This window comes from Streptomyces sp. NBC_01341, assembly GCF_035946055.1.
Taxonomy (GTDB): Bacteria; Actinomycetota; Actinomycetes; order Streptomycetales; family Streptomycetaceae; genus Streptomyces.
This window is the reverse complement of sequence record NZ_CP108364.1, coordinates 2,290,767-2,348,437: the sequence shown is the minus strand read 5'-3', so window position 1 is coordinate 2,348,437 and position 57,671 is coordinate 2,290,767. Positions and strand designations below refer to the sequence as shown.

Below are 57,671 nucleotides of genomic sequence, written 5' to 3'. Positions count from 1 at the left end.
CGGCGAAGGACCACTTCGGATACATGCGCCCGTACGTGCGGCTCGGATTCGTCGGCGACGGCGGCAGCGTCTACGAGTCGCAGGACGGCTCCTACGGCAGCCTCACCACCAGCGGTTCCTACCCCAGCGGACACAGCTACGGCGGCTACGAGGCCGGCACCGTCCTCGCCACGCTCCTGCCGGAGCTCGCACCGTCGATCCTCGCCCGCACCTCGGAGTACGGGAACAACCGCATCGTTCTCGGGTTCCACTACCCGCTCGACGTCATGGGCGGCCGCATCGGCGCACAGGCCACCGTCGCGCACCGCTGGGCCGACCCCGGCTTCGAGAAGCTGCTGACCCAGGCCCACACCGAGATGGAGAACGTGCTGCTCGCTCAGTGCGAGAAGGAGGGATACGGCGACACGCTCGCAGCCTGCCAGGGTGACTCCTACGCGGGCCTGAGCACGGACCAGCACGTCGGTCTGTACACGCGCCGCCTGACCTACGGGTTCTCCCAGGTCGGCAAGTCCGGGCAGGCGCTCAAGGCGCCGTCCGACGCGGCGGCCCTGCTGATCACGGCCTTCCCGAACCTCACCACCGCGCAGCGCACCCAGGTCCTCGAGCAGACCGCGACGGACTCCGGGTATCCGCTCGACCTCACCGCGAAGGGCGGAGCGAGCTGGGAGCGCATCAACCTGGCGGCCGCGATGGCGGCGAAGGTGGTGGTCAACGCCGACGGCTCGGTCACGGTGAAGAACTTCTCGGACGCCACCAAGGGAAGTGTCGCCGACGCGAAGTCCATCAAGGTCGGCGGAGTCACGATCGACGGGTTCGACCCGGCCGTGTCCACCTACGTCGTGGACTGGCCGAAGAACAAGAGGATCCCGGCCGTGTTCGCCGTACCGGCCCAGCACGGCGCGCGGCTGAAGATCACTGACGGCAGCCCGGTCCTCTCGTCGCCGGTGCGTCAGTTCACCACCCGCACCATCAAGGTGACGTCGGCCAACGGTTCGGTCACCCGGACCTACACGGTCGGGTTCCAGCCCACGTCCCAGGATCACCGGCCGGGCCCGGCCGGTGGTCACCCCAAGGGGTAGTGCGACGACCACGTGACAGCCGGACCTGCCACGCCCCGTGAGGGTGCGGCAGGCTCCACCGAAGCCCGGAAGGCACACCGCCACGCGAACGGCCCCTCCGGAAGAACCACATGGTTCTTCCGGAGGGGCCGTCGGTCTGTCGCACCGTCCCTGCCGCGTAAACAGGGAAGGCCCTGACAGCGCTGAAAGAAGCGAACGCGCTGGTCAGGGCCTGAAAGCTCAGCACTCGATGATGTTCACCGCGAGCCCGCCCCGGGCCGTCTCCTTGTACTTCACAGACATGTCCGCACCCTGTCGCACTATGCCTTTGACCTGCATGTTCAGGGGTAGATGAGCTGCCCTGCATGCCATCAGGGACTTCTCAGGGACTTTCGGACGGGAGGGGTCCCGCAGCCAGGCGTCCATCGCGGCGATCCCTCGCTGCCCCGAACCGGGCATGAAGTGAGCGTAGTGGTCGAGGGTGACCTTCGGTGTCGAGTGCCCGAGCCACTTGGACAGGCTGACGACCGACTCGCCGGCCTCCAGCTGCACGCTCGCGTAGGTGTGGCGGAGGACGTGGAACATGTCCTCGCGTGGGGCGGCGTAGAGCAGGACCCGGCGAACCCGGTTGCCGTCGTGCCGTACCTTCTCGCCCACGGGCTTGATCAGCCCGGCGGCGGCGGCGAGCGCACGCTTCCAGCTGCGGTCGTTCCAGGTGCGGTAGTAGATGCGATTGCCGTGCGACGAGGTGAGGATCAGTTCGACCGTGACCGGCTTCCGCTGGCGCTCCTCGAGCGCGGTGGTCGGGGCCTCCGGGTTCCGCCAGGGCAACGTGCAGGAAGTCGACGGGAACCGGCGGAAGTGAGCTCGGGCCCGGAGGGCGAGGTTGGCCGGCAGGGGGACCTCGCGGGTCTTGCGCCCCTTGGGGAGCGAGAAGTAGGGGCGGCCTTTGATGTCCCACCTGAGCTGGCGGCGGATGTGGACGACTCCAGCCGCGAAGTCGAAGTCCTCTTCGGCGAGACCGAACGCTTCGCCTTGGCGCAGCCCGAGGCCGATGCCGAGATCGACCGCGATCTGGTAGCGGTCCTGCAACTCCGCGCGGACGGCGTCGACGACCTCACGTGACCACGCCTTGGCCTTGCTGTCGATTGCTCGTGGGGGCTTGACGCTGTTCTTCGCCTTCATCGGGTTGCGCAGCAGACGCTGGTCGTCGACGGCGCTGCCGAGGATCGAGGACAGGTGTCCCCAGATCACCTCTGCCGTCGACTCTTCGACCCTCGTGAGTAGTGCTGCCTTGAAGGTCCGTAGAGCGGACGCGTCGATCTCACGCAGGGCGTAGTCGCCCACCAACGGGATGATGTGGTTCCAGATGCGGCTGCGCATCGGGTCCGCCGTCGAGGGTTCGTCGGAGCGGCCCGCCCACCAGTACTCGGCAATGTAGTCGGCGACAAGTATCTCGCCCTTGCGGGGATCGACGAACTCACCACGGCTGGAGTCCGTCTTGGCGCTGGCGAGCCACTGCTTCGCGTCCTCGCTGGTGTGGAACGACCGGTCCTGGATGCCGGGAATCCCCTTCACTCGGTAGCGCTTCCCGGTGCCGTAGATCGCGGTCCGCTCCCGCTTCCCGGTCAGCTTGTCGGGGCGCTTCTTCAGCCATCGGTCTTCTATGTAACCCGCCATGACGGGGCCCTCCAGTGGTGCGTGATCATGAGCTGGTCGGTGCTAACGCGATCTGCGGCACGATCCAATCCCCGTGTGGAGAACTTCTTCTCGGGGGAGGGCGAACGCGTTAGCCACCGCGCTACTTCACGGCCTTCGAGCGCCGTTGCGGCTTCCGGTTCAGTGGGTCAAGGGCGCGGTTGGAGTGGGAGTCCGCTCGCTCCTGATCGCAGACCCACTCGTCGAGCACCGTGATCCGGTACATCACGCGCCGTCCCATGCGGAAGCTGGGAGGCCCCTGTCGGCGGTGTCGCCAGACGTACAACGTGTTGGGTGAGATGCCGAGGTATTCGGCAGCCCCGGGGAGGGTCAAGAAGGCGGTCTGGGATGTTGCGCGCGGCTCCGGCATGCGTCGACTCCTATCGTGTGGCGATGACAGGACGAGATTCCGGAGAAAGGGCGAGTTGGACGAACTGGATTCTTGGGATAGAGGGGATCAGCCGACGTCTGCAGCGCCGTCGATCGATCTGATACGCATCGCTGGTGACTACGACGCCGGCCAGCCCGGCCCCGGTGTTCAGCAGTGGCTGGAAGCAAGTGATCTCGTTCGCCATCTCACCGACCTCCATCTGGGCCAGGATCAGGTCGGTGGTGTGCTCCAGCGTGGCGAGCAAGCGGATTTTTCGGCCCCCCGCCTTCGCCGCGCCGCGCAGGCTCTTGCTGTCCACGGCCAGACCATGCAGCCTAGCGGCCCCGGTCGCCTTCGGTCTGCGGTCCGCGAGCCAGCGTCCGGCCGCTCGGTCCAGCGCGTCGCCGTCGAGGCGGGACAGTAGTCGGCGGACCGTTGTCCCGGCGGGCACGAGCCGCTTGGGCGGCAGAGGATCGGGGCGCGCGCCGACCTGTCCCAGCACCTGCGCCGGAGCGTCGACGCTCCACTCGCCGACCGCCAGCAGCGAGGTCGCTCCGACCTAGACCGCACATGCAGTGAGCGCGAGGACGTCGGCCGGACGGTGGCGCACCCCACGCGGATCCGGTACCTCGGCCAGCCGCTCCAGCAGGCCCCCGTTCCAGCAGGCCCGGGACCTCCTCGGATATGAGCTCTCCGTCAGGTCGGCTGCGGAGGCCGGAACGTGACAGGCACGGCTTCCAATGTCAAGGAGTTCCTGACGCCCCGTGGTCCGAGTGGAAGACCGTGCCTGCCGACGCATCATGGCTGATCCCGCTTGCCCTTGATCAGCTCCGCAACTTTCCGGACCACCACGAACCAGGCACCAAACGACTACGCCAAAGCTCTGCTCACGACCCTCCAAGACCGGGTCAACGCCCTGAACAGCGACCTCAGCAGCAAGATCAGGACGACGTGTTAATAATCTGCAAGTCCTTAGCGCACGGAATGTGATCCAGCTCCACCTGAGGAGCGACATGAGGTCTTCATGAGGTCCCAAGCCGCCACATCTCCTCAATACGTTCGAGGAAATCTACACCTCTTAATTTCGTGGTAGCACTGAGGGAATGTGCCACAAGCAGCGCAGCGCATGCATCACGGTGCCCCAAGAGGCCCAACCTGTCAAGAATTTGGTCATGTGGAACAGGCAGTGCGGGACTCTGGGCCGCAACAATTTCCTGGACGCAGAATTGCACCACCTCTGCACGCACATCGGCTTCCGGCCCCAGGCGCTGCCGCTTGAGGTTGATGTTGTGTAGCAACTTCTTTCTGAAGCCGCCACGGAAACTGACACAGAGGTCTTGCGAGACTGCCTCGAAGATGGATTCCGTGTCCGTCGCAACGCTGTCCTGCCAGGCCCTTTTCAGCTTTGGATCTCTCCGTACCCGTGAACTGACGCGTACCAGTTCGGATAAGGCCGATACCAAGGCATCCCAGAGGGATTTGGCTGCCACCTCCCAAGGTCTGGCCGCGGTCCATGATATGTAAAACTTTTTGGCCGCCTCATCATTATGTTGTTTCGCGTGTCGGAGTTTGCTGATCATTCCATCAAAGACCACGACAGCCTTCGGCGACTCCACCGAACGAAGAAAGGCCACGTCGCTGCGCAAGGTTTCGCGGAATAGTTTGTAGTATTCCGTGACTAGCACATCGAAGGCTGCTTCCGTAGCAGGGCCCGGCACGGGGGCGTCAGGCGTTTCACAGTCAAGTGTCACGCCGGTACACACGAGCTTGTTCCTGGCAAGGGCGGCAAGGGGATCAGTCATCGCGACCGCGTCTCGTGGTACAGGCTCCGGGGTTCAGCCACTGGTCCACGCGTAAGTTTGAACCCGATGAAGAATGCGGGGAGTGGTTGATTTTTGGCGAACTGTTGCGAAGCCGAAAAATGACGTGGCTCGAAGTAGACTTTTGCACTGAGCTCGTTCACCCAGGCTTCCCCGCCGGACTCATCAGCCCACAGCACCCTTCCAGTAAACACCCTCGGGCGACCAGACTCACCGCCCAGTAGCATTAGTGTGTGTAGGCGTCGAGTCAGCTGTTGTGTCATCTGGTTGACATCGCGGAAAAGTTGCTTAGCTTGGCTGAAGTCTCCCAGTGTGAAGAGCCCCAATGCCTTGACGAAGACGAGTTTGTGGCGATCGGGAAGCTCAGCGTCGTCAAGATCGGCAGCGAGACGGAGCAGCACCTCCGAGTCCTTCTGCGACAAGTAGACTGGCGCACGGTCACCGCGCAAGAGCTGCCGGCCAGTGATTTTTTTCCAAGTCAGATCAAGTAGCAGCTGAGCGCAGCGCCAATCTCTCCTCGCCTCCAATGGTGCGGACTGCAGTCGGCTGAGCGCCTTCGCCTCACCTTCGGCACCTTCCTCGGCTTCAAATTTGGCCAGAAAGTAGACCGCGGCCGGATCTGCGTTGGCTTCTAGACTTCGAAGATTTGCCCACAGAGCCTCATCATCAGCCAGCAGCTTATGGAGTTCAGCTTCACGCTTATCGAGGTCTGCCTGTTGCTTCCCCGAAAGCGGTGCTCTGTCCACCGCAGCCAACGTGGCAACAGCGTTGGTGAGCCGGTCCAGTCGCTCCTCAGGCGCGAGCATATTGGTCCTGATTGCATCGCGGGTCGACCATGCCAGTACATCGACTGGGTATAGGTTCCCCGGATCTATGGTCCTTGCCTCGAGAACCGCCCGAAGGATGTCATCAAGCCCGCTATTTACTCCCGACTTCTGAGCAAGCTCGGGCTTGGAGGAGATCTCATGAATGATCGATCCCAGGGTCGAAGCCAGCTCAACGCAGAGAGACAGGCGCATCGGCCCCTTGACCCGCCTATCGGAAAGAATCTCTTCCAGCAGGTCGCGATTGTGCTCAAGATCCGCGATTCGCTCCTCTGCAATCCCGTCACGCTTTTCCTGGAGCCAATGCACGAAGGCGCGTGTGAAGTTCGATTCCTGCAGCACAAGCCGAGGGTGATAGCGCCCAGTCTCGTTCCTCCGATCAGCAAGCGCGTCAGAAATATCTTTGTAGTAGGGCCGATATTTGCCTTCCTTGGACTTCGGACCGATTCGTTCGAGAAGTGAGACTACAAAGCCAACCTCGTCCGTTGCCCCGGTGTAACCTTCACTGACCCGAGCTGTCCGGATCACTTCGCCAATTACCTCAACCTCGACCTCGAGTGAAACCTCCTGCCGAGCCAGGAGCTCCGCCTCAAGGTGAGTGCGAATCGCCAGGAAGATCTCTCCGTTATCATCCTCGATATCCCGGATGATGTCGAAGGAGTTCAGTACTTCCTGGATCGTTTGCGCCCCTTCACGACCGAGGATGCGTAGGGCTAGATCGATTGGGACAGGGAGACCATGTCGGGACGCCGTCAATACGAGGGTCGTCACCCTTTGCATCGGACGACGTTCATCAAAAGTTTGATCGAGCAGTGGTTTCTCGTCCGATTCCAGGCTGGGAAGCAGGTCGCCGAGGTCGAAGCCGGCCGCCCGGAGTGCGGCGGCCATCGCGGTGATGCGTTCACCCTGGCTGACCTGTGTGCCTTGTTGTCGGACGAGCTTCTCCATCCCCCGCTCCGCTGCCCGCATCTCCCTTGCTAGGCCGCTGGTAAGGGTGAAGTGAGAGTCGGGTAGCGCGTGGTAGAGGAATGCAAGAAAACTGGTATCCAGTGCAGCGGACTTTGGAGCTCGAAACTCCATGTCGAAAGACCTCAACAGGGAAATCAGTTGCGTGAGCTCATTTTCGGAGAGTTCCGCTGGCGCATCGACGGACGGAAATATTCCATCTCGTCCGGCGTACCCGGTTCCGACAACGAGAACTTTGCGTCCCCTCCTACGCAACTGCCGCAGCAAGGTTGCGTATTCGTCAGGATCTGCCATGCCATCCCAAATCAGGACGGTAGCTTTGGCTCCATGACGCTCGGCCCATGCAGCGTACGTGTCAATGTCATCAAACGACGGCCGAACGGTACGCCGCGGTTGGTGCAACACCGCCCAGTCGCCGCTTCGGGCTAGTTCCATGGCGAGTGCAGCTAGGGCCACACTCTTACCAGTCGCTGTCTGGCCACGCAGAATGACCGGCTGAATAACGTCGGGATCTGTCAGAATGTCCGCGACACGGGCTGCAAGGACGTCTTCGAAGTCCCGGCGGATTTGCACACCCGCAGCAATCCCCCGCCATTGAGGTGATCCCTCAGTAGCACCCATGAAGTTGCGGAACTCTTGGTATCGTGCAGCCTCCGAACTCAGGACCGGTGGCGTTAGTAGGTCCAGGTCGACGGGGCGAGCGGAACGTCGAATTTGATTCCACGTATGAATATCAATCTCGACGAAGCCATCACCGATTGCGATAACGTGCTGCGAAGCGTGGCTACGAGTCGAGGTGGTGCCGACCGCCAAAGCACCCATCTCGGCGAGCCTGATCATGGCTTCGTCGAGTGTTTCGAGATGCAGGGTCAGTTGGCCAGTGCTGACCAAGCTCTCGACGAAGACGTCACCAACCCATGGACCGCCCGAAAACAGGTGCACCTGCCCCGCGCCGAGCAGCTTCAACGCGGGCACCAGGTCGGTTGCTGGCAAGTCGTCGGTAGGCGTCCACCCTTCGATGACGACGGCGCCTCGCGGAGTGACGGTTTCCGTCATAAGGCGCGTGAGCTCCTGAAGACACCTCATCCGAATATCGGCAGCCTGCAGCGGGCTGGTCGACGGCTGCTGGCCCTCGGGTAGGTCTTCGCCCCCGAGTAAGTAGCAGACTTCGAGCTCGGTCTGACTACGCGATGGAGTGGACGACATTGCACCAACGGGCATGACCGTCCGCCAGTCAGCGCGGAAACGCGCCGCAACGTCGGCCGCGGTACGCGTCGTGTAGACACCGCTCCAGCGGTACTGCGCGGCGGAGTTTTCCTCGCACGTACCTGATTGGCCGAAAATTAAGAACGCCGGACCGGCTGCGAGTCGGGCCGCCAACTCCCGCAGATGAGATACCTGCTCTGGCATTGGTCTCCTCGCGCGCATCGCTCAAAGGCAAGCCTGACCGAGCCCAGGCTCCTCCGGGCGAGTGAGTATATGTGAAGCGACCACTGTCGTGTTGGGGCTGCTCTGAGATGGCAACTGCCGTTCCGCTCAGTGCTTCGGCGTAGTCGGGTGACGGCCGGTTCGTGGTGGCCCGTCAGGTGAGTGGCTGGGCCTGGAACGTGACAGGCACGGCTTTTAAGATCATGGAGTTCTCTACGCCCGTGATCCGAGCGGAAGGCCATGCCTGTTGGCGCGTCATCGTTGATCCCGCCCGCCCTGACCAACTGCGTGCGGGTTGAGGAACATCGCGGCCAGCCTCCGCCACAACGCCCGCGACCCCCGACGGCCCTCGCAATCCTCGGCCTGGGATGACCCCAAACCGGGCATAACGCGACTACGTCGAAGCCCAAGCCCTCTGAGCACGCGCTGTAGCCCAAGTTACCCAGCAGATGCGCAAGCTGCTGAGCGAGCACGGTGCCTGTGGTCCGTGGTCGGGCGTCGTCCTCACCGTCGGGTGTGGAGTGGCCGGGGTGTTCGATCCGGCCCGGGCGGTGGTGGGGATGCGCGTCTCAGAGGATTCCCGTCCACGACCACGGCCGCGGGCCGGATCGACCGCGGAGACAGTCGATCCGGTACTGCGCTTGGCTTCTCCACTCCGCGTTGCTGGCTGAGTGCTGCGCCGCGTACGTCACCATGCGCAGCTCACGGGCGCGCGCGAGGACGGGATAGCCCTCCCACGCCGTCACGTCGTACCCGTACACCGCACAGAAGCGGTCGTACTCGCGTGCGCTGACGACGCCCGTGGTCTTCGCGCGCACGGCAGTGGACACGAGATCCCACTCCGGCGGCCCGACAGAAAAGCGCTCCAGGTCCATCATCAGGACCCCATCGTCCGTACGGACGATGTTGCCGGGCCAGGCGTCACCGTGCACGGCCCGATCGGGGAGACCGGCCGGCCGCTCGGCCCAGGCTGCTACGAGGTCGCGGTGAAGGGCGTCCAGCCACTGCCTGTCGTCGTCGCGGATCGTGATGGCCGCGTGCAGCCGTTCGCCGACCCGGACGAAGGGATCGAGGTACCCCAGCTCGATCGCTGGCGTGGGCAGGGAGTGGAGCCTCGTGAGGAGTTCAGCGACATCCTCGACCGAGCCGTGCTGCTGCGGCGGCAGTTCCGCCCAGAAGGTCACGGGTCTGCCGTCTGCTTCTACCGGCTGCTCCACGTCGACCAAGCGAATGGCCGGGACGTTCTCGTCGGCGAGCCAGCGTGCGACGCGCACCTCGCGGGCCGCCGCAGCGCTCTGTCCCTCCTGGGCGATCCGTACGATCACCCGCTGACGAGGCAGCCGCCATATCTGGTTCTCGGCCAGGCGGACAGGCTCCGCTCCGTAGGAGTCCAATCCGACTGCCGAGCAAGCCTGCTTCAGGACGTGACGTGCAGGTTCGGAGGCCGAAGGTGTCATGCAGAAACCGTAGCGGCGATCCGATCTCGCAGTGCTGAAGCCGCCTGGACAGTCCGATGCTTTGAGGCGAAGCGACCGAGCTGCCGCAGATCGTCGGCAGCTCGCCGTGAGGTGAGTCGGCCTACCTCGTTCAAGGCGTCGTGGCCGAGCGCCGCCGCCTGGCGAGGGTCGCCCTTGGCCATGAGCAGGGAGGCCAGCTTCGTCCGCGAGATCGCACGAGACCGTTTGTAGGCGTCTGCGTGTCCGTTCACCGCTGTGTTGAATCGGCGCGCTGCCCGGCCCGGGTCCTGTCCGGCGAGGATCGCGAGATCGAACAGGGCGTGAGCCGTGTCCCCGTTGTGCTGCGCCTCGTCGTAGTAGGCCATCCACGGCGATTCTTCGGTGGGCCGGGCGCGAGTGAACGCCTCGTCTGCGGCACCGACGGCCGCCATCGTGTCCCGTACGTTGCCCATCTTTCCGAAGGCCCTGGCCATTGCCGTGTGAAGCATCGCCTGCTCGGTCGCCGTCAGGCGGTCGGAGCGCACAAGCCCCTTCTCGGCGTAGGTGAGACCGTCATCGGGGGCCCCGATCCATACGGCTTGCCGCGCAAGGAACGAGTAGGTCTTGGCCCGCAGATGCCAGTCGCCTACCTCCTCGGCGCAGTCTGCTGCGAACCGGAAGGTCTTGGTGGCTTCATCGTGGTGGTAGGCGTCGAAGGCAGAGGCGCCGACCACGATGCCAAGCCGTGACACGGCGGCGAACAGGTCGGTTCGCATGTGTTCGGGGAACTGGGCTTGCAGCAGGCCGGCTGACCACTGCATCGCGCGGGCGCCTACGTCACGCACCACGCCCCCGCCGCCCAGTTCGTTGTCCATGCCGCTGATGGCGGTGGCCGCGGCCAGGACCTGATCGACGTCGCTTGGGCTCACATGTGTCGGGAGAGACAGCTCGGCGGGGGCGAAGACGTCGGTGAAGTCGAGAGGGGCTATGGCGGCGAGGCCGCCGATCTGGAGGAACGAGCGTCGAATCACGGGCTCATGGCTCCCAGGGCGAAGAGTTGTTTCGTCTCTGCCCAGGATGCTGCCTGTCGGCACCCGCGTGGGTTTCTCCTCTCGGCGCGTGGAGGCTTTATCGGCATCAGCCCTCTTTTTATCGGCATCACGGTTGCCGAAGACCATCGGCCACGCCCGGTCGAGGAGTCCTCCCGTGCCGAGGACGTCGTCGAGCCGCTGAGCCACATCGCGGCGACAGCTCGGGTACTTTCCCTTCTCGATCGACAGGATCATGTCGTCGCTGACCTGCACTAACCGCCCCAGCTCCTTGGCCGACAGCCCTTGCCCAAGGCGCAGTCTGCGCAGCTCGTTACCGAACCACTCCTGGGGGGACGCCCCGGGATCGAGCTGCTTCATTGGCTGCGGCATGTTCTGCCCCCGAAGTCGTTGATGCCGAACTCTTCACCTCTCGGCATCAGGCCCTGCACGTTCTCGGTGCGCTCTGCCTAAATGGTTGCTGATCGGTTCCAGTCCAGTACACACCGCAATCCACCCCTGCTGAAGGGGTTCCGGTAGAACGGAGGAAGCAGCGATGGAACTGCTCGTCGACACCCGCGAGCGGGATGCTTCTGTTCGAGCCACGTCCAGGAGCGTGGACGGCCAACTCGACATGAGTTTCAACGTCCGGGCCGAAGACCTGGGCACCGTGCGGGACATCGTTGCAGCGCACCTCTGCTGGTGGCGCGTCGACAACGGCACCGCGTTCCGCGTCCTGACCGTGGTCAACGAACTACTCACCAACGTCTTGCAGCACACCCCTGCGGACGCCGGCGGGTGCCGGATGGCCAGCCTGCTCCTCCAGAAGGTGCCGGACGGTGTCACCGCCGTCGTTCGCGACCAGGACCGCTGTCCGCCGGTGTACTCGTCGCCAGCCCCCCTGGCCGAGGAGGGGCGCGGGCTGATGCTGCTGGGTGCTCTGGCCGACGACACGTCCGTGTCCATGACCCCAGCAGGCAAGGACGTGTGGGTCTTCATAGCGATCCCGGAACTGACTGAGCACTTGTAGCCCTCCGCGGCCGGTACTTGGCCCTCCCCAGGAGTCCCGATGTCCCTCACCGTTCTGGTTCCGGAGAACGACGTGGTTCTTCCGCCAACCGACGAGCCCCGCACACCGCAGTGGACCCCTCCACTCGACGCAGAGGGTTTGTGGTCCGTCCTGGAACGGATCAAGAACTGGAAGCCGCTCGACGTGGAGGAGGTCTTTGACGACCTCGACACGGCGATCGGTAACCAGACGCCGCCCGCCGCGGTGACCGACACCCTGGTTGACCGTCTCCGGGACCATCTGAAGCAGCTCAGCAACATCGCTGTCGCGGACGAGCAGTACCCGCCCACCGCCGAGATGCTCCGAATCGTTGTACGCGGGGTCCCCCTGCGGGAGGCGTGCGTGCCGGCCGACTACCAGCAGGCCGTCGGCCTCGCTCGTCGTCTGGCCTTCGTCACCTCTGACCTGGTCGAAGAGCTGATCGAAGCCCACTACATCAAGGAGGCGGAGTGACGTACAACCTTGACTCCGCTCGGCGCTCGGTCGTGACCGCCACGGCGATGACCCTCCCGCAAGACGCATACGACTTCGAGTGCTACGAGAAGCGGATCTCCGACAACTGGCTCTTGGAGCAGAGCGTCGCCATGCGCACCACGCGCATGCCGTTCCTCGCAGTCCCCGTCGGGGGCACGAGGCGCGGCGGGGGCTACCCGGCGTCGTGTGTGTGCTTTGGGCTCAAGGTCTGTGACTTCCTTCTTGGGCGTCTGGGCTTCCCCGACCTGCGCGTGCAGTGGTCGTCTCACCCGGACACCTGCTTCGTTGCGAGTGAGGGAGAGAGACCACCCACGCTCGTGGGCGACCGCACTGCCACCACCCTGGGGCGCTTCTACGGCTACAGCGAAGCAGCCATAGCGGCCTTCATGGGGCGGTGCCACAAGTCCCCCTCTTCGGCTGTGCCCGAACCGTGTTCCCCCACGGCACCGTAGCTGGCCGAAGAGGGCCCAACTTCCCACCCGAGAGGACGAGCACCATGTGTGCGCACAACCCGCCGTGCCCCACGGCCATGGCTCCCGACAGGGAGGCCGCGCGACCCGTCGCGCACCGCCCTGAGCAGGGATGGAGCCTGCTGTGCAACGGAGTGCTTGTCTTCGAGGTTATGTCGATCTCCCAAGCGCAGGGACTGGTCTGACGTGCTGCTTCGCGAGATGGACATGTCGTTTTGGCAGTTCTGGGCGAGAGGCAGTGCGAACTTAGGCGGCGGCGGTCGCCAGCAGTTCGGGCAGGTTGCGCATGTCGTCGAACACGACAGTGCCTGCTCCTTCCAGCCGCGAGGCGGGGGTGAGGCCGCCGCAGTAACCGAAGGCCCGCATGCCAGCGGCCCGAGCTGCCTGCACCCCGTATGCACTGTCCTCGATCACCGCGCATCGCTCGGGTTGTACCCCCATGGAACGTGCAGCGTGCTGGAAGAGGTCCGGTGCAGGCTTGCCTCGACGGACGTCGGTCGCGCTGAAGATGTGGTCCTCGAAGTAGCCCGTCAGATCAGCGATCTCCAGGCTTCGACGAATGCCGGCGTGATCACCGTTCGAGGCGACGCAGACGGCAGTGGTGAGACGCCCCAGAACCTCTGCGATGCCGTCGACAGCGGTCAGTTCGGCCTCAAAGGCTGCATCGTAGAGATGCTCGTATGGCTGCTGCCAGCCCTTCTCCAAGCGCCGTCCGAGTCGTTCCTCGACAGCTGCGGTGTAGACCTCGGTGGACGAGCCCACGAACCGCTCGATGATTTCAGCTTCGGTGAACGTGCACCCCAGGTCAGCCATGATCATTTCGTCTACTTTGATGCATATCCTCTCGCTGTCCACCAGCACGCCGTCACAGTCGAAGATCACCAGTTCAACAGGGCTCTGCGTCATGATCGGCAGCGTAGAGGGCGGCCGATGCAGGCCCTGCGGTGCGTCGGGCAGTCGTCGGTTTTGCCAGAGTTTCACCGTGAGCTACTCGCACCACCCACCGGCGTGCTCGACAGCGTGCGGAGCCGGCGGATCTCGCCGTGGGCGGTCTCCAGTTTTTGGGTGAGATCGGCGACTTGGTCGCGGAGTTGCCGGTTGCGTTCGAGCGCGGTTTCCAGCCTGCGGTGCAGGGAGGCGTCGCTGGCCGCGTTCCGGGTGCTGCGGTGGAGGGCCGGGGCTCGCTGCTGGAGCTGGTTGATCGCGGTGATGAGGTCGGTCTGCGTGTATAGCCAGGACCGGGAGACACCGGCCGCGTTCGCGATTCCGACGACGGTGGGCCGTTCGTTGCGGCGGGCGGCTGCCTTGATGGCTTCTTCGGCGTGCTCGCGTGCTTGTCTGCTGCGGGCCTTCGAGGCTTCGACGAGGAACCGGGCGTTGTCAGCCGGTGGCATCGAGATCGGTCACCTTTCCGCCGGCCACGATCTGTTGCGGTCCGGCCTGTTCGAGGGCGTCGATGATCGTGTCGAGCTTGCCGAGTGTGCGGGTGTTCTTCTCGACGATGCGCGACAGGCCGGCTTGCTCGGCGTCGCCGATGAGCTTGCGGGTCTCTTCCCGCTGACGTCGGTGTTGGTCGAGGAAGTCACCGGTGGTGATGAAGAAGCGGCAGTCCAGGCAGGGGTTCGCGTACTCGCAGTCCGTCTGGATGGGAGCCCCGCAGTAGCCGTTGGGGAGGCTGACCTTGGCTCGGACCAGGGACAACCGCATCCAGGTCGCATCGGCAAGCGGATGGTCCACCGGCAGCGCGACGGCTTCGCCTTCGGCGTTGACCTTGAGGGACTTCTCCCAGTGCTCGCGCAGGGTCTTCTGGTGCAGCCGGGCGTAGATGGCCGTCATCTGCGGCGACATGTGGTCGAGCAGCTGCTGGACGATGTGCTGCGGGACGTTGGCGTTGATCAATCGGGTGCCCAGCGTGTGGCGGAACTGGTGGAAGGTCACGCGAGCTGGGCGGCCGTGCTCGTCGATGAGGCGGATGCGCTCCAGCCAGGTCTCCATCTGTTCGCGGCACCAGGTGTCCGAGACGGCCTTGCTGCCGTTGAGGTTGGCCGTCCAGCCGGGAAACAGGAAGCGGCTTCCGGCGGGGAAGCGGGCCTGAACGCGATTCTGTTGTGCGGCGATCTCGTCTGCGAGGGCCTGGCTGATGGGGAAGAACGCGACGCGGCCGTGGATCTTGTGGTTGACCCAGGTCAGGTAGGGGGCGCCGGTGTCGTCGTGGGTGACGCAGTCGAATTTCAATCGCCGGGCGTCTTTCATACGCAGGCCGCAGGAGATCAGCAGGGGGACCATGAGGCGGAGGTCGTCGTTGGAGATAAGCGTCAAGCTGGCGGGGTTCTCCATCTGTCGCATCAGGTGCTCGGAGATCCAGCGGGGCTTGGCAGGCGGCGGAGGCGGAGCGTCGTTGTAGATGATGGCGTCTCGCGGGAGGACCGGTTGCCAGTCGTGGGCGCGGGCATCTGCGAGGAATCGGCCGAGCGAGTTGATCGTGGCCCGGCGGGTGAACACATCCGGGTAGTCGACGGCCAGAGCGGCCAGCCACGTCTCGATCCTGGCGCGCGTCAGGTCAGCCGGCGCGGAGTTCGGCGACAGATGCCGAGAGAGATGGTGCAGGGAGCGCAGGTTTCCCGCGACGGTGTTGACGCTGATGTTCGTGCTGATGCGCCAACGGCACCATCGTTTGACCAGTTCGCTCAGCCAGGGCTGGGATATGCCGCCGAAGCGCAGGTAGCGCGTCTCTCCTTCGGCCAGGGCGAAGTGCCGCAGGTCCCACATGTCGCGCGGGTACTGGTCGGCCCACGGATCATCGGCGATGAGCAGGTGTTCCAGGGCGAAGCGGGTGTCCGCGATGAAGCGGAAGGCCACCACATTGTGGCCGTGGCGATTTCCACCGAGTCCGAGCGGGGCGACGTGGTCACGCCAGGTGCTCTCGTCCCAGTCCAGGAGGCTGGTGGTGGGTGCCTCGCGGGCCCAGGTGACCGCGCGCCGGACGTCGCGGGCCGGGGTGAAGCGCAGTCCCTCGTCGTGCCGGTGTTGCAGACCGAACTGGAACTCCAGGCGCAAGGCGGGGGCCAGCTGTTCCAGGCGGATCTTCGGGTCTCCGCGGTGAGCGAGGTCGTCGTACCAGGTGTCGAGGGCCGGTCGGCCGTGCTTGCGCCACCGGTTGTGGTGGGTGTGACACAGCGGAGCGTCGGTGCTGTCGGTCCACCGCGGGCAGTCGGGGAACTCGCAGGTCCGCTCGGCGGACCAGGGCTTGCGCGGCGGTTGATAATGGGTCCGTCCCAGCCAGGTTCCAAGGGGCGGGCGTCCGGCGTGGGTCCACCGCGAGGCGTGGCGGTGACACAAAGCGTGGGCGGCTCGGGCTCGGTTGCACCCGGCGACCAGGCAGGCCGACACCTGGCGTCGCTGGTGCAGTCGCGCGTCCTCCTGTGCGGACCAGCCATCCAGGTCGACCGGACGCCCTGCCGCCGCCCAGCGGTGATGGTGGGTGCGACACAGCTTCAGCCTGCCCATCGTCAGCGTCGTCGGGCAGGACGGAATACGGCACTCGCCCGGGAAGAACACCGGGCTGTCTCGCGGCGGACAGAACACCTCGGCCCGGAACTCCGGGCGCACCGTTTCCATCAGCCTGGCCAGCAGGCCGGCGGCGCCTGCACTCGTGCGGGGCGTGTTCACCGGGCCGATGCCCCGTCCTTGATGATCCCGGCCGAGAGGAGTACCCGGCGATGATCCTCGACATCGAGGTGACTGTAAATCTCGGCGGTGGTCTGCGTACTGGCGTGACCGAGGAGCTCGGCCACGACCTCGATCGGCACCTCGGCCCGCAGCAGTCGGGTGGCGTAGGTGTGCCGACAGGCATGCGGCGAGAAGTGCGTGATGCCGGTCCGCTTCTGAAGGCGTTCCACCAGTTCGTTGACGTTCGCCCGGGTCATTGGCGAGCCGATCGGCGCGCGGAAGAGGTTGGCGAACACGAAGTCGCAGTCCAGCGTGCCGTACTCGCTCTCCATGTAGGCGGCGTAGCGGTCGAACAGCTCCGGCCGCACCGGGACGATCCGTCCCTTCATGCCCTTGACCCTGGCGCGGTTGGCGTTGTTCTCGCGTGGAACGACGTGCACCTCGCCCTTGCCGAGGTTCAAGTCAGCGTGCCGCAGGCCCAGGGCCTCGCTGATCCGCAGTCCCGAGTCGTCCAGGAGCGCGATCAGGAACCGGTCCCGGCGCCGGTTACAGGCGCTCATCAGCCGCTGGAGCTCGTCGTCGGTCAGCGTCCGGGGCGGCTTGCGGTGGGCGTGGATGCGGATCGGGCTGTACTCGACCTCACCTCCTCGCTGGGTGTGCGCCAGCATCGGCGTATAGGAGCCTGTCGGCCGCCTAGCCAGCAGATTTCCCAACAGCGCCGGCACGCTCTCATCCCGCCGGGCGTGGAACCGGTAGAAGGACGCGAGCGCGGCCCGCTTCCGCTGCAACGTGGTGTTCTCCAGCGCCTGGCCGACACCCGGCAGCACGAACACCTCCGGCGCGCGGGCCGGCTTCGGACGGCGCAGCCAGTCGAAGAACTGCGCGACAACCTCCAACCGCAGACGCCGGAAGTCCAAGCCCATCTGTCCCAGCCAGACGAAGAAATCGCGCAGGTCGTAGGCGTAGCCCTGAACCGTGTTCGGCGATGCACCCCTCGCCGTCAGGTACGCAAGGAAATCCTCCACGTCATCGACGGGCAAGCCGTCGTCCCCCACCACGGTGTACGAGACCGGACCGTCTTCGGACAACCGCAGCCTCTGCACTGCGAACGACACACCACACCCCAGGCCGACATGGACAGGCGAACAGAACCCGTCCATGTAGCACCGAAAGGCCCCGCCATGGCAGCGAGTTGGACATCAAAGACACCCACAAGACTGATGGACATAGTCGAGGACACCGGAGAACTCCTCCCCGACGGCCGTATCGTCGCCCCCCACCGGCCGCTCGCGCTCACGGTCGGAAGCGCGGCATGACGATCACCGCAGCCGACCTGGTCGTTCCGTACATCACCGCCCGTGAAGGCGAAGAGGCGGACTCCCTCCTGAACCTGAACGTACGCATCGGTCCTGACCGGCGCCCGCGGCTCGGGTACAAGGACGAGGCAGGGCCCGACCGAGATCTCCGCGGCGTGCTGTGGGCCCGGTACTCCATGTCACTCGGCTTCGCGGGACAGCCCGCCGGGAACCCGAGGTGGCGGCTGGTGCACCCGCTCCGCCAGCGCATCACGATGGCGCTCCTGCGCTGCCAGGTGTGCACGGTCCCGCTGAAGCGCAGCGACGGCATCCTCTTCGTGGAGACGGCCGACGACGGCGACGACTACACCGGGCCGGTGAAGACCGCGCAGCCGCCGGTGTGTCTGGAGCACGCCCGGATGGCGGCCCGGCGGTGCCCTCGGCTCAGGAGCAAGGGACACGTCGCCCTGCTGGCCACGCGGTTCCCGCTCTACGGCGTCATCGGCACCCCGTACCAGTACACCGTCGACGGCATCCAGCCCCTCGCCGCCTCGGACGCTCCCCTGCCCTACAACCACCCCCAGATCGGCTGGTTCCTCGCCTCTCAGCTCGTACGCGAACTGCGGGACTACGAGGTCGTCAGCCTGGACGATCTTGTGCCCGCCGCATAGACGGCTGCTCGACGGTCCTGGGCAAAGGACCGGACTGTCGAGCGGCACCCCAGAGCTTCCCGGCCCGACCATCGGACCGGGATGGCCAGAACCTGAACCCATGGCGCAGCCCCGTCGCTACGCCACGGTCCTCAGTGCGCTGGCAAGCACCACCTGTCCTGCACACCAACGAATCACCTGGAGTTGTCATGACGCGAATCGTCACCAAGAGCACCACCCAGGTCCAGGAGCCGACGGCCGGCGGCCAGTCGGACGGGTTCGACCTGAACGTCTCCCTCCTGGAGGTGTCCGACGCGGCCGGGCTGACCGTTCTGACCGACGACGGGTGCGGCAGCTCCTGCGGTGCCTGCGTCACCTTCACCGACTGACCTTGACCGTCTGAACCCGGTCATCAGGTCATGAACCGCGGTCGGTGCTGTCGCGCTACTCGGCGCGTCGGCTCCGACCGCCCCTCCAGACGCACGAAGGGACACGTCACGTGGCTATACCCCCAGCGTTCAAGGCGGGCACGACCGCCCTGGTGCGCGCAGCCGCTCGACCGTCGATGACCCAGCTTCCCCTACCGGACTTCGACGACCGGTCCTTCCGAGCTGAGGAGCTGGAGGAGGTCACCACCGGACGCCTCGCCTGGATTCGCAGCATCTGGCACGACCCGGGCATCGCACAGGCCCTCCGCCATGCCAGCCCGATTCTCGCCGCCGAAGTCGAGGTCCTGGAGAGTGCTAAATCCCCTTCTACCCGCGAAGTCCGCCGCGTTGGAGTGTCGGTGGCGCGCTACCTCCTGCGCGCGCTGCACCGGCCCACACCGTTCGGACTGTTCGCCGGAGTCACCACGGCCACCTTCGACGCCGAGCCCCACTCCCGCTGGGGCCAGAACCACCTGGTCGTGGCCCGCGCCGGTGCGGAGTGGGTGGGGAGGCTGATCGAGCAGTTGGAAAGGAGCGGAGAGCTGCTGCCGCTCCTGTCGGTCGTCGTCAACAACACCACCTTCGAGCGCGACGGCAGTCTCGTCGTCCCCTACCAGGACCACGGGCCGACCGGTCAGCGGCGAGCGGTCGAGGCGTCCGTCGAACTGTCGGCGCCGGTCCGGCTTATCCTCCGCGCAGCTGAGGCGCCGATCCGGATCGGGGAACTCGCCGAGAAGCTGATGGCCGAGTTCCCGGCCGTGGCCCCGGAGCGCGTCAAGCGGCTCCTCGCGGGCCTGGTGCGGCGGCGCGTGCTGATCACCAACCTCCACGCGCCGGCGACCGAGACCGACGCGCTCGGTCACCTCGTCACCCAGCTCGACGCGGTCCGTGCCGAGGACATTCGTCTCCTGGCACCCGTCGTCCGGGAGCTGCGCGCCGTCCACGCCGGGCTGGAGCAGTGCGGCACCACAGAGGGCCGGGACGCCGTAGCGACCCGGATGCGCGATCTGGTGCCGGGCCTCCGCCGTCACCCGCTCGCCCTGGACCTGTGCCTGGACGCCACCGTGGCGCTGCCCGATCTGGTCGCCCGCGAGGTCGAGCGCGCCGCCACGATCCTCACCAGGATCTGCGCCCGCCCGTACGGCACCGAGCCGTGGAACGAGTACCACCAGCGGTTCTACGAACGGTTCGGCGTCGGCACCATGGTGCCGCTTATGGAAGTTGTCGCAGACAGCGGCGTCGGCTACCCGGACGGGTACCCGGGCAGGCCGACCGGCGAAGGCCGTCGGCGCCTGTCGCCGCGGGACGACGTGCTGCTCCGCCTCGCCCAGGCCGCGGCGCTCGACGGCCGCGACGAGGTCGTACTGACCGACGAGATCGTGGCCGCCCTGGACCGAGGCCCGCAGGAGCCGCGGATACCGTCCCACTTGGAGGTGGGCGTGCGGCTGCACGCGGCCAGCCTCGCCGAAGTCCGCCGTGGGCGGTTCACCGTGGAGTTGACCAGCGTGTCACGCGGAGCCGGGGTTACCGTCGGACGCTTCCTCAGCGTCCTCCCGGCCACACAACGCGATTGCCTGCGCGCGGAATTGGCTGACCTACCCACGGCTGACGAGGGCACGGCGGCGGCGCAGCTCTCCTTCCCCGCGCTGCTGCCCGACACCGCCCACGTCACCCGAACCCCGCGCATGCTGCCGTTGGTGATCAGCCTGCAAGAGCACCGCGCCCCCGACGCCTCAGTGCTCACGCCGGCGGATCTGGCGGTGGCGTGCGACGGGCGCCGGATGTACCTGGCGGCTCCGGACCGCGGGCTGCGCGTCGAGGCCGTCGGCATGCATGCACTGAACCTTGCCGAGCACACCCCGCCCCTGGCGCGGCTGATCACCGAGGTGTCCCGGGCTCAGAACGCCCAGGTCACCCGGTTCGACTGGGGCGCCGCCGCAGCAATGCCCTTCCTCCCCCGCCTGCGGTACGGCCGCATCGTGCTGGTCGCGGCCCGCTGGAGGCTGGAGGCCGGCGACCTCCCCAACCGCCACCGCCCCGGCGCGGACTGGGACGCGGCGCTGTCCGGCTGGCGGGAGCGCCGCCGCCTGCCGCAGCACGTGCACCTCGTCCAGGACGACCGGCGCCTGCCGCTCGACCTCGATGAGCCCGGCCACCGGAGCCTGCTGCGCCAACACCTCGACCGCGCCGATACGGCGCTGCTCACGGAAGCCGCTCCACCCGGGGCGGACGGCTGGAGCGGGGGCCGGGCCCACGAGATCGCGGTCCCCCTCAAAGCGATCCGGCCTCCGGCCTGGCCTGCGCTGCCCACGCCGACCACCGCCCGCACGCTGTCCCCAGCCCAGATCCAGACCCCGGCCGCCTCGCCGGTGCTCCTCGTGGCCCTGTACGGCGACCCGCGGCGTCAAGACGCCCTGCTGACCCGGCACGTGCCCGACCTGATGCGGCGCCTCGGCTCTCCTCCCTGGTGGTACGTCCGCTTCCGCGACCCCCAGCAGCACCTTCGCCTGCGGATCGCGCTGCCCGACCCGGACGACTTCGCCGACACCACCCACACGGTCAGCGCCTGGGCCGACGAGCTGCGGACCGCTGGGCTGCTGGCGGACCTGCGCTACCCCACCTCCTACCGCGAGACCGGCCGGTGGGGCGCCGGACCGGCATGGGACGCGGCCGAGGCCGTGTTCCGCGCGGACTCCCTGGCCACGGTGGCGCAGCTCGCCCAGCCCGTCCGGCCCGAGCAGCGCCCGCTCGTGGCCGCGCACTTCTTCGCCATCGCCTCCGCCCTCCTCGGCAGCCCGGACGCCGGCGCGCGCTGGCTGATCGACCACATCGAGCCGACCGCGCCGAACCCGGTACCCCGCTCGCAGTTCACCGACGCCGTGCGGCTGGCAGACCCGCGCGGTGACTGGGCGGCCCTGCGGTCAGCGCCCGGCGGCGCCGCGATCGTGGACGCCTGGGCCGAGCGCACCGCTGCGCTCGCCGCGTACGGGCCGTACCTGTCCGGCCCGCACGCCGACGGCATCGCCGTGGACGGCGTGCTGACCTCCCTACTGCACGTCCACTTCGTGCGGCATGTCGCGGTGGACTTCCCCGAGGAAGAGGTCTGCCTCTACCTGGCCCGCGCCGCCGCCCTGGCCTTCACCGCCCGCGCCGGGAGGCGACCGTGACCCACACAGCAGCCGCGGTGGCCGCCGCCATCGCCGACCGGCTCGCCCACCCCGACCAGGCGCCGGCGGCGGTTACCGCCGAGGACAACCGGCAGCACCTCGCCTATGGCCCGACCGGCATCGCTCTGCTGCACATCGAGCGCGCCGCGGCCGGGCTTGGCCCATGGCAGCGCGCCCACGACTGGCTGTCCGCCGCGGCCCGCGAGCCCTTCACCAGCGGCCCGGACAGCCACCCCTTCTACGGCGCCCCGGCGCTCGCCCATGCCGTGGCGTGCGCCGCCGACCAGCTTCCGGACTCCTACCGGCGCGGCCTTGATGTGCTGGACCGGCAGGTGACGGCAGACGCCCGGCGGCGCCTTGACGCCGCGCACCGCCGGGTCGAAGCCGGGCAGCTTCCGGCACTCGCCGAGTTCGACGCCATCCGGGGCTTGAGCGGGTACGGCGCCTACCTGCTGCGCCGCGACCCTGCGGGCCCGGTGACCCGGGCCGTTCTCGACTACTGCGTGCGCCTGACCGACCCGGTCACCGACAGCGGCGAACGCCTGCCGGGCTGGTGGGTACCGACCGGGCCGTCCGGCAGGCCGGACGACCGCTTCCCCGGTGGGCACGCCAACCACGGCATGGCGCACGGCGTCGGCGCGGTCCTCGCGCTGCTGGCGCTTGCCGCCCGCCGCGGCACCACCGTCACCGGCCACCATCAGGCGATGCGCACCATCCTTGCCTGGCTGGAGCAGTGGAAGGCGCCCACCGGGCGCGGCACGGCTTGGCCGTACTGGATCAGCCGCGAGGAACTGCGCAGCGGCCGGCCCGCGGCCGCGGCACCACGGCGGCCGAGCTGGTGCTACGGCACTGCGGGCCTTGCCCGCGCACAGCAGCTCGCCGCGCTCGCCCTTGGCGACAGCGGCCTTCAGTCCGAGTCCGAGGCCGCCCTGCTGAACGCGCTGAGCGACCGCGCGCAGCTTCGCACCACCACGGACAGCGGCCTGTGCCACGGCTTCGCCGGTCTCGTCCACGTCGCGGCACGCGTTGCCGCCGACGCAGACCGTGCCACCGCCGGTCAGCTCCGCGCCACCGTCCCTGCCCTTCTCGCCGTGCTGGTCCCGCCCGGCACCGACCCGTACGACGCCGCCGCCCTGCTGCTGAAGGACGCGGCGGGCCCCGGGCTCCTCGACGGTGCCGCCGGAACCGCGCTGGGACTGATCACCGCGGCCAGCGCGGAGCCGCCCCGCACCTCCTGGGACGCCTGCCTGCTCACCGCCTGAATCCGACCCGAAGGACTTCGCAATGCGCTCCGATCGCTGGCAGCAGCACAACATCACCTTCCCCGACCGGGACACCGGACGGCGCGCCGTCACCGAACACCTCGCCCCCGTTCTGCTCGCCGCCGAGGCCGACGGGCAGCTCAGCGGCTGGTGGTTCATGAACAAGCAGCCCTGGCGCCTGCGATACGTCGCCGACCAGCCGTCACCGACCGTGCTGACTCTGCTGGACGAGTGGGTGGCGGACGGCAAGGCGCAGTCCTGCACGACCGGGATCTACGAGCCGGAGACCGAGGCGTTCGGCGGGGCGGACGCCATGACGGCCGCGCACGCCCTCTTCCACGAGGACAGCCGCCACCTCCTCACCCACCCCGTCCACAACGAGCACCTGGGGCGACGCGAGACCGCCATCCTGCTGATGAGCAGCATGATGCGCGCCGCGAACCTCGACTGGTTCGAGCAAGGCGACGTGTGGGCGAAGGTCTCCGCACTGCGCCCCGGCACCGGCACGCCTGCGTCCATGCGCCTGACCTCCGCGATGCGGACCCTGATGACCACCGAGGCCCGCAGCCTGTGCCGCGAGCACGGGCCGCTGGACGGCCACGCCGACTGGGTCGCCGCCTTCGAGCGCGTCGGCACCACGCTCGCCTACCTCGCCGCCCAGGGCGACCTGACCCGCGGACTGCGCGCCATCATCGCGCACCACGCCATCTTCCACGCCAACCGTGCCGGTCTGCCGTCCGCCGACCAGCACACCCTGTTCCACATCGCACGAGAGGCAATCATGGGTTCGAGTGAAAACACCGCGTCAGCAACAGAATCAGGCTCCGCGGCCCATAGCGTCAGCACGGTGAACACCGACACACTCACCGCCCCCGAGGCCAACGCCGAACAGCTCCGCAACGCCCTGGTCGACCAGATCAAGGCCGACGGCCACGCCCGCACCCCCGCGGTTGAAGCCGCCCTGCGCGCCGTGCCCCGGCACCTGTTCGTCCCCGACACCCCGCTGGCCGACGCCTACGACAACAGCCCGGTCAACGTGAAGTACGACCCCGAGGGCACCTCGATCTCCTGCGCCTCCCAGCCGGCCGTCGTCGCCCTCATGCTGGACCAGCTCGAAGCCCAGCCGGGCGAGCGCATCCTCGAACTCGGCGCCGGCACCGGCTACAACGCCGCCCTGATCGGCCACCTCGTCGGCCCGAGCGGACACGTCACCACCATCGACGTCGATGACGACCTGGTCGAAGGCGCCCGAGCCCACCTCGCCGCCGCCGGAGCCACCAACGTCGAGGCCCTGACGCGCGACGGCGCCCTCGGCCACGCCGAAGGCGCCCCGTACGACCGGATCATCGCCACCGTCGGCGCGCACGGCATCCCCCACGCCTGGCTCGACCAACTCGCCGAAGGCGGCCGACTCGTCACCCCGCAGCGGCTCACGGGCAGCGTCTCGCGCTCCATCATCTACGTGAAGCGCGACGGCCGGTGGCAGTCGGTCGGCTCGGAGATGAACACCTTCATGCCGCTGCGCCGGGGCATCGCCGACGACGACCGCCGCGCCGTGCCGCTCAGTACGGACGGCGCCGTGCGCCTCCAGGCCCCGGCCGGACTGACGCTCGACGCCGACGCCCTTGCCGGTGTCCTTGACCAGCCGCGCGTCGAGGAGTGGACCGGGATGACGGTCCGCGCCGGGGAGTCCCCGGAGTGGATGGAGCTGTTCGTCTCCTGCGTCCTGCCATCCGGGCTGATCCGGATGCTCTTCCCCCAGACCGCCAAGGGCACGTTGCTTACCGAGGACCCCTACCCCTCGGCCACGGCCGCCGTCGAGAAGGGCGCCCTCACCTACCTCGCGCGGCGTCCCTCGGAGCAGAAGACCCCCGAGGGCGCCAAGCTCTGGGAGTTCGGCGTCATCGGCCACGGCCCCGGGAGCGATGAGCTGGCCGCCAAGGTCGCCGACGCGGTCCGCACCTGGGACCGCGAGTACCGCGGCCGGGACGCCGCCTTCGAGATCCTGCCGCTCGATGCGCCCGCGGACGAGCAGCCCGGTGTCTTCGTCCTCGACACCCCGCTGAACCGCGTCCGCGTCACCTGGCAGTAGCTGATCCGCCTGCGTGGTGCCCGCCGACCGGCCGGCGGGCACCACGCGGCCCTTCCCCGCTCCTCGTCGTCTTCATCCCCGGGGGACCTCATGGACCTGAACGGACCCATAGCCCAGCGCTTTCCGCTCATCTATCGATTCCGACCCGCGTGCCTGCCCCTGCCCCGGCGCGTGCACGGCTTGGCCGAACTCGCCGACGCCGCAGCCGCAAAGGCTCACCAGGGCCTCGCCTCGGCCGTCTACAACCAGGCCGCCCTCATCGCCTCCGACCTCGGGCTGCCCGACCTCGCGCGGAAGATGTGCCACCAGCACGCTGCCGCCTACCTCCACGCCACCCCCCTGCCCGGCATGACCGCGATCCGCGCCCTCGAACCCGTGGTGAACCTCGCCCGCCTCCAGATCCGCGCGGGCGCCGCCGACGACGGGCGTCACCGTCTGCTGCACCTCTTCGACGCCGTCACCAACGGCACCAGGGCTCAGTTCGAGGGGGTCCACGTCCCGGCCGACCTCACCGTCACCGAGACCGACCGCCACGAGGTCCGCACCTGGCTGTGGAAGGTCGTTCTGGCCGACGGCACCCGCACCTTGACCACGGCCGGCCGCTGGGCGGAAGCTCTGGCGCACATCGAGGAGCACCGGGGCATCGGGCAGCGCATGCTGGACGGCCGCCAGGTCGCCGTCCTGGCCGCGCTCAGCCACACCCCCACCGACGCAGCCGTGCTCATCACCATGACCACACCCGGGGAACGCTGGGAGAACGCCGTCACCGGCTGCCTTGACGCGATGTGCAGAAAGGCCCTTCGCGTCCCGGCCGTACCGCTTCTCGACACACTGGTCGAGGACTACGTCGAGCACCAACCCGACCAGGGCATGACCGTCTTCGACACGCGCCTCGGCCTGACGATCCTGGACCTGCTGGAGCCGCACCAGGAAGACGCAGCGCACCGGATGGTTGCAGAGCTCCACTGCCGGGCCGCCGCGGCGACCGACGGCTACGCCGCCCGTGAGTGCCTGGCCGACCACCGGTTCACCAGTCTCGCCGAGCCGCGCCAGGTCGAGGCGGCCCAACGGCTTGTCCATGCATGCGCGCTGGGGAGCGGCAGCCTCCCCGAGCCCTGGCTCGCAAGGATGACAGAGGCATTACAGGGCAGCGACGAGGTGATCCGCGCCAGCGTCGAACACTCTCACTCTCAGCAGGAAGGGACTGGCGCACAGGGTTGAGGTGTAACGCTTGGGCAGCCAGAGCAGCCCACCCTGCACGGCGTCGAGCACCAGGGGAGCCAGGGCGCGTGGCGACGCTCATCGTCAGTAGAGGGCTCTCTGAGCGACGAACTGAACAGGCAGGAGAGAGGCCAGACACAGCACGGCCCGCGAGTTGGCTCGCCGATCACCTCAACCTCTCTACGCTGGAGCACCATGAGGAAGGTCGCCATCGTCGGCTGCGGAGGCAGTGGCAAGTCCCACGTGGCCCGCGAGCTGGGCAGGATCCTCGACGCCCCGGTGACGCACCTCGACGCCGCGTTCTACGACGACGAGTGGAACGCGTTGCCCACGGACAAGTTCACCGACGTGCAGCGCGAGCTGGTCGCGCAGCCGCGGTGGGTGATTGACGGCAACTACAACTCGACGCTGCAGGTACGGCTCGAAGCCTGCGACACGGTGGTCCTGATGGACGTGTCGACCGGGGCGGCCCTGTACGGGATCTTCTCCCGGCAGCTCCGACACGGGGCCGGGCACAAGGGCAACGGAGTGCACAACCGCATCCACTGGGGCGTGATCAAGTACGTCGCCACGTATCGGCGCAAGATGCGACCCCGCGTGATGGCGAAGATCGAGGAGTTCGGCTCCGGCGCCGATGTGGTGCTACTGGCCAACCGGCGCCAGACGCACCGCTGGCTGCGGAAGGTCGCCGCCGAGCAGTCCTGATCATCCCGCCCCCCTGTCTGGGGACGCGGGATGAACGAGCCCAATCCGTTTGTCGCGGACGATGGCATAGCGGTGGGGACTCCAGAAGATTTGGCGCGAGCCAGCATCCTGCTCGCCCCGACGCAGAAACATGACTTCCGCGCGTACGGCGAGCAGACGGTCTGCCGATGGCTTGGCGAGCGGCTACACCAGGACAGGGAGCGACGCGAGCCCGCGAACGAGACGGGTGTGCCGCCACGCCAGTCGATCAGACGGAACGGCAAGTCGAACCTCGGGGAACCGCGTCAGGATCATCCGAAGGGCGATCTCAGCCTCGGCCTTGGCGAGAGGAGCGCCGACGCAGCGGTGGATGCCGTGGCCGAAGCTGAGATGGGCAGCGGTGTCTCGCTCCAGGTCGAGAATGTCCGGCGAGGGGAACCGTTTCGGGTCCCGGTTGGCTGCTCCGAGAGCGACCAGCACCGGTACACCGGCCGGGATGTCCGTGCCGCCGAGCCTGACCGCTTCGGTGGTGAAGCGGAATGTGGCTGTACTGACAGGGGACTCGAACCGAAGCAGTTCGTCGAGCACAGCAGGGACGTCGTCTGGATTCTCCCGAAGACGCTGCAGCTGTCCCGGGTGCTGAAGCAGCGCCAGGACGGCGTTGCCGAGGAAGTTGGTGGTGGTCTCGTGCCCGGCTACGAGCAGCAGCACCGCGAGAGAAACCAGTTCTTCCTCGCTCAGGTGATCGTCTCCGTCGCGAGCCGAGATGAGCCGGTCAAGCAAAGAGGTACCGGGGGACAGGCGCTTGGCGGCGATAAGGCTGGTCATGTAATCGGCCATCGAATGCGAGGCCGCGTCGACGACGTCAGGTCTTCCCGCCGCGAACAGTTCTGCGGACCACCGCTGGATGTCGGACCGGTCTCCCTCCGGTACTCCGAGTAGCTCGCAGATCACCAGGACCGGTAGGGGGACCGCGAGGCCGGCCACGAAGTCGAACTGCTCGCCGACGGGCCACTGATCCAGCAGCTCCTCGGTGACCTGGGCAATGAAGGGACGGAGCTTCGTGACGGCTCCGGTCGTGAACGCCTTGGTTACCAGCTTGCGCAGACGGGTGTGCTGCGGTGGGTCGCTGGCGAGCATGGTGTGAGCCACCGCAGGGTGTAGCCGACGCTGTGTGCCCTTACCGGCGAAGAATGCGGCTGTGTCCTTCGACAGCCGAGCGTCGCCGAGGGCTTCCCGGGCTTCCGCGTAGCCGGTGACGAGGTAACTGGTACGCCCGCCGGAGCCCGCGGGCACGGGCTGTACCGGACACGTGGACCGCATAGCCGCGTACGTGGGGTAGGGGTCCTGGGTAAAGCGGGGGTCCTGCGTCGGGTCGGTCATGCTCTCAGGCTCCAACCAGTTCTGGTCGGCCATCGTCTCTGACACGCCCGACACGGTTGACGTAAGCGTCAGCTACCAGAAGGAGCCACTCCGTGGCTGCCCGCAGATCCTTCCGGGAGGCGGCACCCGCGGCTGGCGGGGCGACGTCGTCGGCGACGCGGCCTGTCTTCAAGCCGGCCAGCGCCGCCTTCACGACAGCCGCCTCGACTGCCGCAGCACGTTCCTCTGTCCCAGTGCCGAAAGCGTCCTGGGCCGCCTCCTGTACTGCACGGGGTCGGAACGCCCGAAGGGCGAGGCTGCCGTCGCTGATCTCTATGACCCGCCGCTGGAGCAGGAAGTCCGAGTCATTCGAAGAGTCCTGGGCATCGTCTGCGGCGGTCAGGACGATCTCGGGCATCGCAGCTGAGAGGTCCTGCCAGAGGGAGTCAAGCGCCTCGAAAGACTGCGCCTCCCATCGGCGGCGGCGGGCCTGGCTGAGCGGGTAGACCACAGCAGGCAGAGTGAGGCCGAGGCAGATCAGGAGGACGGCGAGCGCTGGCGAGGTCACGCTGAAGACGCACGGCATGGTCACGAGTGACGAGCATTCCGGGTGGGCGGGTATGAGGTGGAGACCCAGACCCAGATCGAGGAGCCGCGTCAGCTTGTACGCCGTGTAGACGAGCGCGAATCCGCAGCCAACCGCTGCCAACCGGAGACCGATTCGTACGCTGCTGCGGCGCGTTGACTTCGACTGGCGCACGACTTGCACCAGGAAGTCGACGACGGCGAAGCCCAGGTAGGAGATGTACAGGAGCAGGTAGAGCGCGTACGCCTGCGGAGAGCGGTGGGCCATCTGCTCGTAGGCGAACAGGATGGTCATGCCGAAGGCCGACCCAGCGAGGAGGAAGAGGCGCAGTCGGATCCGGCGCTGTGCCTCTGCGGGCTCGAGGTTGAGCTGGAAGGAGACGGCCAGGACTGCCGTGGCGGCTGCCACCGAGGCGCAGTTGCTCAGCAACCGGGCGACGTGCGGTACTGCCGTCTCGGCAGCGTCCTCGAACAGCGGTGCGTAGGAGGCGAAGGCCAAGGCGAACGAGGCGAGGAGCGCACCCATGGCCCACGTCCCGGTCGGACGTGGCGTGCCTCGCCCGAGCACCCAGTAGCCGGAAGCCGCAGCGAGCAGGGAGGCCATGCCGAGGAAGACGGTGTTCATCGTGAGCGGAACCGCCGCTTCCTGATGGGCTGGGCAAAGAGTGCGTCCCAGCTGTCCGGCCCCTTCTTCGGCCGCAGAGAGGGAGATTCACGCTCGCGGTAGATGCGCTGGCGGATGACCGTCGCCATCATCTCCGCTTCCCGTTCGTCGGCCGTCGGGTAGCTCGTGCGCCCGGACATGCGCGTCACCAGCGTGGGGTTCACACCGAGGATGCGGGCCATGTCCGTGTCGACCTCCAGACTCCCCGGGTGGTCGTAGTACACGTGGCACAGCTCGTGAGTCAGGATGTGTCTCTGGTGGTGGATAGACGTACCTTCCTCGTAGTAAAGGAGGTCGACCGTCGGGGTTTCGATCCTTATCCCACATGGCGCGTCGACTGCGCCGAGCGTATTCAGCGGCGCCATGACGATCGGCTTGCCGCGGAGATCTGCTATCGCGTCACGCAAATCACGCGTGCTGAAGCGGTGTGGCAGGGACAGTAGATCAACCTGCTCCTCACATGATGTGCGAAGTCGGCTCTCGTCGATTTCTGGCAAAGGCACGCAAGTCCCCCTCCTCGGTTTCGGCGGTGCGCCAACTCGCTAGATGAGCTACACGCTGCACCGAGGCGACGCCCTGACCGTCCTGAAGTCCCTCCCGGACGAGAGCGTCCAGGCGGTGATCACCGACCCGCCGTACAACTCCGGAGGCCGCACCAGCTCCGATCGAACCGGCCGCACCGCTCGCGCCAAGTACGTCACGAGTAACTCGGCGCACGACCTCGCCAACTTCCCCGGCGAAAACCGCGACCAGCGCTCCTACCGCTCCTGGCTCACCGAACTGCTCACCGAGGCGTACCGGGCCTCGACCGAGCACGCGGTCGCGATGGTCTTCACCGACTGGCGACAGGAGCCGACCACCTCCGACGCCCTGCAGATGGCGGGATGGACCTGGAGCGGCACGATTCCGTGGATCAAGCCGTCCAGTCGGCCCCGCAAGGGCGGGCCGAAGCAGGACTCGGAGTTCATCATCTGGGGCGTCAAGGGCTCCCTCGACAACACCCGCGATCTCTACCTGCCGGGCCACTACATCGCCTCCCAGCCCCGCAAGGGCCGGGTTCACATCACCCAGAAGCCGGTCGAGGTCATGCAGCAGCTCGTCCAGGTGTGCCCCGAGGGCGGCACCGTCCTCGACCCGTTCACCGGCAGCGGCTCCACCGGGGTCGCGGCCCTGCGCGAGGGACGCCGCTTCGTGGGCGTCGAGCTGTCCGCGCACTACGCCGACGTCGCCGAGGAGCGGCTCCGAGCGGAACTGACGAAGGACGACTTCGAGCTGGCCGGACCGGAGGCATGAGCGTGAGAGCGAAAAGAGGCCAGGGCCGGCGGCCCACAGACGCCAAAGGGGCGGCCGGAGCATCGACTAACCGATGCACCAGCCGCCCCTCCTGTTACGTCAGGCTGCCTCGAACGCCCGCCGGATCAGCGGCGCCGCCTTCTCCAAGTCGGCTGCCGAGACGATACGCACCTCTAGGTCACCGGTCCCGAGGTGCCCGATACCGCGCATGTCCCGGGTGAAGCCCTCCTCCAGCTCGACCGCGTCCGGGTCGAGTCTGAGGTACACCAGGATCGCCTCGTGCTTCGGACGGAAGATCACCGACGCCACGTTCACCAACCGCCGGTAGGCGATGTAGTGCCGCAGCGACGCCACCTCCACCTCGCCCCACGCTGTGAGCGCCTCGTCCAACTCCGCATACAGGTTCCGCAGGCACTCCGGCACCGTTCCTCCACCCGCAGGCGGAGAGACCGCCGAAGCCGTCGGCACGCTGTCCGCCACGGGTGCCCGCTCCCGGCCCCGGCGAGACGAGGCAGCGCTCGGGAAGCCGGTCGCGGAGTCCACGAGCAGCAGCCCCAGCAGGCCACCGTCGAAGATCCGGTAGCGCACCAGGTCGATCCGCTCGGGCAACCTCTGCACCGCCACCCGGTCGTGGTGCGAGAAGCCCGCCGCGATGCAGATCATCCGCGGACGACGCCAGTCGACGGACTCGGCGGCCTCCGCCCCCAGCACCTTCCGCACGAGCGCCTCGAACTCGTGGTGCGCCGACTCCAGCCAGGACAGGTAGGAGACAGCCTGGGACATCACCCCGCTGTCCGAGCCCTTCTTGAACTCGATCACTACCGGGCTGCCGTTCTCATCGAGTCCCAGGGTGTCGATCCGCCCCCGGTGCCAAGGCCCGGTCGGATACTCCGAGGCCAGGAAACGAACACCCAGCATCTGCTCCAGGCCGGCCTCGACCCGCCGCTGCAGCTCCACCTCCAGCGCCACCGTTGCACTGGACAGCTCGACATCCCGACCGTCCGCGTCCCGTCGGAACATCATCAGCTCGGCCACCCCGGCGCCCCCTCCCGTGTTCGCTATAGAGGTGCAAGTAAGAGGACGCTGCGGGTATTCCGCGTCGGGCAGCGGGAAGGGCAGGCAGCTCGACCATGGGATTGGCCGAGTGCAGGACGCCGACATCGCCTCGGGGCGAGAGCCGAGCCCGCGGGAGAGGCGATGACATGAATCTCGACTGGCGAGAGCTCTGATGGTCTTGTCGGTGTTTGTCCGTATGGTTGACCCTCTCCGGTGTTACTGGGGGGTTGCTTTCCCATACAGGGATGGGCGCCGCGTAATATTCTCGGGGCGCCTGTGGCGTCCTCATCGATCCAGTCATCCGAGGTGGACGTCGGATTCTTGATCTTGCCAGAGGTTGTGTGATCTCCTGGTGCTCGTTCTTCTCGTCCGATGGAGGTTGGCGCAGTGCGCAGGCAGCACTATGGGGTGCCTCTGGAGCGGAGCGACTGTCTGGAGCTCAGGCGCCACAGGAACAGTTGCAAGCCCGAGAACTTCGGCAAGTGGCTCGGTGGCTTCGGTGCTGACAAGCGTCTGGCCGTCGACCTCTTCTCTGGAGCGGGTGGACTGAGTCTCGGGCTGGAGCGAGCCGGGTGGACGGTCGCAGCTGCGGTCGACTTCAACGAGCGGGCGCTCCAGACGCACGCGGCGAACTTCCCGGGCATGAGTCTCCACATGGATCTGGGTAATCCTGACGAGCGTGACAAGCTCGTCGAGATGCTGGCGCCCGCCAAGATCGACTTGGTGGCCGGAGGCCCGCCATGCCAGCCGTTCAGCAGGGCTGGCCGGAGCAAGATCCGCAGTCTCGTGGAGCATCACGGCCGCGATCCCCATGATCGCCGCAAGGAGCTGTGGAGCGCCTACCTCGACGTCGTGAAACGCCTCCGGCCACGTGCGGTCCTCATGGAGAACGTGCCGGACATGGGTCTCGGCGACGACTTCTTCGTGGTACGCACCATCGAGGAGCAGCTGGAGGACCTCGGATACGCGACGCAGGTCCGTCTCGTCGATGCGTGGAAGTACGGCGTTCCGCAACACAGGAAGCGGCTGATCCTGCTCGCGAGGAACGACGTGGAGTGCTTCTCGTGGCGGCAGGAGCTGGAGCACGATCAGCGGACCACGCTGCGTGACGCTATCGGTGACCTGCCGGTGCTGCCTGTCGTGCCCACCGAGCGTGTCGGGGAGCGCGAACTCCCGTACGAGGAACCGTCCGAGCTTTCCAAGTTCGCTCAGGACATGCGTAAGTGGGCGCGTAAGGACCGGGTGTGGGACCACATGACCCGACGGGTCCGGGCGGACGACGCCGAGATCTTCTCCAGCATGGACTCCACCACCCTGTACTCGCAGATCTCGCCGGAACTGCAGCGTTACAAGGCCGACCACTTTACGGACAAGTACAAGAAGCTCGACTGGTCGGATCTCAGCAGGTCGATCACCGCCCACATCGCCAAGGACGGCTACTGGTACATCCACCCCGACCAGGAGCAGCCACGCACCCTCACCGTGCGGGAGTCGGCACGGGTGCAGACCTTCCCGGACAAGTTCCGCTTCGCGGGCACGCGCAGTGACGCCTTCCGTCAGATCGGTAACGCGGTGCCGCCTCTCCTGGGTGAGGCGGCGGCCGAGGCGCTGCTGCCGGTAGGTGACGGGCAGTCGGCTGAGGGTGGACTCCGACCTCACTGGCGGACGGTGCGAGAGGACCTGACCGCTTGGGCCCGGGGACAACGTGACGCGGAGCACTGGTATCAGCTGCCGGGCAGGCACATGTCAGGCTTGCAAGCTGCCGTGGTGGCCATACTGTCCGGGACCAGGATGCAGCCCGCCCAGTTGTCGGCGATGGTCGAGATCGTACGGGGGCTGACGTCACTGAACACGGCCTCACTGGAGGCGCTCACCACGGCTGCGCCGACCGAGGCTGCCAAGGCCCGGGTCGCCCGGCTCTCGGTGATGGTCGGCGAGTCCAGCGCCTGGGAGGACGAGAAGAAGGTCCGCGAGTCCCTGATGCTGAAGCCGGCGGAGGCGACGGTCTACCGGCTGCTGATCGCGGAGGACCTTCTGTGGGTCGGGCAGGGTGCACTCCGCGTCGCCGCTCGTCTCCACGGCAGCGCTTCGGACCGTACGAACAGGCTCAGCGACGGTCGAGTGGACCTGGTGAAGCTCGTCGGGGCAGGCGAGGACGCGCCCCTACGCATGGCAGCGCTCCGTCTCATCGGGACCAGTATCTGCAGGGCCAAGGAGCCTGTCTGTGATGCCTGTCCTCTCAGCCAGTACTGCGCTGACAGGGAAAGTCTCTCGGGCGATCACCTGTTTACGGAGGTGCCGAGCGAGATGAACGATCGGGAGACGGTGCCCGCCCAGTCGCGTCAGGCTGGGCGCACCGTCGGGCGACGCTGAGCGCAGCGCCCTCGACGTCCGTCCGGATCTCGCACTCCCAGACACGGACGACGGTCCACCCGGCAGCTTCGGCCGCAGCGGTGTTCCGACGGTCCCGTTCCTTGTTGGTCTTGATCTTCGCGGTCCACAGGGAGGCGTTCGGACCGCGGAACGCCTTCGGGCCGTGGACCGGGCACCCGTGCCAGTAGCACCCGTCGACGAACACCGCGACGCCGTGCCTGGGCAGAACGAAGTCCGCCGTGCAGCGGGCGGCCACCTTGCGCTGTAGCCGGAACCTGAGGCCGAGCCGGTGCACGGCCCGCCGCAGGGCGACTTCGGGTTTGGTGTCCCGGGAGCGCCGACCGCGCAGGTGGCCGCTCTGTTCGGTGCGGACCCATCCCTTGAGGGCAGCTTCCTCATCTGCTGCCATGGTTTGTCCCCAGGCCGACGTCGCTCCTATAAGGGCGAGAGTGCCACACTCGTCCCATGCTTCGTGAACCAGCAGAACTCCGTGTCGACGACCGCGGCCGGGTCGAGCTTCCCCTTGGCCTGCTCGCAGAGGCCGGCATCGCCCCTGGGTCGGATCTTCTGGCCTTCAGCGACGGAGACGGACGGATCGTGCTCCGTCGCGCCGAGGACGCCATGAGGGATCTCCTCGAACGCGGGAAGCTCTGAGGCCGACGAGCTGCCAGGCTCAGGCTTCCGAGACGAACCCGAGGGACAGAGCCCTGTTGCGTGCGTGTAGCGCCTGAACCGCTTGCGGCTCCGGGATCCCCTGACCGAGTTCGAGTCGTCTGCCGACGTACTGTGCCAGCTGCCGCTGGGCGGGCACGAGATTGCGTGTCTCCTTCGCCCACCGCTCGACGGCGTACCACTCGTCCGCCGGGATCGACGCCACCTCGTCGCAGGCGCCCTGGCTACCTCCTGAGCCCCCTGCGAGAGTCTTCTCGTCCAACGGATGCTCGAGGAGCTCCGCCTTCAGGTCGGCGGGCACGGACCATGGCACGCGGGAGACCGCGTCCCAGCACACGACCTTCTTCGCCCACTCGCCCACGTGGTTTCCCTCACGCGGCCTGGTCACCACGCGCATCACCCTGGGGCAGAGGTCGTCGATCGCCGCCTCGACCGCGGGGGAGATCTGCTGCTCCCGCCAGATCCTGTCCAGGTCGATGCGCTGATTCGTCGCGAGCGACAGACGGGCCACGGTGTACGCCGTGATCATGCTCTTGTAGCTCCCGGCCTCGTGGCTCGCCGCGATGCGGTCGACCGCTTTGAAGAGGACGGCCATGGCGATCACACGTTGGCAGTACTGGACGTCGACATGCGGGGTCGCCTCGTCGATGCGGTCCATGAACGCGACGAAGTTCTTCTGTGCGCCACGGCTGACCTGGAACGGGAGGTGGTTCCAGGAGTTGCAGTACTTCGCCAGGTCCGCCTTCGTGAACTTCCGGTTGGTCGGATTGAGCTTCTTGAAGGCGCGCTGCCTCGCCGGAGTCCGGGCCTTGGCCAACTCGTCAGTGTACTGGCCGCGCGCCCGCTCGTAGAACCAGTGGACCTCTTGGCCGCTGCCGTCCGTGGCCGGCGCCCACAGGGAGCGGGTGATCCGCTGCACGGCCACGTGGTACTCGTGGTTCGAGCTGAAGTCGACCATCGTCACCCGGTTCTGGGTGTTGGAGTACTCGGAGATCATCGGGACGATCTCCGACAGACGCTCGGGGGACACTTCCGTCAGCTTCATCTGAACGGACACGTGCGACAGGTCCGCCTTGTCACGGCTTCTCGCGTAGTGCAGTGAGGCTGTCGTCTGACCGCCGTTCACGACCTGCAGTCCGTGCACGCGGCGGACACCGGTCGGTCTGCCTTCGGCGTCGTGAGCGAAGTCGACCTGCGAAGCGGTGGCCGTGATGCCGTTGTTGTACGCCAGGAACCTTCCGGGGGAGTTCAGAAGTGTCTCCCGGATGCCGCGGTTGACGGTCCCACGGGCCTGTAGGAAGGAGCGGACGTTCAGTTCGAGGAGCCTGGTCCCGTGTTCCCCGTACAGCTCGGCCAGCCTCTGGCCGGGAATCACGGTCATGGTCACCGAGTGGTCGGGTTCGCTGCTGGGTGCTGCGACGCATGGCAGCGGCGGGACGAACTCGACGACGATGGGTTCGCTGATGCTGCCGGAGGTCTCGTGACGGTGCAGGCGCGCGAGGTCCCACACCTCGTGGGTCACCGGGAGGCCGTCGAAGTCGGTGGGTGGCACCGCGGTGCCGGTGCTGACACGGTTACTTAGCAGGAAGAGCCGAACTCGCTGTACCTCGGTGAGGGACTTCTCCACCGCCGCGCACATGTCGTAGACGTCGAAGGACTCGTCGATGTGCTGGCGCAGCCCGTCCCGGCAGCGACGGACGAACGTGAGGAGCCGTCTGAAGTAGGACTCGACCAAGCCCTTCGTGAGCTTGGAAGCCAGCGGCTCCACGTCGAAGTCCGTGACGAAGAGGTCGAGGCACTCACCCGTGTCCCCGATGCCGTAGCCGTGGACCAGGTGACCGTGCGAACCGTGGTAGGCGCTGAACGTGTTGGAGGCGATGCCGCCCTTCTCCAGGTCCTCGAACACGCGTCGCGTGAAGACTTCGGGAGTGGTCGTCCCCTCGGCCTCGGCCGTGGCTTGGACGTCGACGACGACGTCGTGGGCGTACTGGTACAGGTCGAGTTCAGGCATGGGTCCCCCCGATGAGTGCGGTCACCTCGTCGGCCGTGGCACGGTACCGGTCCAGCCCCGAGATGCTCAGGCTGTACGTGCAGTCGCCCACTCCCTCGGGCAGGTCGGCTTCGACGAGCCTCGGAAATTCGTCCCGTACGTGCCAGGAACGCAGGTCTCGGAGGGTGTACCGAGGCTCCTCGTACAGGTCCCGGTGGCTCGGGAGATAGCCGGCCCTCACGAGCCGGCCGTCGAAGTCGGCGCGTACGGCCGTGCTCGTCAGCTGCTCGCGTACGCGGTCCACCACGCGGTTCAGACTCTCGCCGGAACCACCACGACGTTCGTCGAGCATGACCAAGGACAACAGGAGTGAGGGCGTCCCCGTGCCGTCCAGCTGGCGTTCGCTCGCGATACGGATGTTGCGGGGGCGCTTGGCCGTGCTGGCCTTCGTCTCGATGGCCACGGCGGGCAGGTGGAAGTCCTGGTTGGCCCCGCTCGGTCCGGACCAGGAGCTGACGGCTTCGGACGCCCCGACGACTGGCAGGACGCGGTCGCGCAGCAACAGGAGCTCGCCGACGAGCCCGCGACGGGCCTCGGGACCGAGACCGTCCTTGCCCACGGAGCGAAGAAGGTCCTGCCAACGCTCGAACCGCTCCACGGCCGCGGTCAGGGCTGCCGCGGCTCCGGGAGCTCCCCTGACGGTGTCGGCGACGTCGGTGACGAGGGGGTTGAACACCTCGCGGTGCTCGTCCGCGGTGAGGACCACCTGCAGCTCGTACTCGAGCCGCGACACGGCACTCAGGTTCATCTCCAGGCCCGCCGCGCTGGGCAGGCGGGTCACGGAGCGCACGATGTGGTCCGCGGAGCGTGCGTCGGTCCTGAGTACGAGCATCCGTCGGTGCGCCGGGTGGGAGACGGACAGGAAGACGTCCAACGGGGCGTCGGGGTACAGGCGGATGCTGGATCGCCCCTGGGCGGTCTGAGGCGCCTCGAGGTCGCACCACTCGGCTTCCGTGATGGTCACTCCCCGTCCCCCTCTTCGTCCAGGGCGTCGAGGCCCTCCTGCTGCCAGATGCTGTTGACGACGTACTCGGTGTCGGACTGGTGCTTCGAGAGCGGAAAGCTCACCTTGAAGCCAACGAGCGGCGACTGAGGGGAGGCGTTCTCGGACGCGGGCCGTTCGACGAGGTAGATGAGCAGCAACGCCTGGTCGGGTCGTCGCTGCCATCGGAGATGATCACCTGAAGGGGTCTGGGGCACCTTCTCACGCTTCTTGATGGCCGCCGCCTTCTGCGTCGCCTGGAGGGCGGCCAGAATCTGGTCCTTCTCGAGGTCGAGGTGCTCGTCGGGAGGGCTGAGCAGACGACGGATCGTGTGCCGGCCGTCCCTCTCGGTGTCGTTCAGCGCCGTGCGCTCCACGGGTCCCACCTCGTGACCGGAGACGTTCTGGTAGTCCGTGGACGCCCTCTTCCCGACGAGCACCACCGTCCACTCCGGAAGCTCTCCGACGGCCGTGCACTGTTCGATGTACTTCGCGATGAAGCGGGGGCGGACTCTCTGCGCCATGCGGTCCGTCTCGTAACGGTTGAGAAAGTCGACGACGGCGTCGGAGGTCACCTGTGACCATGTCACGTTGGCACCCGTCGTCTCCTGCCTCCCTGTGGAGCGGGCTTCGAGTCTCCGGACGAACTCCTCGAGGACCTTGAGGTTGTGCTCGGGGACCCCGTCGGAGAGCTTGAAGATCACCGTCTCCGGCCCCTCCCCGGAGTAGCTGAGCATGACCTTCGTGCCCTGGCGCATCTTGTTGGCGGCCGTGACGGCGAGCCCGAGTGACGAGGCACGGACCTTCAGTCCGAAGTTCCTCGGGCTGAGGTCCAGCGCCGCCATCTCCTCGACCTCGCGACGCAGTTCGTCGGTCGCAGCGGTCACCTCGATGTACTTCGCCTGCAGGTCGGGCGTGGTGTACAGACGGCAGAGATCCTCGTGCCCCGGTCGGTATCCGAACCAGCGTCCCATCTGGAGCAGGGTGTCGTACGTGGTGGAGGTACGCAGGTAGTAGCTGACGGTCAGCCCCTCCAGAGTGAGGCCCCGGGAGAGCTTCTGGCCCCCGATCGCGATGACCGAGAGACCGGTCCGGCGGTGCTCGTAGTAGTCCAGGGCGTCGCGAGAGGCGCCGTTCACTGTCTTTACTACGATCTTCCGCAGCGCGGGCATCAGCTGGTTCGACACGTCGTCCCAGGTGACGCGCCGGGCCTCGTCCGCAGGGAAGTGGTCTGTCGTGGGTGCGAAGTCGCCCTCCCACAGGGCCCGGAGCCCGGCCGTGCGTTGTGCTGCCTGCCCGTATCGGTCACGGAGAGAGTCCACGAGGAGGCGCAGGTAGTCATCCACCTGGTCGCGGACGATCCCCTGGACTGCCGTGAAGCGGGTGACGTGCACGAGCATGGAGTTGTGCACCTTCGTCTGTCCCCGTACCCTCCGGGCGGCGCTGGCGATGACGAACGAGTCGATCGCGTCGCGGAGGGACTGCGGAAGGTCGTCGGAGGGGACGAACGAGGACTTGTGCTTGCTCGGGATCCAGCTCTCCGAGTCGGCTACGGGTCGCACGAGGGGCAGAGGAGGAACGTCCTCCTCGTCGTCGTTGTCGGTCCGGAGCCCGAACACGCGTTCCGGACCAAGATAGTTGGTCGGCGAGGGCAACGTGCGGATGAAGCTGTCGGGGAAGAGGTCTGCTCCGAGTTCGACGTGGTTGACGTCGGGGTCGATGTAGATGTTGGCGAAGGGAGTGGCGGTGTACCCGACGTACGCCGACTTCTCGAAGCTCTTCATGAGCTCGCGGATCGCGCCGTTCGTCTTGGTCGGGTCCGCGTCGGGGTCGCGCTCGGTGTTGATGGAGGCGTTGTCCGCCTCGTCGTCGATGACGAACAGGGGAATGTCGCGTACGACCTTGTTCCCCGTCTCGTCCTCGGTGCCTTGAACCTCGGTCACCCACGTTCGCAGGTACTCCAGAATCCTCCAGTGCTTCTTGACGACGAGGACCACCGGGAAGCGGCCGAGCGGGAAGTTGACGGCGTTGGCGGCCTGGCGGCCGAAGTCACCCTTCTCCGAGCTGTTGGTGGGGGACGCGATGTCGAGCTTCTTGACCCCCGGCATCCGTCCGGCACCCATGAGGCGGGACTTCCCGTTCTGGTTGGACCGCTGCTGGTGCTGTGTATCGAACCCGAGCAGCCCCTCGTCGACACGGAGCTGGGTCTGGCTCCGGAGGTCGTTGTGGATGCCGGCGAGGATCACTACGAACTGGTATCCCGCGTCCACCGCCTTCGCGGCCAGACCGATGTACTGGCCGGTCTTTCCTGACTGCACCTGACCGATGACCAGACCCGTCCGACGCCAGGAGCCGACTCGGCGAGGGTCCTCGAGCTGACTCAGGACCTCGTCTGTGCTCTGGTCCAGCCGACGAACGACTAGCGGGGGGAGGCTGCGTACGTCCTCCAGGTAGCGCCGGTAGCGCTCCCAGAAGTCCCATGCCCGGTCGTTCTTCGCCTCCGGCAGCCACGGTTCGTGTCCGCTGTCGCTGTCCAGGCCGGAAGAGCCTTCCTGGAACACGGCTGTCAGGACCTCGATCTCCTTGGCCAGTTGGTCACGGTCGAGAACCTCGCCTTGGCCGGCGAGCATCCCGAAGATGACGGTCACCGCGTTCTGCACTTCCTCCGGCGACGGCTGACGGTCCTGCGACAGCAGTGCCAGCACCAGACGACGGGCCTTGGCAAGGGACTCCGACGAGTTGTCAGGGGTGGAACTCACGGCAGACCTCCGGCTGAGCGGGAACGGCATGGGGCAGATTACGCGCGGACACTGACAACGGCCTCACCCGTTCCAGAAGCCCTGCATCTGGTCGAAGGGGGGCATGGTCCGCAGGCGTTCGCGGGCGGCCGCAGGGGAACGGCCGTCCGAGACCAACGCCTCGTAGATCCGCTGTGCGACCTCCATGGCCCCTGCGTCGGCGGGACCGGGGCCGCCGAAGGGCTCGGGGTCGTCGCTGGTGTCCGTCTCGTGCATCACACGGAGGGCGGTGACCGGCACGGTCTCCTCGAGCAGGCGGATCAGGGCACGAACGTCGTCCGGGCTCGCACCGCCAGCACGCAGCGCCGCCTTCACGAGGGGATGACCACGGTTGACCCGGCAGGTGACCCGGTCCTCGGACCGACGCACGTTCCACGCGTACAGCAGCGGGTCCCCGTGCGTGCGCGCCGCGATCTGCCCGCGGTGCCGCAGCACGTCGGAGGCTCGTCTCCTGGCCTGCAGGGCGATGCGTCGCAGGTGGGAACGAAGGGCGACGGGCGGCACGACGCTGGACTTCCGCACGTCGACCATCCACTCGACGTCGGTCTCGGCGGGGATGTCCACGGCGATCCGGGCCAGGTTGTACTTCTCCTCGCGGCGTAGCCCGCGTTGTCCGAGCCAGTCGCCCGCCAGGATCAGACGGTTCCGGCGGTAGACGTAGAACCCCTGCTGGTCCAGCCATCCACGTGGGCCTCCGGCCTTCTCGTACTCGTCCGGGGTGAGCCTCTGAGCGCTCGGGAGGACGAACGCCTCCACCCGTACGGAACCCGATCCCAGCGGCAGGCGCTCGACGGGAAGTGGCTGTACGGACGGGTGGCGGGCGAGGAAGGGATCCCAGGGCGTGACGGGGGTACCGGACACCCGGAGGTTGAGCCGGCTGCCTCCGGTGAGGAACCGCGCGAAGACCATCCCCAGGTGGGACTCGGTGCGCGCGGACTCCGCGTAGAACTGCTTCTGGGTCCGTTCGTCCTCCACCGTCACCGCGCCGCCGTGGTAGCCGTTCAGGCGCCGCCACAACACGACCGTCCCGTGGTCCGCCGTCCCCCGGATCCGCTCCAGCAGTTCGGTCGTCGCCTCGTCCGCGCCGCGGAGCAGCCGCCACTGACCGGAGGTCTCGACGACGTCGAGGTCCCAGGTGCGCACGTGCCATTCGCCGGACCTCGCGGTGGCGACGCTGAGCTGCCGGGCCTGGGAGAAGGACGCGGACTTGAGACCCACGCCGAAACGCCCGAGATCGGTGGCACTGCGTGTTGCCGCGGGGCCGCGCGCGGCGACGGTCATGGCGGTCACGAGGTCCTCGGCCGTCATCCCGGCACCGTCGTCTGCGACGGCGATCCACGAGTCCATTCCGGCCCAGGTGAACTCGACGTCGACCGTTGACGCCCCGGCGGAGATGCTGTTGTCCACGAGGTCCGCGATGGCGGCAGGAAGCGAGTACCCGAGAGAACTGAGGGAGGCGACCAGGCCCGCCGGCTCCGGAGCCGCGATGTCGTACGTCACGCCGATTTTCCAGCCTACTTCCGAGTTCTGGTGATGGATATGATTATCCACCGGCATGGCTACCTGCAGGGGATGTATCGCCGTCCCGAGAGGACGCACAAGCACCGTGCTCTTAGTGGTTCGGCTGGTTGACCGGACGAGTTCACATGACGCGTCAGACAGCCGATGTCCAGGTTGATTCGCTACCCGAAGCGGGGGCGCCAAGAGCTCGTGCGTATCCCGAGCGCGTCGACGTGTACTCGGTGTCGGCCCAAGGAGATCGACCGTTTCCGCACGTCGAAGTGCACCCCTCTGGCCGGAAGATCCGGGCTCCTCAGGGCGGCCACCAGGGAACCGAGGTCGGGCGGCGTCCCCAGCGCCTGCACGTAACGGAGAGAGGTGGCGTGCATGTCCGGAACGGGAAGAGGGCGCGTGGTGAGCTGCTGCGGCGTGCCGACGCACCAGGTCCAGCTGATCGAGTCGAACGAGGGCCAGCTTCGCGGCAGACGAGCACTCGCGGCACCCGATCGGAGCTCGCCTCTGAGACGGTCCAACTGCCCTGCTGCAGAGGTGATCCAGCTCTCGACCTTCATGCCCTCGTGCAGGGACAGGGCTTCGATCGGCCATTTGATCTCGAGGCAGAGGCCGAGCCGACGGACCGGGTCCACGACGACCACGTCCAGATCGCCGGCAGACCCGCCGTCGGTCCTGGCAGCCGGGACGCGCTCGGCTACCAGGGCGCCCGGGGTGGCGCGCAGCCACTCCGCCCAGGCCGTTGCACGTGCACCCTGCTCCCTTCCGATGCGGCCGAACCCACCAGGCGCATGAGTGGCCGAGCGAAGCATGATCGCGTCCACGGTCCTCGGCGTCAGGAGGGGTGGACAGATGATCACGACGTCGTCGTGGCTAATCAGAGGGGAGGTCCTACAGGACCTGCCGGGTCGGTAGGTGAGTCTCTCCACCACCAGAGCCTGGTGCGCCTCGGACACGTTCGGGCACATCTCCGCGATGGCGGCGAGCAGCTGGGAGGTCGGCATGTGTGCGAGCGTCGCCTCCAGACGGGAGAGCCTGTGCGCGGTGTGCTCGCTCAGAGAGGCGATTCCCATGATCACCGCCAGGACGCTGGTCATGTCACCGGCGGTCATCCCCTCTCCGAGTTGGAAGGAGTCGGGAACCTGGCCCTCGGGTACCGACTGCCGGTACACCTCTATCGTCGCAGCGGCCCGCTGGACAGCTGCCTTGAGGACCTCCGGCGGTGGACCGCTACGAGAGTCGACGACTCGGGACGAGATCCACTTCCGCTCCACGTCGGAGAGCAGGGGTACGCCCCTGGGACGCGCGTCCTGCTCGAGGATCATGTCGGCCACTTCGGCGGAGGCGTCCCAGCGGTGACGCACGCGGAAGTCACCTCTCGTCATGCGTACGTCGTAGGCACCGCTCCGGATGCTGGCCTCCAAGGGGTCGAACCGCTGGGCTGCCACCGCAGCGAGGACGATCTCGTCGGCGTCCCCGCCCGAGCACGCACCAGTGCCGACGGGTTGGTCGTGATGCCACGCGACGAGTTGCGCGAGAACGCTTTCCCACGGAACGTCCGTCGTGACTCTTGAGCTGATCTCCATCGCGCGGACTCTGGTCGCGGTCCGGAGCAGGTCGTAGATCCGCTCCGGTCCGGAGTCCCATCCGCGCAGGGTTAGGGCCCGGTCCCGGGCCTCGGCAAGGACGCCCAGCAGGTCCTGTTCTGGTCTCACGCAGAGCTCCACTCGTGCACTTCGGTGGTCGGGAGCCCTGCGTGTCGACAGGGCGGGTCGGGGACGGCCGTCGGGCTCAGAGACTCGGGTCCCAGTACCCGACTCTTGAACCGTCCGGGGAACCGAAGAGATGCCAGCGGGAGAGGTTACGGTTCCAGGACTGACAGGCCGTCTCGGGCAGCTGCAGGCAGCCGTGGTCGGCACCCTCGTTCGTGATCATGCAGTTGGGGTCATACAGGCAGGAGTCGTTGTCGACGGCACGGCTCACGACCGCGTCGAGGTTCTGCTCCAGGACGGTCCTCATGGCGCCCAGGCTGAAGTCGCTGCCCCCGTTGGGGTAGACGGCGAAGGCCAGGTCGTACGGGAACAGGTACTCGGACAGGCTCGTCTCGCTGTACCCGCTGTCGACCGCCAGTGCCCGCAGGATCTGGTGCGACAGGGAGTGCAGCAGTCCGAACAGCTCGTGCACCGGGAGGTCGGGGTGTCCCGGAGCGGGGCGTACCTCGTGGGAGAGAGCCTGGCCGTTACTCGGACCGAGCTGGTGTACAAGCCACTGGGCGACTCCGCCGGCGTCGTCAAGCGTGCGTCGGCTGACGAGATCGTTTCGAACCATCCACCGGCTCACCCGGTCCCGGTCCACCGGGAAGAGCAGGGCTTCCGCCTGGGTGGGGTGTGCGTAGAGGAGGGTCTTCTCGGGAGCACCCCGTGACACGCGACCACGGTAGGGCACCAGGTCCGCCTCCTCGGGGCTGAAGCCGGTTCGGCTGTAGCCGATCGCGAGGTAGGTGATCGGTAGATCACTCACCAGGCAGGTGTCACGGCTGAGGCCGGCGGCTGCCAGGACCCCGGGGTAGCGTTCGTAGAGCGCGCGCCGCTCCGGGTTGCGCGCTTCCCGCTGCAGTCGGGGAACCCCCAGGCGTTCCAGATTGAGAACGCGACGGTAGGTGTGCAGCTCGGCCGCGAGCCCACGGGCGTCGTCACTGCCTGCGTCGAGCCCGAGGGCCTTGCCCACCCGGTCCCGCAGATGGTCCACCTCGACAGGCATGAAGCGTGCCCGCAGGGCACGCGCCTGGTCGTGCAGACCGGCCTCCTCCATCACCCGGATGCTCTCCACGACCTCGTCGGGGACGTCCACCGTGTGCCCGTCCGTGAGCCGACGGAACTCGTCCTCGGTGATCTCCCCGAGCCACCAGCCGAGCACGGCCGCGGTGTACAGCGGATTGCTCTGCCGGGTCGCCTCCTCAGTCGTCGTCACGTTCACGAGGGTGAGCCCGTGGCCGACGTGCGCGGTTCCCGCCGAGTGAAGCAGGGGGTTCATGAACTTGTCCGGGTAGCTGCACGAGGAGTTGCTGCAGCTCCACTGCACCCCCAGAGGAAAGCCACAGGTCATGCACTCCCAGCGGAAGTCGCGGAACCGACTGGCGCGGTCGTCGAGCCTGAACCGCGTGTGCCCCCTGGGGCACTTGCTAGGGGGGTACATCGGCGACGTCTCACCGCACTTGTGCGCGAAGACGAACTGGAGCTGCCGGTTACCGACCACGCCGCCGCAGGCCGGACAGGCCGGCGGCCAGTCGTCGGTTCCGGGCCGAGGGTCGCCGGCCGTCCAGACGTGCCCGCACCCGGCCCTGGAGCAGCGCACCACCCGGGGCCAGACGCGACAGAAGACCTTGCCCGGGACCACGACCTCGTAGTGGCGATCGGCGAGTCGGTCCTGGTCACCGGGAAACTCGGGTGCGCGGTCGGAACCGGGGACGAACGCACGTCCGGCGGTCCGCCATCTGCGAACGAACCTCATCGCCTCCTGCACGAGGTGGTCACGATCCAGGGAGGGACCATCGAACTCCTCGTCACGCCCGAGCTGGATCACCTGCGTGGTGTACCCGCCACGGTGGTCGAAGGTCTGGCCGGGCCGGAACCTGAAGAGGACCTGGCCACGGTCGCGTGACATCTCGTCGTTCCTGGGGTTGAACGCCATCACGACCTCCGGTTGTCGGACACGACGTGGAAAGGGATGCCTTCGGAGACGTCGCGGAGACTCGTCATCGGTCGACACTCGAGCCCTAGGTAGTCGCCTGTCGCGCGGTACCCCCGGTTGTTTCCGCCGGCGAGGGTGGCGGAGGCGCCTGCGGAGCGGAGGCTGGCGATCGCGTGCTCCACCATGTCCTCCAAGTCGCTCCGGAGTTCCTGTCCCTCCGGTCGATGGGACTGGAAGACCGCGTGGAGCGCCTCGAGCAGCTCGGTCAGCTGGACTCCGTCCAAGCCGCCACGGGCGGGGTCACGGAGAGCAGCCTGCATCTTGGAGAGGTCGTGCAGATGCCCTGGGGCATTGCCCGCCTGCCACCAGTCGCGGTTGGCGATCTGGAGCAGATAACCCATGAGGATTCCGGGAAGGGTCCTGCGTACCGCGAACCGGCTCCAACGGTTGATCGCCACTGGTTCGACCATGCGGTCCAGGTACTCGTGGAACTTGCCGTGGTAACGGTAGTGCGAACGGTCCCGCTCCCGTACCGGGTTGAAGAGCATGAACACGAGTCCGTGGTGCGCGCGGCCGACTCGTGAGGACGCCTGGATGTACTCCGCCATCGACCTGGGCATGCCGTTGAACAGCATAAAGTTCAGTCGGTCCACGTCGACCCCGTGGCTCACCATGCTCGTGGCCACGACCATGCCCGTCTCGCCGTTGGGGCTGCTCAGGTCGTCCAGGACGCCACGCACCTCGTCCAGGCGCGTCTCGCTCTTCAGCTCGGCCACTCGGAGGTCCGGATAACCTTCCCTGCGCAGCGCCTCGTTGACCTGTGTGTCCAGTGAGCGGCGGATACGGCCGAAGTCGACGAGCGTGGTGGCGTACGTGAGGCTCGTGCGGTACAGGTCGACGACCGCACGAAGCTCCTCCTCCGGCCACGCTTCGAAAGCTGGCGGGAGTTTGCGGCGCTGCTCGAGCTTCCACAGGGCTCGGTGTGCGGAGGTCAAGATCCTTACCAGCGTCATCTCCGCGGTCCCCCGGGTCGGCATGACCCCGACGAATCGACGGAGGGGGAGCCCTCGGTCCAGGCGCCAGTAGAAGCTCTCGTCGAGGTTGGGCCCCGGGAGGGGCACCACGACGGACCTGAGGCCGAAGAGGTGCTCACTCTGGCGGTCCTCGCCCCGGATGGTCGCAGTCGTCGCCACCACCTTCATGCGGACTCCTCGCCCGTCGGCCCGGTGCCTCGACGTCAGGGTGCGCTGCACCTCCGCCAGGAGCCCTTCGTAGTGCCCCGAGAAGGCCCCGAGCTCCTCGTTGACCATGTGCAGTTCGTCGATGATCTCCAGGGAGGGGGAGGGGTCGTAGAGAGGTGCCTTCAGGGGCCCGGGAGCCGTCTTCGGATGACCGGGCGCGTGGCGCTCGTGGCACTTCCCGCCCCGACCGAACCCGTGCTGCGGGCACCAGCAGTCGACGTCCCCCAGGAGCGCGCCGAACTTGTCCGACAGTCCGACGTTGGCCAGCTTGTCCAAGGTGCCGACCACGACCGTGGGCAGGTAGCGGTAGATCTCGGTGTCCACCACGACGATTGGCAGGATCTTCCCGCACTGCTCGTTGCCGCAGACGTGCTTGAGCCTGAGCTCCTGAGGATCGGGAGGCGGGATGTGTACCGACCGTTCACCGCAGTAGGGGCAGTCGTGTACGAGTCGGTACGCATGCCGCTCTGCCTCGCTCGACCGAAGGCGGTCGAGCGTGCGATCGGACGTGAGCGAGTTGGGGGTGTTGCCTCCGCCGGCGTAGAAGCCGATGAAGAAGGGCCACCCGGGATTGCCGCCGACCTCCTTGATGCGGTCGGCGTTGCGGCCTCGGACGATGTCAGCGGCAGCAATGACGTCGAGTTGCCGCTGAGTTTGCTGCAGGGTGAGGAGCCGGAGGGGGAAGCGGCACCAGGCCGAGACCCCGACCTCCTTTCCTCTGGTCCGGTCGTAGAACATGCACACGAGGACCAAGCCGAGGTAGGCCTCCGTCTTGCCGCCCCCGGTCGGGTACCAGACGACGGTCGCCGCTTCGGTGGGATCCACGTCCTGGTCGTCACCCCAGAGTCCCGGCGTGAAGAGCTCCTGGGGGTGCTCCCGCCAGGCCAGGGCGCCGAGCTGGCTCACGATGGCCACGAGCTGGAAGAGGCGCCACCCCCGGTTCGGCCGCTTTCTCCGCGTGTTGAGCTCCGTCATGGACTCGTTCGCGAGCTGGAACGCGGTCAGCAGACGGTCATCCCGCCGCAGCCACACGATGCCGTCGCGGAAGCGGGCGACCTCCAACGCGGCGGCCTGGCGGTCGGACTCCTTCCGGCGGGCCAGTTCCTGCCTGTCCTGCAGGTCCTCCGTGCTCCACGCGGGGGCGTCGAGATACGCCTCCATCTCGTCGGCGAGCTCCTCCAGAACCGGCAGCGGGTCCGCAGCGAGCGCCGAGTAGCCCCAGCGTTCGTCAGCACGGGCCACCGCGCGATGGGTGTCGTGCTGCGGCACGGGCACGCTGCGGACGGAGACGAGCCGGCCGTCGTGCCACCGCGGCTCGACACCGCAGTTGTTCGCGTACGCCCCCAGGTCCCCCGAGTAGCGGTAGGCGTCGGCACCGAGATCCATCACGATGGGCAGGAGACGGTCACCGTCGATCTCCAGCCCCGCGCGGAACAGGGCGTTGTCCCTCGCCTCGTCGCGGCGGCTGCGGCCTGCGTTCCTGCCCTTTCCCTGGACGGTCACGACCGGGTCCGCGGCGAGGTTCTGCAGGGTCGCGGTCACCCGGAGCCGCCCCGGGGCCACCGGCCGCGACGTGATGACGACGTGTGCGGCGGGGGCCGGCACCACCGGATCCCCGGCCACCTCTCGGGCCAGCCACTGCTCGAAGGACCTGTCGTCGTCCATCGCTGCAGGGGGCACCAGACGCTCTCGGCGGTCATTGCCCACGCGACGATCGATCCGCGGGTCACGGAGCGCCAGCTCGACGGCCTCCGAGAAGGCGTGCCGGAACTCGGCCTCCAGAGTCTGACGGAGGCCGGCCTGACCGAGGACGATCTCCACCGGGCCGACCACCACGTCAAGTCGCCTGAACAACGGCGCCAGCCGGTACGGCTCCTCGCGGTCGCCGGCCCACTCCAACTGCTCCGCTCGGGTCGGCAGGGCCGAGTAGTAGAACGACGCCTTTGCCCTGACCATGACGGAGCTGGCGTTCTCGGCCTCGAACTCGAACCCGAGGCTGTCCGGAGTCATCCGACCATACCTGGGTGCGGCGCCGCCCGGCTCGACGGCGTGGGGGCCGAGGCTCTCCATGAAGTAGCGCGCGCTGGGAGGTTCACCGAGGCAGACGTCGCCCTGTGCCTCGCCTGTCGCGTCGGTGACCACCGCGCTCACGAGGTGCTCGACGAGGGCCGTTTGCTGGGCGACGCTCGGCTTGAACGGGGGCGTGGTCACTGCGTCTCCTCTCCGGCGTAGGTCGCCGACAGGGAGGAGGCGCTGCAGGAGGGCCTGAGCATCAGACAGGCGCCGTCGCTCACGAACGAGCGACGGGGGAGCCGAAGCGGCTCCGAGGTACGTGCCGGCGGCGACGAGCATGCACAACCGGCCCGCAGGACAGGGGTGTCCACGGGGATCTCCAGGGTCCGCGAGTCAGAAGCCGCCATGGCACGACGCCATGGCCGGACATCTTCTGCTTCTCCGAACCCCAGCAGCATCCGGTGCTACCTGCTGAAGTTACAAGCACAAGACCGGAATTGACAGAATCTGTCTTGATCCAATGCCTCTGCACCGCGGCCGCCCCTCAGATGTACCGACTCCCCCTGCGTGTCGGTACATGCCGTAGGAACATCGAGCGCACCAACAGTTAAAAGGGGGCATCGGAGCCGCGGCGGACGTGGGGATGCCCGGTGATCTACCATCTGCTCCCAGGAGGTCACCATGCCAACGCTCCGTCCTCGTGCGAGGCTGCTTCACACCATCGGTACGGAACTCATCAGTAGCGAGACTGTGGCAGTCGTAGAGCTGGTCAAGAACGCTTACGACGCTGATGCGAGCTGCGTTGTCCTGTGTTTCACCGGCGAGCTTCGAGAAGGCCATGGAGGGCTGGCGGTATTGGATGACGGATCCGGAATGACTGCCGAAACCGTCACGGACATCTGGTTGGAGATCGCCACTCCGCATCGGATGCGTGGGAGAACCACTCCGCGTGGTCGCCGCGTCTTGGGGGAGAAGGGCGTTGGGCGGTTCGCAGCTGCTCGACTGGCTGACTCCATGACTTTGATCAGTCGGCATTGGGGCGAGTCGAGCGAGGTCGAAGTCGGAGTTGACTGGCGTCAGTTCAGGGATCCAGACGTCTATCTGGACCAAGTTGAGCTCGATGTGACCGAACGAGCGGCAGTGGACTTCCACGACGGCGGGCGTGCGGCCGCGCTTTGGGAACAAGTCGATCTGCCGAGCCGCTCAGGTGGCACGCTGCTGCTGTTGGAAGGCCTGACGCGTAGCTGGGAAGAGTCAGATCTTCTTGCTCTCCGTCGTGATCTCTCCCGCCTCATCGCGCCCCCGGGTGCGGATGGTAACCGGGACTTCGAGATCGTGCTCGATCTGCCTCGAGAGTTCGAAGCGTTGGCCGGACCGATCGAACCTCCGACCGAACTGATGAACCCCCCGTATCGGCTGTCCGGATCCGTGTCGGCCGACGGGACGGCGGACCTTGAGATCACGATCCCCGGCAGGGCTCCGTACCTGCACCAAGTGGCGCTTGACCGCAACGCGCAGCACCGAGGTACTGACGGGATGCTTACTAGCGGCCCCTTCTCCATCGACCTCCGGGTTTATGACCGGGACCGAGATGCAATCTCACAGTTGACTGCCGACGGTGGACTCAATCTGTCAACTAAGCAGTTCCGTGATCTGCTCGATCAGCGGGCTGGAGTGAGCGTTTACCGCGATGGGTTCCGGGTTCTGCCATTCGGGGAACGTGGTGACGATTGGCTCACGCTCGATGCCCGACGCGTAAACAACCCCCGGATGCGTCTGAGTAACTCACAGATAATCGGAACTGTCAGTATCTCGGCAGATGAAAACCCCGATCTACGCGACCAGACAAACCGTGAGGGGCTGCTCCAGGGCCCCGCCTATGACGGCTTGCGGGATGCGGTCACGGAGATCATCGCGGAACTCGAAAGCGCTCGGCTCAAGCAGCGGAAACGGACTCGTGAGACTGAGGAGCCCCGGGGGCGCGGCCTATTTGACGAAATTGATATCACCGATGTCGCAGAAGCCGTTCGCAAATCGCACCCCAACGACCGCGCGCTGGCAGCTGTAGTCGCCAACGCAGAGCGCAGGATCAACGCGGGCGTGGAGCACGTTCGCGAGGTGCTTGCCCGCTATCAGAGGCTCGCTACGCTCGGCAGACTCGTTGACGAGGTTGTGCATGATGGACAGTCCTCTGTCGGGCGGATTCGCCGGGTTACCCGGGATGCGGGGCGGTTGCTGGCCGACGCTGACGCTTGCGAGCTTCGTGACGAGGCCGTCGGCCTCGTTAGTACGGCCGATAAACAAGCGGATTACTTGGCCCAGCTGTTCAAGCGCATTGCGCCCTTTGGAGGGCGTCGCCGGGGTCGGCCCAAGAAAGTCAGCATGCTGGAGACAGTCAATTCGGCCGTCGACGTTCTTGCAAGCCGTGCCGCAAAGGTCGGTGCTGATGTCACAGTAACTGGTGTCGATGAGATCGTCACCCTTGATCCCGCCGAGCTGCAAGAAGTCGTTATTAACTTGCTCGACAACTCTCTCTATTGGATTCAGCAGGTCCCGAGGGGTTCGCGGTATGTGGAGCTTAAAGTGGAGAGACTGGAAGACGGGGCCTTGGCATTGGTGATCGATGACAGTGGACCCGGGGTGCCGGCCGAGATTCGTGACCTCATCTTCGAGCCCTATTATTCCAGCAAACCGAATGGTGGAGGCCTCGGGCTGGCAATCGTGGGTGAGCGTGTCGCTGACGCCTACGGTGGGGTGCTTGATCTTGTGGACAGTCGGCTTGGCGGAGCAGCTTTCCAGGTGACCTTTAGGAGACGAGTGTGAGTGCAATCGCAGATGGTGTAGCCGGGGAGGGCGTAACCGAAGTTGATTACGCCGTGGACGGCGGGAACGACGATGACGTGGAGCCGGACATTCCGGATCTGACTATCGCGTTCCCTGAGCCCAGTCCTGAGTGGACTGTTGTCATCGTGGAGGATAACGAGGACTTCCGAAAGGATGTAGAGGATCAGCTTCGTCGGTCGGATGTTGCATATGGCCGCGCACCGCGAGTGATCCCGGTCGCTGAATTCTCCCAAGCGGAGGAGGTGTTGAGTGCGCAGACTGTCGATGTCGTAATTCTGGATGTGCGTGACGACGAGGGAAGGGACGACGCTGGCGAGCTGATTCTGGACAACTTGAAGTCCACGCGGTTTGTGCCAGTCGTCTTTTACACCGCATACACGGAGCGGGTCGAGCCGCTGGCCCAGCCGCCCGTCGTCCAGGTCGTGGGCAAAGAGGAGCACACCGACGTTTTGATCAATGCTGTGAAGGCGGCGTTCGACAGCGGATTGCCTATTGCTGTCAGGGGCCTTGCAGACCATGTTCGCGAGGTGACCCGAGAGTATCTCTGGGATATCTCAAAGCAGTGGGCCTCGCTGGGAAACTACGATGCTGAGGAGAAGATCACATTCCTAACCGCTCGTCTGACGCGGTCACTGGAATTGACCCTGTCTCTCGATGGAGAGGATCGCCTGCGCGGCCCTGTGGGGCGTGCGCTGGAATTGCCTAGTAATTGGCATCCGTCTCGGATTTACGTGATCCCCCCCATTGGGGATAATTTTGACACGGGTGACCTTCTGTTGCATGCGGATACGCAGCGTTATTGGGTGCAGCTCACGCCTGGATGTGACCTTGCCAATGGAAAGGCGGACAGGCATCTTTTGGTGGCCGCATCTCCTCTTCTTGAGGTTGACCCGTTTCGCGCCTGGAGCGTGATTGAGCCGGAATGGAGGAGTATCGAAAAGGCTATACCTCCGCGGGGCGGATGGAATCCGGAAGAGAAGGGGCGTCGTATGAAGCTGAAAAAGAATTCCAGTGACTTGCGCGCAGAAAGCAGGCGAATTATTCTCGGGCGTCACGATCGGTACTTCCACCTGCCGCAGTTCTTCACAGTTCCGGACCTTTTGATTGATCTCCAGCATGTCAAGACTCCGACGGAGTCCGAGATGGGTGAATATGCAAGGATCAGTGGACTTGCCTCGCCGTGGCCGCAAGTTCTGGTCAATAGGTATAACCGTCAAACCGGGCGGATGGGGTTCGATGACCCTGATGCCGACGCGGTCCTTGAGAGGATTTCGCGCGACATGATCAAGCGTCGAGGCGAGGTGAGCAAGGGAAGAGTTTCCGAATAGCTTCGGTGAAACGCTCGGATGAGCCGTAATTTGGCCGCCCGGTCCTTCCGGGCCTTGCTACGATAGTGCGGCAGAGGCTTGGCCGCCTAAAGCACCCTGCCCCCGGATCACCGCCAATCCGATCGTGAGAGCGCCAGCATTCTGGAGCTGCCGGTCTCGCGGAAAGGGGCATGAGGAAGCGTTCGGCTGGCGCCAGCCGTCGAGAAACGCATGGCGGAGGTTGATCGTCCTGCCTGGTGATGGTGGAACTGGCGCAGCCGGATGAAGAGGTGGGGCCTTGACCCCTGATGTTGGACACACGAGACACTGGATCCTGCGGATCTGAGAACGGACATCTCGTGGTGATGAAGAACTACCCGCCGCAGTTCAAGGCGGACGCGGTCGCGCTGTACGAGTCGCGGCCCGAAGCGACGATCAGGTCGGTCGCCGCCGATCTGGGGATCAACCCGGAGACGTTGCGGAACTGGGTTCGGGCAGCCGGAGTAAGCCGTCCTCGGGGACGGCGGACGCAGGAACCCTCTCAGCCGCCGGCCCCGCTGGAAGTGGAGAACGCAGCCTTGCGGAAGAAGGTCCGTGAGCTGGAGGAGGAACGGGAGATCCTGCGCAAAGCGGCGAAGTATTTCGCCGGGGAGACGCGCTGGTGAACCGCTTCCAGTGTGTCGCCGACCTCCAGCGCCGTCACGGCGTGAAGCGGCTGTGCAGCATCCTCGGAGTCAGCCGCTCGAGCTTCTACTACTGGCAACGGACGGCCGCCGACCGGGCCGCCAGGCGGGCGGCTGATGCCCGCCTGGCGGCCCGGATACGGGCGGTGCATCAGGAATCGGACGGCACTTACGGCGCCCCCAGGATCACTGCCGAGCTTCGCGAGGAGAACGGTGAGGCGGTCAACCGCAAGCGGGTCGCCAGGATCATGAGGGTGTCCGGGATCGAAGGAGTCCGCCTTCGCCGCCGGCACCGCACCACCGTCCCAGATCAGGCTGCGGCCAAGGCCCCGGACCTGATCGGCCGCGACTTCACAGCGGACAGGCCGAACACGAAGTACGTCGGCGACATCACCTACCTGCCCATCGACGGCGGGAAGTTCTGCTACCTGGCGACCGTCATCGACCTCGCCTCGCGCCGTCTGGCCGGCTGGGCGATCGCCGACCACATGCGCGCGGACCTCGTCACCGACGCCCTGGCCGCGGCGATCCGCACCCGCGGCAGCCTCGCCGGATCGATCATGCACACCGACCACGGAGCCCAGTACACGAGCAGAGCATTCGCCGAAGCATGCAGGTCAGCAGGGGTTCGGCAAAGCATGAGCGCGGTCGGTTCCAGCGCGGACAACGCACTCGCCGAATCCTTCAACGCGACCTTCAAACGCGAGACCTTGCAGGGACGAAAGAGCTGGCCAGACGAGCGTGAGGCGCGACTCGACGCCTTCAGATGGCTCCACCGCTACAACACCCGACGCCGACACTCCCGCCTCGGACAACGATCACCGATCGCCTTCGAGAACGCCTTCCACCTCACACCAACTACGCTGGCACAAGCCGCATAAGCCGTGTTCAGGATTCGGGGTCAAGGCCCGTGACGGCCAGTGGTAGACCCTACCCTTAGGACCTACGCAAGCGGTTCCGTCGTGTCCGATCAGCCGGAGGGCCGGCGGGATCGTCACAGAGTGGGGGACATCCCAGGGACTTTTCAGGGACTTTCATGTCTGTCCCAGGGAGATTCCAGGGACTTTTCGCCGGGTAAGCAGGGAAGGCCCTGACAGCGCTGAAAGATGCGAACGCGCTGGTCAGGGCCCATCTGCCTAGCACTCGATGATGTTCACCGCGAGTCCGCCGCGGGCGGTCTCCTTGTACTTGACGCTCATGTCCGCCCCCGTCTCCTTCATGGTCTTGATGACCTTGTCCAGGGAGACCATGTGGCTGCCGTCGCCGCGCAGTGCCATCTTCGCCGCCGTGACCGCCTTGACCGCAGCCATGCCGTTGCGCTCGATGCAGGGGATCTGGACGAGACCGCCGACGGGGTCGCAGGTCAGGCCCAGGTTGTGCTCCATGCCGATCTCCGCGGCGTTCTCCACCTGCTCGGGGGAGCCGCCCAGAACCTCGGCCAGGGCGCCGGCCGCCATGGAGCAGGCGGAGCCGACCTCGCCCTGGCAGCCGACCTCGGCCCCCGAGATCGAGGCGTTCTCCTTGAACAGCATGCCGATGGCGCCCGCGGCCAGCAGGAAGCGGACCACGCTGTCGTCCTTCTCGGCCTCGGTGCAGCCGCCCGCCGCGAAGTTCATGTAGTAGTGCAGGACGGCCGGGATGATGCCCGCGGCGCCGTTGGTCGGGGCGGTGACGACACGGCCACCGGCGGCGTTCTCCTCGTTGACGGCCATCGCGTAGAGGGTGATCCACTCCATCGCGTGCTCCTGCGGATCACCCTCGGCACGCAGCTGCCGGGCGGAGTTCGCGGCGCGGCGGCGTACCTTCAGGCCGCCGGGCAGGATGCCCTCCCGGGACATGCCGCGCGTGACGCACGCCTGCATGACGCGCCAGATCTCCAGCAGGCCGGCTCGGATCTCGTCCTCCGTCCGCCAGGCCTTCTCGTTCTCCAGCATGAGCGAGGAGATCGACAGTCCGGTCTCCCGGGCGAGCCGCAGCAGCTCGTCGCCGGTGCGGAACGGGTGCTTGAGGACCGTGTCCTCCGGGACGATCGGGTCCTGGCCCGCCACGGCGTCCTCGTCGACGACGAAACCGCCGCCCACCGAGTAGTACGTCTTCTCCAGGAGCGGAGCCCCCTCGCGGTCGTACGCGAAGACCGTCATCCCGTTCGCGTGGTAGGGCAGCGCCTTGCGGCGGTGGAGGACCAGCTGCTCGTCCGCGTCGAAGGGGATGTCGTGCATGCCCAGCAGGTTGATGCGCCCCGAGGCGCGGATCTCCTCGACGCGGGCGTCGGCGCCCTCGACGTCGACCGTGCGGGGCGACTCGCCCTCCAGGCCGAGCAGGACGGCCTTCGGGGTGCCGTGGCCGTGCCCGGTGGCGCCGAGCGAGCCGTACAGCTCGGCACGTATCGACGCGGTGTGGGCCAGCAGGCCCTCGTTCTTGAGGCGGCGGGCGAACATGCGCGCCGCGCGCATAGGGCCGACCGTGTGGGAGCTGGACGGGCCGATGCCGACCGAGAAGAGGTCGAAGACCGAGATGGCCACGGGAGTACTCCTAAGGGGTCTGGCGGACGCCGTTGTCTGCCGGGTGGTGCGGGACGGGCCTGTGGGCACGAAGAGCGCGGGGACAAGGGTGGGGGCACCGCGCTCACTCTTCAGTGTGCGTGGTGCCCCCACCCTGCGTGCAAATTGCGGGTGGCCTACTTGAGGCCGGCGTACAGCGGGAACTTCTCCGCGAGGGCGGTCACCCGCGCCTTGAGGCTCTCGGCGTCGTAGGCGGGCTTGAGCGCGGCGGCGATGATCTCCGCCACCTCGGTGAAGTCCTCGGCCCGGAAACCGCGGGTGGCCAGCGCAGGGGTGCCGATCCGCAGGCCCGAGGTGACCATCGGGGGCCGCGGGTCGTTCGGGATGGCGTTGCGGTTGACCGTGATGCCCAGCTCGTGGAGCCGGTCCTCGGCCTGCTGGCCGTCGAGCTCGGAGTTGCGCAGGTCGACCAGGACCAGGTGCACGTCCGTGCCCCCGGAGAGGACGCTGACGCCCACCTCGGTGACGTCCGGCTGCACCAGGCGCTCGGCCAGGATGCGGGCGCCGTCCAGGGTGCGCTGCTGGCGCTCCTTGAACTCCTCGGTCGCCGCGACCTTGAAGGAGACGGCCTTGGCCGCGATCACGTGCTCCAGCGGGCCACCCTGCTGACCGGGGAAGACCGCCGAGTTGATCTTCTTGGCGAGCTCCTGCGTCGACAGGATGACGCCACCGCGCGGACCGCCGAGGGTCTTGTGCGTGGTGGTCGTGACGACGTGGGCGTGCGGCACCGGGTTGGGGTGCAGACCGGCGGCGACCAGGCCCGCGAAGTGCGCCATGTCGACCATCAGGTACGCGCCGACCTCGTCCGCGATGCGGCGGAAGGCGGCGAAGTCCAGCTGGCGGGGGTAGGCGGACCAGCCGGCCACGATGAGCTTC

At 66.9% G+C, this 57,671-nt stretch carries 43 protein-coding genes and 1 pseudogene (2 of these 44 cut by a window edge); 19 read left to right on the top strand and 25 right to left on the bottom strand.

Annotation, left to right across the window (positions count from 1 at the left end; all coding sequences use genetic code 11):
- Window positions 1-1,079 carry the final stretch of a glycoside hydrolase domain-containing protein gene (locus OG206_RS09940; protein ID WP_327114422.1) on the top strand. Its footprint begins 5,812 nt before the window's first position, so the window shows 1,079 of its 6,891 coding nt (coding positions 5,813-6,891); the start codon falls outside the window, past its left edge; its stop codon occupies window positions 1,077-1,079.
- A 219-nt stretch (window positions 1,080-1,298) separates the two neighbouring features.
- On the opposite strand, the gene OG206_RS09935 is transcribed toward OG206_RS09940, so the two are convergent.
- From OG206_RS09935 to OG206_RS09905, 7 genes are all read right to left on the bottom strand, one after another.
- Window positions 1,299-2,738: a tyrosine-type recombinase/integrase gene (locus OG206_RS09935; RefSeq protein ID WP_327114420.1), complete on the bottom strand. Its 1,440-nt coding sequence runs from the start codon at window positions 2,736-2,738 to the stop codon at window positions 1,299-1,301.
- A 121-nt stretch (window positions 2,739-2,859) separates the two neighbouring features.
- Window positions 2,860-3,126, bottom strand: coding sequence for a helix-turn-helix transcriptional regulator (locus OG206_RS09930; protein WP_327114418.1), 267 nt, complete (start codon window positions 3,124-3,126; stop codon window positions 2,860-2,862).
- Window positions 3,127-3,136: 10 nt separating this feature from the next.
- Window positions 3,137-3,445 (bottom strand): hypothetical protein, encoded by a 309-nt coding sequence (locus OG206_RS09925; protein ID WP_327114416.1) that lies wholly within the window; start codon window positions 3,443-3,445, stop codon window positions 3,137-3,139.
- Window positions 3,446-4,148: 703 nt separating this feature from the next.
- Complete coding sequence (locus OG206_RS09920) at window positions 4,149-4,928, bottom strand: hypothetical protein (RefSeq protein ID WP_327114414.1); 780 nt, start codon at window positions 4,926-4,928, stop codon at window positions 4,149-4,151.
- Window positions 4,925-8,146, bottom strand: coding sequence for a P-loop NTPase (locus tag OG206_RS09915; protein ID WP_327114412.1), 3,222 nt, complete (start codon window positions 8,144-8,146; stop codon window positions 4,925-4,927). Before OG206_RS09915 ends, OG206_RS09920 begins: the two co-directional genes overlap by 4 nt.
- Window positions 8,147-8,733: 587 nt before the next feature.
- A complete protein-coding gene (locus OG206_RS09910; RefSeq protein ID WP_327114410.1) occupies window positions 8,734-9,621 on the bottom strand; it encodes a phosphotransferase family protein in 888 nt (295 codons plus the stop codon).
- The gene (locus OG206_RS09905) at window positions 9,618-11,009 is read right to left on the bottom strand and encodes a helix-turn-helix domain-containing protein (protein WP_327114408.1); all 1,392 of its coding nucleotides are present in this window, start codon (window positions 11,007-11,009) and stop codon (window positions 9,618-9,620) included. The genes OG206_RS09910 and OG206_RS09905 overlap by 4 nt, the downstream gene beginning before the upstream one ends.
- A 175-nt stretch (window positions 11,010-11,184) precedes the next feature.
- Between OG206_RS09905 and OG206_RS09900 the strand changes: the two genes are divergently transcribed.
- The 4 genes and pseudogenes from OG206_RS09900 to OG206_RS09885 form a co-directional block, all read left to right on the top strand.
- Window positions 11,185-11,658 (top strand): ATP-binding protein, encoded by a 474-nt coding sequence (locus tag OG206_RS09900; protein WP_327114406.1) that lies wholly within the window; start codon window positions 11,185-11,187, stop codon window positions 11,656-11,658.
- Between the two features lie 39 nt (window positions 11,659-11,697).
- Window positions 11,698-12,150, top strand: coding sequence for a DUF6415 family natural product biosynthesis protein (locus OG206_RS09895; protein WP_327114404.1), 453 nt, complete (start codon window positions 11,698-11,700; stop codon window positions 12,148-12,150).
- Window positions 12,147-12,623: a DUF6302 family protein gene (locus OG206_RS09890; RefSeq protein WP_327114402.1), complete on the top strand. Its 477-nt coding sequence runs from the start codon at window positions 12,147-12,149 to the stop codon at window positions 12,621-12,623. Before OG206_RS09895 ends, OG206_RS09890 begins: the two co-directional genes overlap by 4 nt.
- Before the next feature lie 44 nt (window positions 12,624-12,667).
- Window positions 12,668-12,790: pseudogene (locus OG206_RS09885) on the top strand (DUF5999 family protein); the annotation flags it as partial.
- Window positions 12,791-12,887: 97 nt separating this feature from the next.
- Here the strand turns inward: OG206_RS09885 and OG206_RS09880 are convergent.
- The 4 genes from OG206_RS09880 to OG206_RS09865 form a co-directional block, all read right to left on the bottom strand.
- Entirely contained in the window at window positions 12,888-13,547 is a 660-nt protein-coding gene (locus OG206_RS09880; protein ID WP_322985493.1) for an HAD family hydrolase, read from the bottom strand.
- A 71-nt stretch (window positions 13,548-13,618) separates the two neighbouring features.
- Window positions 13,619-14,035 (bottom strand): DUF6262 family protein, encoded by a 417-nt coding sequence (locus tag OG206_RS09875; RefSeq protein WP_322985494.1) that lies wholly within the window; start codon window positions 14,033-14,035, stop codon window positions 13,619-13,621.
- The gene (locus OG206_RS09870; protein WP_327114398.1) at window positions 14,022-16,310 is read right to left on the bottom strand and encodes a tyrosine-type recombinase/integrase; all 2,289 of its coding nucleotides are present in this window, start codon (window positions 16,308-16,310) and stop codon (window positions 14,022-14,024) included. The genes OG206_RS09875 and OG206_RS09870 overlap by 14 nt, the downstream gene beginning before the upstream one ends.
- On the bottom strand, window positions 16,307-17,425 hold the full coding sequence (locus OG206_RS09865) for a tyrosine-type recombinase/integrase (RefSeq protein WP_327114396.1): 1,119 nt from the start codon (window positions 17,423-17,425) through the stop codon (window positions 16,307-16,309). The genes OG206_RS09870 and OG206_RS09865 overlap by 4 nt, the downstream gene beginning before the upstream one ends.
- A gap of 105 nt (window positions 17,426-17,530) precedes the next feature.
- On the opposite strand from OG206_RS09865, the gene OG206_RS09860 reads away from it, so the two are divergent.
- From OG206_RS09860 to OG206_RS09825, 8 genes are all read left to right on the top strand, one after another.
- The gene (locus OG206_RS09860) at window positions 17,531-17,626 is read left to right on the top strand and encodes a DUF5999 family protein (protein WP_327114394.1); all 96 of its coding nucleotides are present in this window, start codon (window positions 17,531-17,533) and stop codon (window positions 17,624-17,626) included.
- Complete coding sequence (locus tag OG206_RS09855) at window positions 17,623-18,276, top strand: hypothetical protein (protein ID WP_327114392.1); 654 nt, start codon at window positions 17,623-17,625, stop codon at window positions 18,274-18,276. Before OG206_RS09860 ends, OG206_RS09855 begins: the two co-directional genes overlap by 4 nt.
- 188 nt (window positions 18,277-18,464) lie before the next feature.
- Complete coding sequence (locus OG206_RS09850) at window positions 18,465-18,644, top strand: FxLD family lanthipeptide (protein WP_028444064.1); 180 nt, start codon at window positions 18,465-18,467, stop codon at window positions 18,642-18,644.
- A gap of 176 nt (window positions 18,645-18,820) precedes the next feature.
- On the top strand, window positions 18,821-21,850 hold the full coding sequence (locus OG206_RS09845) for a lantibiotic dehydratase (protein WP_327122224.1): 3,030 nt from the start codon (window positions 18,821-18,823) through the stop codon (window positions 21,848-21,850).
- Entirely contained in the window at window positions 21,847-23,112 is a 1,266-nt protein-coding gene (locus OG206_RS09840; RefSeq protein ID WP_327114381.1) for a lanthionine synthetase C family protein, read from the top strand. The genes OG206_RS09845 and OG206_RS09840 overlap by 4 nt, the downstream gene beginning before the upstream one ends.
- A gap of 22 nt (window positions 23,113-23,134) precedes the next feature.
- Entirely contained in the window at window positions 23,135-25,204 is a 2,070-nt protein-coding gene (gene fxlM, locus OG206_RS09835; protein WP_327114379.1) for a methyltransferase, FxLD system, read from the top strand.
- Between the two features lie 90 nt (window positions 25,205-25,294).
- Window positions 25,295-26,425, top strand: coding sequence for a hypothetical protein (locus tag OG206_RS09830; protein ID WP_327114377.1), 1,131 nt, complete (start codon window positions 25,295-25,297; stop codon window positions 26,423-26,425).
- Between the two features lie 195 nt (window positions 26,426-26,620).
- On the top strand, window positions 26,621-27,130 hold the full coding sequence (locus tag OG206_RS09825; protein WP_327114375.1) for a topology modulation protein: 510 nt from the start codon (window positions 26,621-26,623) through the stop codon (window positions 27,128-27,130).
- 183 nt (window positions 27,131-27,313) lie between these two features.
- On the opposite strand, the gene OG206_RS09820 is transcribed toward OG206_RS09825, so the two are convergent.
- Genes OG206_RS09820 through OG206_RS09810 form a run of 3 tightly spaced genes read right to left on the bottom strand, consistent with a single transcriptional unit; the run spans window position 27,314 to window position 30,127 of the window.
- Complete coding sequence (locus OG206_RS09820) at window positions 27,314-28,492, bottom strand: cytochrome P450 family protein (RefSeq protein WP_327122223.1); 1,179 nt, start codon at window positions 28,490-28,492, stop codon at window positions 27,314-27,316.
- A gap of 4 nt (window positions 28,493-28,496) precedes the next feature.
- Window positions 28,497-29,681 (bottom strand): MAB_1171c family putative transporter, encoded by a 1,185-nt coding sequence (locus tag OG206_RS09815; RefSeq protein ID WP_327114373.1) that lies wholly within the window; start codon window positions 29,679-29,681, stop codon window positions 28,497-28,499.
- On the bottom strand, window positions 29,678-30,127 hold the full coding sequence (locus tag OG206_RS09810; RefSeq protein ID WP_327114371.1) for a regulator component: 450 nt from the start codon (window positions 30,125-30,127) through the stop codon (window positions 29,678-29,680). The genes OG206_RS09815 and OG206_RS09810 overlap by 4 nt, the downstream gene beginning before the upstream one ends.
- A 139-nt stretch (window positions 30,128-30,266) precedes the next feature.
- On the opposite strand from OG206_RS09810, the gene OG206_RS09805 reads away from it, so the two are divergent.
- Window positions 30,267-31,013, top strand: coding sequence for a DNA-methyltransferase (locus OG206_RS09805; RefSeq protein ID WP_047471334.1), 747 nt, complete (start codon window positions 30,267-30,269; stop codon window positions 31,011-31,013).
- A gap of 99 nt (window positions 31,014-31,112) precedes the next feature.
- On the opposite strand, the gene OG206_RS09800 is transcribed toward OG206_RS09805, so the two are convergent.
- Window positions 31,113-32,048, bottom strand: a complete 936-nt coding sequence (locus OG206_RS09800; RefSeq protein WP_327114358.1) for a DUF5655 domain-containing protein — start codon at window positions 32,046-32,048, stop codon at window positions 31,113-31,115.
- A gap of 393 nt (window positions 32,049-32,441) precedes the next feature.
- Here OG206_RS09800 and dcm point away from each other — a divergent pair, with 393 nt between their 5' ends.
- Window positions 32,442-34,442 (top strand): DNA (cytosine-5-)-methyltransferase, encoded by a 2,001-nt coding sequence (gene dcm, locus OG206_RS09795; RefSeq protein ID WP_327114356.1) that lies wholly within the window; start codon window positions 32,442-32,444, stop codon window positions 34,440-34,442.
- On the opposite strand, the gene OG206_RS09790 is transcribed toward dcm, so the two are convergent.
- Window positions 34,357-34,851, bottom strand: a complete 495-nt coding sequence (locus OG206_RS09790) for a very short patch repair endonuclease (RefSeq protein WP_327114354.1) — start codon at window positions 34,849-34,851, stop codon at window positions 34,357-34,359. The two genes, dcm and OG206_RS09790, sit on opposite strands and share 86 nt — an antisense overlap.
- 56 nt (window positions 34,852-34,907) lie before the next feature.
- Between OG206_RS09790 and OG206_RS09785 the strand changes: the two genes are divergently transcribed.
- Complete coding sequence (locus OG206_RS09785; protein WP_327114352.1) at window positions 34,908-35,096, top strand: AbrB/MazE/SpoVT family DNA-binding domain-containing protein; 189 nt, start codon at window positions 34,908-34,910, stop codon at window positions 35,094-35,096.
- Between the two features lie 19 nt (window positions 35,097-35,115).
- On the opposite strand, the gene OG206_RS09780 is transcribed toward OG206_RS09785, so the two are convergent.
- From OG206_RS09780 to OG206_RS09750, 7 genes are all read right to left on the bottom strand, one after another.
- Window positions 35,116-37,125, bottom strand: a complete 2,010-nt coding sequence (locus tag OG206_RS09780) for an AIPR family protein (RefSeq protein WP_327114350.1) — start codon at window positions 37,123-37,125, stop codon at window positions 35,116-35,118.
- A complete protein-coding gene (locus OG206_RS09775; RefSeq protein WP_327114348.1) occupies window positions 37,118-38,128 on the bottom strand; it encodes a PD-(D/E)XK motif protein in 1,011 nt (336 codons plus the stop codon). Before OG206_RS09775 ends, OG206_RS09780 begins: the two co-directional genes overlap by 8 nt.
- Entirely contained in the window at window positions 38,125-40,905 is a 2,781-nt protein-coding gene (locus OG206_RS09770; RefSeq protein WP_327114346.1) for a Z1 domain-containing protein, read from the bottom strand. Before OG206_RS09770 ends, OG206_RS09775 begins: the two co-directional genes overlap by 4 nt.
- Before the next feature lie 63 nt (window positions 40,906-40,968).
- Complete coding sequence (locus OG206_RS09765; RefSeq protein WP_327114344.1) at window positions 40,969-42,444, bottom strand: ATP-binding protein; 1,476 nt, start codon at window positions 42,442-42,444, stop codon at window positions 40,969-40,971.
- Between the two features lie 182 nt (window positions 42,445-42,626).
- Entirely contained in the window at window positions 42,627-44,171 is a 1,545-nt protein-coding gene (locus OG206_RS09760; RefSeq protein ID WP_327114342.1) for a hypothetical protein, read from the bottom strand.
- 76 nt (window positions 44,172-44,247) lie between these two features.
- Window positions 44,248-46,146, bottom strand: a complete 1,899-nt coding sequence (locus OG206_RS09755; protein ID WP_327114340.1) for a hypothetical protein — start codon at window positions 46,144-46,146, stop codon at window positions 44,248-44,250.
- On the bottom strand, window positions 46,146-49,598 hold the full coding sequence (locus OG206_RS09750; RefSeq protein ID WP_327114338.1) for a helicase-related protein: 3,453 nt from the start codon (window positions 49,596-49,598) through the stop codon (window positions 46,146-46,148). Before OG206_RS09750 ends, OG206_RS09755 begins: the two co-directional genes overlap by 1 nt.
- Window positions 49,599-50,081: 483 nt before the next feature.
- On the opposite strand from OG206_RS09750, the gene OG206_RS09745 reads away from it, so the two are divergent.
- From OG206_RS09745 to OG206_RS09735, 3 genes are all read left to right on the top strand, one after another.
- Entirely contained in the window at window positions 50,082-52,223 is a 2,142-nt protein-coding gene (locus tag OG206_RS09745) for a sensor histidine kinase (RefSeq protein WP_299533907.1), read from the top strand.
- Entirely contained in the window at window positions 52,220-53,572 is a 1,353-nt protein-coding gene (locus tag OG206_RS09740; protein ID WP_327114333.1) for a response regulator, read from the top strand. The genes OG206_RS09745 and OG206_RS09740 overlap by 4 nt, the downstream gene beginning before the upstream one ends.
- A 338-nt stretch (window positions 53,573-53,910) precedes the next feature.
- Window positions 53,911-55,115 (top strand): IS3 family transposase gene (locus tag OG206_RS09735; protein ID WP_327111122.1). Its coding sequence is split into 2 segments (ribosomal slippage): window positions 53,911-54,202 and window positions 54,202-55,115, totalling 1,206 coding nucleotides; the frame shifts between segments, so codons are not numbered across the junction.
- Between the two features lie 255 nt (window positions 55,116-55,370).
- Here OG206_RS09735 and OG206_RS09730 read toward each other — a convergent pair.
- Both OG206_RS09730 and glyA read right to left on the bottom strand, forming a co-directional pair.
- Window positions 55,371-56,756 carry an L-serine ammonia-lyase gene (locus OG206_RS09730; RefSeq protein WP_327114331.1) on the bottom strand — a complete coding sequence of 462 codons (1,386 nt, stop codon included), beginning with the start codon at window positions 56,754-56,756 and terminating at the stop codon, window positions 55,371-55,373.
- A 155-nt stretch (window positions 56,757-56,911) separates the two neighbouring features.
- Window positions 56,912-57,671: the 3' portion of a serine hydroxymethyltransferase gene (gene glyA, locus OG206_RS09725; RefSeq protein WP_327114329.1), read on the bottom strand. The gene runs 500 nt beyond the window's last position; the window shows 760 of its 1,260 coding nt (coding positions 501-1,260); its start codon lies beyond the right edge, outside the window; the stop codon is at window positions 56,912-56,914.

What these genes read in the sequence shown, in the direction of transcription:
- OG206_RS09845 (WP_327122224.1), top strand. Translation starts at nt 18,821, where the DNA reads ATGACCCAGCTTCCCCTACCGGACTTCGACGACCGGTCCTTCCGAGCT.
- OG206_RS09900 (WP_327114406.1), top strand. Translation starts at nt 11,185, where the DNA reads ATGGAACTGCTCGTCGACACCCGCGAGCGGGATGCTTCTGTTCGAGCC.
- OG206_RS09915 (WP_327114412.1), bottom strand. Translation starts at nt 8,146, where the DNA reads ATGCCAGAGCAGGTATCTCATCTGCGGGAGTTGGCGGCCCGACTCGCA.
- OG206_RS09850 (WP_028444064.1), top strand. Translation starts at nt 18,465, where the DNA reads ATGACGCGAATCGTCACCAAGAGCACCACCCAGGTCCAGGAGCCGACG.
- OG206_RS09875 (WP_322985494.1), bottom strand. Translation starts at nt 14,035, where the DNA reads ATGCCACCGGCTGACAACGCCCGGTTCCTCGTCGAAGCCTCGAAGGCC.
- OG206_RS09930 (WP_327114418.1), bottom strand. Translation starts at nt 3,126, where the DNA reads ATGCCGGAGCCGCGCGCAACATCCCAGACCGCCTTCTTGACCCTCCCC.
- OG206_RS09880 (WP_322985493.1), bottom strand. Translation starts at nt 13,547, where the DNA reads ATGACGCAGAGCCCTGTTGAACTGGTGATCTTCGACTGTGACGGCGTG.
- OG206_RS09745 (WP_299533907.1), top strand. Translation starts at nt 50,082, where the DNA reads ATGCCAACGCTCCGTCCTCGTGCGAGGCTGCTTCACACCATCGGTACG.
- OG206_RS09785 (WP_327114352.1), top strand. Translation starts at nt 34,908, where the DNA reads ATGCTTCGTGAACCAGCAGAACTCCGTGTCGACGACCGCGGCCGGGTC.
- OG206_RS09895 (WP_327114404.1), top strand. Translation starts at nt 11,698, where the DNA reads ATGTCCCTCACCGTTCTGGTTCCGGAGAACGACGTGGTTCTTCCGCCA.
- OG206_RS09780 (WP_327114350.1), bottom strand. Translation starts at nt 37,125, where the DNA reads ATGCCTGAACTCGACCTGTACCAGTACGCCCACGACGTCGTCGTCGAC.
- OG206_RS09790 (WP_327114354.1), bottom strand. Translation starts at nt 34,851, where the DNA reads ATGGCAGCAGATGAGGAAGCTGCCCTCAAGGGATGGGTCCGCACCGAA.
- OG206_RS09830 (WP_327114377.1), top strand. Translation starts at nt 25,295, where the DNA reads ATGGACCTGAACGGACCCATAGCCCAGCGCTTTCCGCTCATCTATCGA.
- OG206_RS09820 (WP_327122223.1), bottom strand. Translation starts at nt 28,492, where the DNA reads ATGACCGACCCGACGCAGGACCCCCGCTTTACCCAGGACCCCTACCCC.
- OG206_RS09935 (WP_327114420.1), bottom strand. Translation starts at nt 2,738, where the DNA reads ATGGCGGGTTACATAGAAGACCGATGGCTGAAGAAGCGCCCCGACAAG.
- dcm (WP_327114356.1), top strand. Translation starts at nt 32,442, where the DNA reads ATGGAGGTTGGCGCAGTGCGCAGGCAGCACTATGGGGTGCCTCTGGAG.
- OG206_RS09815 (WP_327114373.1), bottom strand. Translation starts at nt 29,681, where the DNA reads ATGAACACCGTCTTCCTCGGCATGGCCTCCCTGCTCGCTGCGGCTTCC.
- fxlM (WP_327114379.1), top strand. Translation starts at nt 23,135, where the DNA reads ATGCGCTCCGATCGCTGGCAGCAGCACAACATCACCTTCCCCGACCGG.
- OG206_RS09805 (WP_047471334.1), top strand. Translation starts at nt 30,267, where the DNA reads ATGAGCTACACGCTGCACCGAGGCGACGCCCTGACCGTCCTGAAGTCC.
- OG206_RS09910 (WP_327114410.1), bottom strand. Translation starts at nt 9,621, where the DNA reads ATGACACCTTCGGCCTCCGAACCTGCACGTCACGTCCTGAAGCAGGCT.
- OG206_RS09860 (WP_327114394.1), top strand. Translation starts at nt 17,531, where the DNA reads ATGGACATAGTCGAGGACACCGGAGAACTCCTCCCCGACGGCCGTATC.
- OG206_RS09920 (WP_327114414.1), bottom strand. Translation starts at nt 4,928, where the DNA reads ATGACTGATCCCCTTGCCGCCCTTGCCAGGAACAAGCTCGTGTGTACC.
- OG206_RS09855 (WP_327114392.1), top strand. Translation starts at nt 17,623, where the DNA reads ATGACGATCACCGCAGCCGACCTGGTCGTTCCGTACATCACCGCCCGT.
- OG206_RS09825 (WP_327114375.1), top strand. Translation starts at nt 26,621, where the DNA reads ATGAGGAAGGTCGCCATCGTCGGCTGCGGAGGCAGTGGCAAGTCCCAC.
- OG206_RS09905 (WP_327114408.1), bottom strand. Translation starts at nt 11,009, where the DNA reads ATGAAGCAGCTCGATCCCGGGGCGTCCCCCCAGGAGTGGTTCGGTAAC.
- OG206_RS09755 (WP_327114340.1), bottom strand. Translation starts at nt 46,146, where the DNA reads ATGGCGTTCAACCCCAGGAACGACGAGATGTCACGCGACCGTGGCCAG.